Annotated in this window: 55 protein-coding genes and 1 pseudogene (1 of these 56 cut by a window edge); 44 read left to right on the top strand and 12 right to left on the bottom strand. The window is 72.1% G+C overall.

From position 1 onward, the window contains the following. A protein-coding gene (locus tag H505_RS0119330) for an oxygenase MpaB family protein (protein ID WP_026403293.1) crosses the window boundary here: on the top strand, positions 1-294 show its final stretch. It extends 969 nt beyond the left edge of the window; only the last 294 of its 1,263 coding nucleotides appear in the window; its start codon lies beyond the left edge, outside the window; the stop codon is at positions 292-294. Between the two features lie 67 nt (positions 295-361). Here the strand turns inward: H505_RS0119330 and H505_RS47830 are convergent, their stop codons facing one another. Next, positions 362-2,053 (bottom strand): serine/threonine-protein kinase, encoded by a 1,692-nt coding sequence (locus H505_RS47830; RefSeq protein WP_084550516.1) that lies wholly within the window; start codon positions 2,051-2,053, stop codon positions 362-364. A 135-nt stretch (positions 2,054-2,188) separates the two neighbouring features. Between H505_RS47830 and hemL the strand changes: the two genes are divergently transcribed. Next, a complete protein-coding gene (gene hemL / locus H505_RS0119340) occupies positions 2,189-3,487 on the top strand; it encodes a glutamate-1-semialdehyde 2,1-aminomutase (protein ID WP_026403294.1) in 1,299 nt (432 codons plus the stop codon). Here the strand turns inward: hemL and H505_RS0119345 are convergent. Then, on the bottom strand, positions 3,484-4,326 hold the full coding sequence (locus tag H505_RS0119345) for a dihydrodipicolinate synthase family protein (protein ID WP_034518769.1): 843 nt from the start codon (positions 4,324-4,326) through the stop codon (positions 3,484-3,486). The two genes, hemL and H505_RS0119345, sit on opposite strands and share 4 nt — an antisense overlap. Positions 4,327-4,478: 152 nt before the next feature. Between H505_RS0119345 and H505_RS0119350 the strand changes: the two genes are divergently transcribed. The 12 genes from H505_RS0119350 (at position 4,479) to H505_RS0119405 (ending at position 17,213) form a co-directional block, all read left to right on the top strand. Next, the gene (locus H505_RS0119350) at positions 4,479-5,375 is read left to right on the top strand and encodes a LysR family transcriptional regulator (protein ID WP_026403296.1); all 897 of its coding nucleotides are present in this window, start codon (positions 4,479-4,481) and stop codon (positions 5,373-5,375) included. 385 nt (positions 5,376-5,760) lie between these two features. Beyond that, positions 5,761-6,771, top strand: a complete 1,011-nt coding sequence (locus H505_RS0119355; RefSeq protein WP_026403297.1) for a DUF418 domain-containing protein — start codon at positions 5,761-5,763, stop codon at positions 6,769-6,771. Then, positions 6,768-7,997, top strand: coding sequence for a sensor histidine kinase (locus H505_RS47835; protein WP_084550519.1), 1,230 nt, complete (start codon positions 6,768-6,770; stop codon positions 7,995-7,997). The genes H505_RS0119355 and H505_RS47835 overlap by 4 nt, the downstream gene beginning before the upstream one ends. Then, complete coding sequence (locus tag H505_RS0119365; RefSeq protein WP_026403298.1) at positions 7,994-8,665, top strand: response regulator; 672 nt, start codon at positions 7,994-7,996, stop codon at positions 8,663-8,665. Before H505_RS47835 ends, H505_RS0119365 begins: the two co-directional genes overlap by 4 nt. A gap of 67 nt (positions 8,666-8,732) precedes the next feature. Continuing rightward, positions 8,733-10,685 carry a serine/threonine-protein kinase gene (locus H505_RS52440; protein WP_051300892.1) on the top strand — a complete coding sequence of 651 codons (1,953 nt, stop codon included), beginning with the start codon at positions 8,733-8,735 and terminating at the stop codon, positions 10,683-10,685. A 284-nt stretch (positions 10,686-10,969) separates the two neighbouring features. Then, entirely contained in the window at positions 10,970-11,608 is a 639-nt protein-coding gene (locus H505_RS0119375) for a histidine phosphatase family protein (protein ID WP_034518663.1), read from the top strand. Between the two features lie 49 nt (positions 11,609-11,657). After that, the gene (locus H505_RS0119380) at positions 11,658-12,242 is read left to right on the top strand and encodes a TlpA family protein disulfide reductase (RefSeq protein ID WP_026403300.1); all 585 of its coding nucleotides are present in this window, start codon (positions 11,658-11,660) and stop codon (positions 12,240-12,242) included. A 14-nt stretch (positions 12,243-12,256) separates the two neighbouring features. Beyond that, positions 12,257-12,991 (top strand): cytochrome c biogenesis CcdA family protein, encoded by a 735-nt coding sequence (locus H505_RS0119385; protein ID WP_034518779.1) that lies wholly within the window; start codon positions 12,257-12,259, stop codon positions 12,989-12,991. Between the two features lies 1 nt (position 12,992). Continuing rightward, on the top strand, positions 12,993-14,690 hold the full coding sequence (gene resB / locus H505_RS43020; protein ID WP_064743671.1) for a cytochrome c biogenesis protein ResB: 1,698 nt from the start codon (positions 12,993-12,995) through the stop codon (positions 14,688-14,690). Between the two features lie 5 nt (positions 14,691-14,695). Then, the gene (gene ccsB / locus H505_RS0119395; RefSeq protein WP_026403302.1) at positions 14,696-15,673 is read left to right on the top strand and encodes a c-type cytochrome biogenesis protein CcsB; all 978 of its coding nucleotides are present in this window, start codon (positions 14,696-14,698) and stop codon (positions 15,671-15,673) included. Positions 15,674-15,839: 166 nt separating this feature from the next. Beyond that, positions 15,840-16,886, top strand: coding sequence for a hypothetical protein (locus H505_RS0119400; protein ID WP_026403303.1), 1,047 nt, complete (start codon positions 15,840-15,842; stop codon positions 16,884-16,886). 60 nt (positions 16,887-16,946) lie between these two features. Next, positions 16,947-17,213, top strand: a complete 267-nt coding sequence (locus H505_RS0119405) for a hypothetical protein (protein WP_026403304.1) — start codon at positions 16,947-16,949, stop codon at positions 17,211-17,213. 183 nt (positions 17,214-17,396) lie between these two features. Here the strand turns inward: H505_RS0119405 and H505_RS0119410 are convergent, their stop codons facing one another. Then, entirely contained in the window at positions 17,397-17,600 is a 204-nt protein-coding gene (locus H505_RS0119410) for a BldC family transcriptional regulator (protein ID WP_026403305.1), read from the bottom strand. A 237-nt stretch (positions 17,601-17,837) separates the two neighbouring features. Between H505_RS0119410 and H505_RS0119415 the strand changes: the two genes are divergently transcribed. The 20 genes from H505_RS0119415 to H505_RS43035 all read left to right on the top strand — a co-directional run bounded on the left by H505_RS0119415 (position 17,838) and on the right by H505_RS43035 (position 39,781). Then, on the top strand, positions 17,838-18,803 hold the full coding sequence (locus H505_RS0119415) for a threonine ammonia-lyase (RefSeq protein ID WP_026403306.1): 966 nt from the start codon (positions 17,838-17,840) through the stop codon (positions 18,801-18,803). Between the two features lie 99 nt (positions 18,804-18,902). Beyond that, positions 18,903-19,130, top strand: coding sequence for a DUF4229 domain-containing protein (locus H505_RS43025; protein WP_034518670.1), 228 nt, complete (start codon positions 18,903-18,905; stop codon positions 19,128-19,130). A gap of 79 nt (positions 19,131-19,209) precedes the next feature. Then, on the top strand, positions 19,210-19,911 hold the full coding sequence (locus H505_RS0119425; RefSeq protein WP_026403307.1) for a demethylmenaquinone methyltransferase: 702 nt from the start codon (positions 19,210-19,212) through the stop codon (positions 19,909-19,911). 140 nt (positions 19,912-20,051) lie between these two features. Further along, positions 20,052-21,308: a geranylgeranyl reductase family protein gene (locus tag H505_RS0119430; protein ID WP_026403308.1), complete on the top strand. Its 1,257-nt coding sequence runs from the start codon at positions 20,052-20,054 to the stop codon at positions 21,306-21,308. Between the two features lie 199 nt (positions 21,309-21,507). Further along, positions 21,508-21,867 (top strand): NADH-quinone oxidoreductase subunit A, encoded by a 360-nt coding sequence (locus H505_RS0119435; protein ID WP_026403309.1) that lies wholly within the window; start codon positions 21,508-21,510, stop codon positions 21,865-21,867. A gap of 1 nt (position 21,868) precedes the next feature. Further along, the gene (locus H505_RS0119440) at positions 21,869-22,414 is read left to right on the top strand and encodes a NuoB/complex I 20 kDa subunit family protein (protein ID WP_026403310.1); all 546 of its coding nucleotides are present in this window, start codon (positions 21,869-21,871) and stop codon (positions 22,412-22,414) included. A 98-nt stretch (positions 22,415-22,512) separates the two neighbouring features. Beyond that, positions 22,513-23,259 (top strand): NADH-quinone oxidoreductase subunit C, encoded by a 747-nt coding sequence (locus H505_RS0119445; protein ID WP_026403311.1) that lies wholly within the window; start codon positions 22,513-22,515, stop codon positions 23,257-23,259. Positions 23,260-23,327: 68 nt separating this feature from the next. Continuing rightward, positions 23,328-24,602 carry an NADH-quinone oxidoreductase subunit D gene (locus tag H505_RS0119450; RefSeq protein WP_199747766.1) on the top strand — a complete coding sequence of 425 codons (1,275 nt, stop codon included), beginning with the start codon at positions 23,328-23,330 and terminating at the stop codon, positions 24,600-24,602. After that, complete coding sequence (nuoE, locus tag H505_RS43030) at positions 24,599-25,381, top strand: NADH-quinone oxidoreductase subunit NuoE (protein ID WP_051300893.1); 783 nt, start codon at positions 24,599-24,601, stop codon at positions 25,379-25,381. Before H505_RS0119450 ends, nuoE begins: the two co-directional genes overlap by 4 nt. Beyond that, the gene (gene nuoF, locus H505_RS0119460; RefSeq protein ID WP_026403313.1) at positions 25,378-26,688 is read left to right on the top strand and encodes an NADH-quinone oxidoreductase subunit NuoF; all 1,311 of its coding nucleotides are present in this window, start codon (positions 25,378-25,380) and stop codon (positions 26,686-26,688) included. Before nuoE ends, nuoF begins: the two co-directional genes overlap by 4 nt. Beyond that, positions 26,688-29,141 (top strand): NADH-quinone oxidoreductase subunit G, encoded by a 2,454-nt coding sequence (locus H505_RS0119465; RefSeq protein WP_026403314.1) that lies wholly within the window; start codon positions 26,688-26,690, stop codon positions 29,139-29,141. Before nuoF ends, H505_RS0119465 begins: the two co-directional genes overlap by 1 nt. Beyond that, positions 29,138-30,538 (top strand): NADH-quinone oxidoreductase subunit NuoH, encoded by a 1,401-nt coding sequence (nuoH, locus tag H505_RS0119470; protein ID WP_026403315.1) that lies wholly within the window; start codon positions 29,138-29,140, stop codon positions 30,536-30,538. The genes H505_RS0119465 and nuoH overlap by 4 nt, the downstream gene beginning before the upstream one ends. Further along, on the top strand, positions 30,525-31,151 hold the full coding sequence (gene nuoI / locus H505_RS0119475) for an NADH-quinone oxidoreductase subunit NuoI (RefSeq protein WP_026403316.1): 627 nt from the start codon (positions 30,525-30,527) through the stop codon (positions 31,149-31,151). Before nuoH ends, nuoI begins: the two co-directional genes overlap by 14 nt. Next, positions 31,148-32,089 carry an NADH-quinone oxidoreductase subunit J gene (locus H505_RS0119480; protein ID WP_026403317.1) on the top strand — a complete coding sequence of 314 codons (942 nt, stop codon included), beginning with the start codon at positions 31,148-31,150 and terminating at the stop codon, positions 32,087-32,089. The genes nuoI and H505_RS0119480 overlap by 4 nt, the downstream gene beginning before the upstream one ends. Next, positions 32,086-32,385: an NADH-quinone oxidoreductase subunit NuoK gene (nuoK, locus tag H505_RS0119485; protein ID WP_026403318.1), complete on the top strand. Its 300-nt coding sequence runs from the start codon at positions 32,086-32,088 to the stop codon at positions 32,383-32,385. The genes H505_RS0119480 and nuoK overlap by 4 nt, the downstream gene beginning before the upstream one ends. A 10-nt stretch (positions 32,386-32,395) precedes the next feature. Further along, positions 32,396-34,312 carry an NADH-quinone oxidoreductase subunit L gene (nuoL, locus tag H505_RS0119490; protein ID WP_026403319.1) on the top strand — a complete coding sequence of 639 codons (1,917 nt, stop codon included), beginning with the start codon at positions 32,396-32,398 and terminating at the stop codon, positions 34,310-34,312. Further along, positions 34,309-35,877 (top strand): NADH-quinone oxidoreductase subunit M, encoded by a 1,569-nt coding sequence (locus H505_RS0119495; RefSeq protein WP_026403320.1) that lies wholly within the window; start codon positions 34,309-34,311, stop codon positions 35,875-35,877. The genes nuoL and H505_RS0119495 overlap by 4 nt, the downstream gene beginning before the upstream one ends. Beyond that, positions 35,874-37,439, top strand: a complete 1,566-nt coding sequence (gene nuoN, locus H505_RS0119500; protein ID WP_026403321.1) for an NADH-quinone oxidoreductase subunit NuoN — start codon at positions 35,874-35,876, stop codon at positions 37,437-37,439. The genes H505_RS0119495 and nuoN overlap by 4 nt, the downstream gene beginning before the upstream one ends. A 10-nt stretch (positions 37,440-37,449) precedes the next feature. Continuing rightward, on the top strand, positions 37,450-38,490 hold the full coding sequence (locus H505_RS0119505; RefSeq protein WP_425248260.1) for a polyprenyl synthetase family protein: 1,041 nt from the start codon (positions 37,450-37,452) through the stop codon (positions 38,488-38,490). 94 nt (positions 38,491-38,584) lie between these two features. After that, positions 38,585-39,781 (top strand): PP2C family protein-serine/threonine phosphatase, encoded by a 1,197-nt coding sequence (locus tag H505_RS43035; protein WP_245592572.1) that lies wholly within the window; start codon positions 38,585-38,587, stop codon positions 39,779-39,781. 326 nt (positions 39,782-40,107) lie between these two features. Here H505_RS43035 and H505_RS0119515 read toward each other — a convergent pair whose 3' ends face one another. The 5 genes from H505_RS0119515 to H505_RS0119535 form a co-directional block, all read right to left on the bottom strand. After that, a complete protein-coding gene (locus tag H505_RS0119515; protein WP_034518675.1) occupies positions 40,108-40,707 on the bottom strand; it encodes a GTP-binding protein in 600 nt (199 codons plus the stop codon). Then, entirely contained in the window at positions 40,688-41,110 is a 423-nt protein-coding gene (locus H505_RS0119520) for a DUF742 domain-containing protein (RefSeq protein WP_026403324.1), read from the bottom strand. Before H505_RS0119520 ends, H505_RS0119515 begins: the two co-directional genes overlap by 20 nt. Beyond that, positions 41,110-41,529 (bottom strand): roadblock/LC7 domain-containing protein, encoded by a 420-nt coding sequence (locus H505_RS0119525; RefSeq protein ID WP_026403325.1) that lies wholly within the window; start codon positions 41,527-41,529, stop codon positions 41,110-41,112. The genes H505_RS0119520 and H505_RS0119525 overlap by 1 nt, the downstream gene beginning before the upstream one ends. Continuing rightward, complete coding sequence (locus H505_RS0119530) at positions 41,526-41,801, bottom strand: hypothetical protein (RefSeq protein ID WP_026403326.1); 276 nt, start codon at positions 41,799-41,801, stop codon at positions 41,526-41,528. Before H505_RS0119530 ends, H505_RS0119525 begins: the two co-directional genes overlap by 4 nt. 569 nt (positions 41,802-42,370) lie before the next feature. Next, positions 42,371-44,026, bottom strand: a complete 1,656-nt coding sequence (locus tag H505_RS0119535) for a prenyltransferase/squalene oxidase repeat-containing protein (RefSeq protein ID WP_245592573.1) — start codon at positions 44,024-44,026, stop codon at positions 42,371-42,373. A gap of 1,109 nt (positions 44,027-45,135) precedes the next feature. On the opposite strand from H505_RS0119535, the gene H505_RS0119545 reads away from it, so the two are divergent. From H505_RS0119545 to H505_RS0119555, 3 genes are all read left to right on the top strand, one after another. Then, the gene (locus H505_RS0119545) at positions 45,136-46,440 is read left to right on the top strand and encodes a cytochrome P450 (protein WP_245592575.1); all 1,305 of its coding nucleotides are present in this window, start codon (positions 45,136-45,138) and stop codon (positions 46,438-46,440) included. Between the two features lie 33 nt (positions 46,441-46,473). Next, on the top strand, positions 46,474-47,397 hold the full coding sequence (locus tag H505_RS0119550) for a terpene synthase family protein (RefSeq protein ID WP_157433057.1): 924 nt from the start codon (positions 46,474-46,476) through the stop codon (positions 47,395-47,397). Between the two features lie 363 nt (positions 47,398-47,760). After that, entirely contained in the window at positions 47,761-50,178 is a 2,418-nt protein-coding gene (locus H505_RS0119555) for a sensor histidine kinase (RefSeq protein WP_064743672.1), read from the top strand. A gap of 25 nt (positions 50,179-50,203) precedes the next feature. On the opposite strand, the gene H505_RS47840 is transcribed toward H505_RS0119555, so the two are convergent. After that, on the bottom strand, positions 50,204-50,551 hold the full coding sequence (locus tag H505_RS47840) for a hypothetical protein (protein WP_157433058.1): 348 nt from the start codon (positions 50,549-50,551) through the stop codon (positions 50,204-50,206). 110 nt (positions 50,552-50,661) lie between these two features. Here H505_RS47840 and msrA point away from each other — a divergent pair, with 110 nt between their 5' ends. The 4 genes and pseudogenes from msrA to H505_RS51765 all read left to right on the top strand — a co-directional run. Further along, positions 50,662-51,318: a peptide-methionine (S)-S-oxide reductase MsrA gene (gene msrA, locus H505_RS0119565; protein ID WP_026403333.1), complete on the top strand. Its 657-nt coding sequence runs from the start codon at positions 50,662-50,664 to the stop codon at positions 51,316-51,318. Between the two features lie 45 nt (positions 51,319-51,363). Beyond that, entirely contained in the window at positions 51,364-51,675 is a 312-nt protein-coding gene (locus H505_RS43045) for a hypothetical protein (protein ID WP_051300895.1), read from the top strand. Next, complete coding sequence (locus tag H505_RS0119575) at positions 51,672-52,067, top strand: PIN domain-containing protein (RefSeq protein ID WP_026403334.1); 396 nt, start codon at positions 51,672-51,674, stop codon at positions 52,065-52,067. Before H505_RS43045 ends, H505_RS0119575 begins: the two co-directional genes overlap by 4 nt. A gap of 47 nt (positions 52,068-52,114) precedes the next feature. Continuing rightward, a pseudogene (locus H505_RS51765) lies at positions 52,115-52,216 on the top strand (peptide-methionine (S)-S-oxide reductase MsrA); the annotation flags it as partial. A gap of 1 nt (position 52,217) precedes the next feature. Here H505_RS51765 and H505_RS0119580 read toward each other — a convergent pair. Both H505_RS0119580 and H505_RS0119585 read right to left on the bottom strand, forming a co-directional pair. Further along, positions 52,218-52,661 carry a hypothetical protein gene (locus tag H505_RS0119580; protein ID WP_245592574.1) on the bottom strand — a complete coding sequence of 148 codons (444 nt, stop codon included), beginning with the start codon at positions 52,659-52,661 and terminating at the stop codon, positions 52,218-52,220. Between the two features lie 44 nt (positions 52,662-52,705). Next, a complete protein-coding gene (locus H505_RS0119585) occupies positions 52,706-53,968 on the bottom strand; it encodes a helix-turn-helix domain-containing protein (RefSeq protein WP_026403336.1) in 1,263 nt (420 codons plus the stop codon). 146 nt (positions 53,969-54,114) lie between these two features. On the opposite strand from H505_RS0119585, the gene H505_RS43050 reads away from it, so the two are divergent. Both H505_RS43050 and H505_RS0119595 read left to right on the top strand, forming a co-directional pair. Further along, positions 54,115-54,507, top strand: coding sequence for an ATP-binding protein (locus H505_RS43050; protein ID WP_051300896.1), 393 nt, complete (start codon positions 54,115-54,117; stop codon positions 54,505-54,507). After that, positions 54,483-54,860, top strand: a complete 378-nt coding sequence (locus H505_RS0119595; protein WP_026403337.1) for a glycosyltransferase family protein — start codon at positions 54,483-54,485, stop codon at positions 54,858-54,860. Before H505_RS43050 ends, H505_RS0119595 begins: the two co-directional genes overlap by 25 nt. Before the next feature lie 215 nt (positions 54,861-55,075). Here the strand turns inward: H505_RS0119595 and H505_RS0119600 are convergent, their stop codons facing one another. Continuing rightward, positions 55,076-55,513, bottom strand: a complete 438-nt coding sequence (locus H505_RS0119600) for a DUF1801 domain-containing protein (protein ID WP_026403338.1) — start codon at positions 55,511-55,513, stop codon at positions 55,076-55,078. 250 nt (positions 55,514-55,763) lie between these two features. Between H505_RS0119600 and H505_RS0119605 the strand changes: the two genes are divergently transcribed. Continuing rightward, a partial coding sequence (locus tag H505_RS0119605; protein ID WP_026403339.1) for a transposase occupies positions 55,764-56,041 on the top strand: 278 nt, incomplete at its 3' end.

The raw sequence follows: 56,041 nt of genomic DNA on the forward strand, positions 1-56,041 counted from the left end.
CCCATCCTGGGAGCGCTCACCCGCTACGTGCTCGGCGACGAGATCGCCGGCTGGCTGAAGATCCCGCGGGAGCCGTTCTGGGACGCGGTCTTCGAGACGGCCTGGGAGCCGTTCATCGCCGTCCGCGAGGGCCTGCTGGAGCTCGAGGACGCCCCCGGCGTCCTGCAGCGGGTCTACTGGGCCTTCGACGAGATCCTCCGCCTCGGCGCCCTGCTCGTCCTGTCGGGCGCGGACTTCCCGATCAGCATCCAGATCCCCGACGCCAACAACCCGAACTACCCGGGCGGCTCCTGACCAGGTAGCCGCCCCCCGAACGGCGGGCCCCCGGAATCGCGCCGGATTCCGGGGGCCCGCGGCATGCCTAGCGGGGCGCCTTCACGTCCTTGCCGCCCCAGTCGGCGTACGTCGTCTGCAGCACGGCGTGCTTCGCCTTCGCCTGCCCGGCGCGCAGCCACAGCGCCGCGGGCCGGTTCAGCCGGTCGAGCCGGATCGCGAAGTCGACCGTCGCGGCACCGGTCGTCCGGGTGAGGGACGCGTACAGCGGGCCCACGTTCGGGACCTGCGCGAGCGCCGCCGCGGGCGCCGCACCCTTGTAGACGTCCCCGTCCTTGCGCAGCTCGGTCGCGGTGCGCAGCAGCGACGTCACGGTCGCGACCGAGCTGCCCCGGCGGACCTGCTCGGTCAGCGCGGCGTACGGGTGGTTCCCCGGCAGCGGCCGCCACTTGCGCGACACCTCGCCGTGGAACCGGTCGCCGACCACGATGGTCTTGCCCGCGCTCTTCGTCTCGCCCGTCCCCCGGACCGTCATCGCGTACGACGGCAGGGCGCCCGGCACCACCGCGAACGTCCCCTTGGCCCGGACGGCGCCCTCGCCGTCCCGCGCGAAGTCGAACTTCGCGCCCGGCGCCTGCGCGGTCGCCTGCTCGATCCGCGCGACGAGCGGCGCCGGGTCCACGCCGCCCTCCGGCAGGACCGGCTGCGGGCTCGTGCTCTGCTGCGCCGGGGTGGGCGGCGCGGCGACCGGCGCGGGGTCCTCGCCGCCGGTCAGCATCGGCACCGCCACCGCCGCCCCCGCGATCACCGCGAGGGTCGCGGCGCCCGCCGCGATCCAGCGCGTCCGCGACCCGCGGCCCGGCCGGTCCGCCCCCGCCGCCACGATCGCGTTGCGGCCCGTCCCGCGGGACGACTTCTTCGGCTCGGGGCGCCGCGCCGCCTCCGCCGCCAGCTCGGTGAGCCGGCCGCGGCCCTGCGCCTCCCAGGACGGCCCGTACGCGGAGATCGCCGCCTCTTCGAGGGCGGTGATGAAGTCCGCGACGGACGCCGGCCGCTCCGCCGCGTCCTTCGCGAGCCCCTTCCGCAGCAGGTCGCGGAGCGGCCCCGGGACCTCCTCCACCGGGATCGGCCCTTCCCGGTGCAGCCGCGCCATGTTGCGCCCGGCGAACGGCGGCCGCCCCGTGAGGCACTCGAAGAACACGGCGGTCGCGGCGTACACGTCGGTCGCGACGGTCGCGGGCGCGCCCTCCCACAGCTCGGGCGCCGCGTACGGCGGCGCCGTCTGCGCCTCCGCGCCCGGCGGCGCGAGCGCGAAGTCGCCCACCACCGCGTTGCCCTGCCCGTCCACGAGCACGTCGGACGGACGCACGGCGCCGTGCACGATCTCGCGGTCGTGCGCCGCCGCCAGCCCCAGCAGCATCCCGCCGAGCGTGGACAGCGCCGCGAGCGGCCCCACGGGACCCTGCACCGCCAGGACGCGGCGCAGGCTCACGCCCTCGACGTGCTGCATGACGAGCGCCGCGCCCTCGTCGGCGGTCACGAAGTCATAGACGTCGACGACGTTGGGGTCCTCGACCTGCGTGAGCGTGCGCGCCCGCTCGCCGAACCGCGCCATGAACGACGGGTCGTCGACGAGCCGCCGGTCCAGGTACCTGATCGCGACCCGGGTGCCGGTGGTGTCGTCGACCGCCAGTGCCACCCTGCCGAATGCGCCGCCGCCCAGTTCCCGTTCGTGCGTGAAGCCCGGGACCGTCCAGCCGTCGACCACGTTGAAAGCCACTCCTCGATACGGCTGATCGCCGGTGAAAGGGGAAAGGCGCCGGAACGGGCGCCGATGTCGTCACTTGGTGGAATATAGGCCCGTGCCCGGCGAGGTCAAGGCAAGTCGCCGAACTGCAACTGACAGGATGGAACCGTGACTGGAACCGATCGCTCCCAGCAGTTGTTCGAGCGTGCCGGCGGGGTCGTCCCCGGCGGCGTGAACTCGCCGGTCCGGGCCTTCGGGGCCGTCGGCGGCACGCCCCGCTTCATGGCGTCCGCGCGCGGCCCCTACCTGACCGACGCGGACGGCAACGAGTACGTCGACCTCGTCTGCTCGTGGGGCCCGATGATCCTCGGGCACGCCCACCCCGCGGTCGTCGACGCCGTCCGCGAGGCCGCCGCGCACGGGACGTCCTACGGCGCGCCCACACCCGGCGAGGTGGAGCTCGCCGAGGAGATCACCGCCCGCACCCCGGTGGAGAAGGTGCGGCTGGTGAACTCCGGCACCGAGGCGACCATGTCGGCGATCCGGCTGGCGCGCGGGTTCACGTCCCGCCCGAAGGTCGTGAAGTTCGCGGGCTGCTACCACGGGCACGTCGACTCCCTGCTCGCCGCCGCCGGCTCCGGCGTCGCCACGTTCGGCCTCCCCGACACCCCCGGCGTGACGGGCGCGACGACCGCGGACACGATCGTCCTGCCGTACAACGACGTCGCCGCCGTGGAACTCGCGTTCGACGAGCACGGCCACGACATCGCGTGCGTGATCACCGAGGCCGTGCCCTGCAACATGGGCGTCGTCCCGCCGCTGCCCGACTTCAACGCCCTCCTCAAGCGGCTCTGCGAGCGCCACGGCGCGCTGCTGGTCGTCGACGAGGTGCTCACCGGCTTCCGGGCGTCCCGGTCCGGCTGGTACGGGCTGGAGGGCGTCGCGGGCGACCTCGTGACGTACGGGAAGGTCATGGGCGGCGGGCTGCCCGCCGCCGCGTTCGGCGGCCGCGCCGACATCATGGACCGCCTCGCCCCGGCCGGCCCCGTCTACCAGGCCGGCACCCTCTCCGGGAACCCGCTCGCGACCGCCGCCGGGCTCGCCACCCTCCGCAACGCGACCGACGACGTCTACGCCGCGATCGACGCGAACGCCGCGACCGTCCTGAAGGCCGCGTCCGAGGCCCTCGCGAAGGAAGGCGTCCCGCACCGCCCGCAGAACGCCGGGAACCTCTTCTCGGTCTTCTTCACCGACGAGCCGGTCGGCGACTTCGCCGCCGCCCAGCGCCAGGACTCCGCGGCCTACGCGGCGTTCTTCCACGCGATGCTGGAGCACGGCGTGTACCTGCCGCCGTCCGCGTTCGAGGTCTGGTTCCTGTCCGCCGCGCACGACGACGCGGCGATCTCCCGCGTCCTGGACGCCCTCCCGCACGCCGCCCGCGCCGCCGCCGGCGCCGCCCGCGGCTAGGGGAGCGCCTCCAGGGCCCGTTCGACGTTCTCCGGCCGGGGCGCGCGCAGCGGCGCGCGCACCGCCGGGTCGTCGATGACGCCCAGCTCGGCCAGGCACGCCTTCAGCACGCTCGGCGACGGCTCCGCGAACAGCGCGTCCACCAGCGGCAGCAGCGCCCCGTGCAGCTCCCGCCCCCGCTCGCCGTCCGCCCGCGCCAGCTCCGCGAACGCGCCCGGCGCCAGGCACGCGGACGCCGTCACGCCCCCGGACGCGCCCAGCCGCATCATCGGGTACAGGTAGGCGTCGTCGCCCGCGAGGACGTCCCCGCCCGCGTCCGCCGCGAGCAGCGCGAGCGTGTCGCCGTCGATGCCGCCGGGGCAGTGCTTGACGGCCGCGACGGCGTCCAGCACCCGCAGGAGCGTCTCCGCCGAGAGCCGCTTCCCCGTCCGGTACGGCACGTTGTAGGCGATGACCGGGACGTCCGCGGCCGCCGCGACCGCCGCGAAATGCCCGACGACCCCCTCGTCGGACGGCCGCAGGTAGTACGGGACGACGACGAGCAGCGCGTCCGCGAACACTTCGAGGCTCCGGGCCTCCGCGATCGTCGCCTCGGTGCCCATCGACCCGGCGCCGGCGATGAGCGGCACCCCGTACTCGTCGCACACCGTCCGGCACACCGCCAGCACGGCCGTCCGCTCGTCCGGGGCCAGCAGCGCCGCCTCCCCCGTCGTGCCGAGCGCGACGAGCCCCGCGGCGCCGCCGTCCAGGCACCGCGCGGCGAGCCGCTCCAGCGACCCCTCGTCCACCGCGCCGCCCGCGAACGGCGTCACCAGCGACGGGTACACCCCGCGGAACACGGCGGTCACCCCGTCCCGGTCCGGCGGACGGCGGGGAAGGGCGGGACTATGCTGATCGGCGGGGCGTGGCGCGGACTCATGCGCCGATCATCGGCACCCGACGTCTTAAGCACAAGCTAGAAGTTCTCGACCCTTCGCTTTAGGGTTGCTTCATGCTCGATCTGGAACGGCTGCGCGCCCTGCACTCCGTGGCGACCTACGGCTCGGTCAGCGCCGCCGCCGACGTCCTGCACGTCACCACCTCCGCCGTCTCCCAGCAGCTCGCCAAGCTCGAACGCGAGACCGGCCAGAAACTCCTCGAGCGCAACGGCCGCGGCGTCCGCCTCACCGACGCCGCCGAACTCCTCGTCGCGCACGCCGAACGCATCCTCTCCCTCGTCGAGCAGGCCCAGGCCGACCTCGAAGCCCACCGCGGCTCCGTCGTCGGCCAGCTCACCCTCGCCGCCTTCCCCACCGCCGCCCGCGGCCTCGTCCCCGACGCCCTCCGCCGCCTCCGCGCCGACCACCCCGACCTGCGCGTCCTCCTCCGCGAAGAGGACCCGCTGCAGAGCATGCCGCTCGTCCTGCGCGGCGACCTCGACATGGCCGTCGTACAAGACTGGAACAACGAGCCCCTCCCGCTCCCCGACGGCCTCCAGAAAGCCGCGATCTGCGAGGACGTCGCCGACGTCGCCCTCCCCGCCGGCCACCCCCTCGCCGACCGCGACGCCGTCGACCTCAAGGAACTCGCGGGCGACCCCTGGATCAGCTCCTCGCCCGACAGCATCTGCTGCGACTGGCTCCTGCGCACCCTCCGCGCCGTCGACAGCGAACCCCGCATCGTCCACATGGCCTACGAGTTCGCCACCCAGCTCGCCCTCGTCGGCGCCGGCCTCGGCAACGCGATCCTCCCCCGGATGGGCCGCTGCGACGTCCCGCCCGGCGTCGCGATCGTCCCCCTCTCCGCCCCCCTCTACCGCCGCATCTTCGCCGTCTGGCGCGAGAAAGCCACCCGCCGCCCCGCCATCCGCGCTGTGCTTTCCGCGTTGCCCTTGGCGTCGGGCCGCTAGGCGGCCCTCCTTCGGCGGGCAACGCGGCGATTGCTGCATCGCTCCGACTCGCCCAAGGGGCTCACGTGCTTATTGCAAGACCCTCGGCGTCAGGCCCCAGGGGGCCTTCCTTCAACGGGCCTTGCTGCGATTGCTGCATCGCTCCGACTCGCCCAGGGGCTCGCTGCGCGATCAGGTTCTCGCTTCGCTCGAACCTGCCTTCGGACGCAATCGCAGTGTTTCCCGTCCGCTCTGGCCGGGGCGGGGCTGAGGTGGGCTTGCCCACACCTCTTCGGGGGCGGTCGTCCTGATCTGGGGGATGTCCCCGCATTGGGTCTTGAGGGGGAACGGGGGAGGTCCCTGCGGCCGAAGCGGTGGTCGGACGGGCGGGGCGAGCATGGCTCGCATGACCACGATCAGTGAACCGGAGACCGTCGCCGCGCCGGTCCGGCCGGACCGGCGGATCGCCGCGCTGGACGACCTCCGAGGCTTCGCGCTCTGCGGGATCATCTTCATCAACATCCCGCAGACGCTGGAGATGTTCGACTACGCCGGGCAGCTGCCCGACGTCCTGCGGGTGTTCTTCCTGGGCCGCTTCTACCCGATCTTCTACCTGCTGTTCGGCATCGGGTTCGGGATCTTCCTGCGCTCCGCGCGGCGGCGCTCGCCGCGCCCCCGGACGCTGTTCCTGCGGAGGTTCGCGGCGCTGGGGTTCGCGGGCGCGCTGCTCCACCTGATCCAGCCCGGCGAGGTGCTCCTGCCGTTCGCCGTGACCGGCGTGCTGGTGCTGCTCCCGTTCAGCTACCTGGAGGGGCGGGCCCTGCTCACGGCGGGCGGCGTCCTGACCGTCCTCGGGGTGCTGGTCGGGGTGGGAGGGCTCGGGCTCCTGCCGGGCCTGTTCGTGCTGGGCTTCGCGCTCGCCGACCTGGACGTCCCCGCGAGGCTCACGCGGTCGGCGGGGGCGCTGGTCGCGATCGGGGCCGCCGCGGTCGTGACCGGATCGCTGGCCTGGACGCTGATCGCGATGGAGCTGCACGACATCGTCCAGATCCGGCTCGGGCTGATGTTCTCGCTGTCGATGGCCACCGGCTACGTGGTCCTCTTCCTGCTGGCGCTCCGTACGCCGGCCGTGGCCGCGCTGTCGTGGGTCCTGGGGCCCATGGGGCGCATGGCGCTCACCAACTACATGACCGCGGCGATGCTGTTCGTCCCGATCGGGGCGGCCATGGACCTGCGGGGATCGTCCGACTGGACGACGGCGGCGCTGCTCGGGCTCGGGATCCTGGCCGCACAGGCGCTGTTCAGTAACCTGTGGCTCCGGGGCTTCCGCTACGGACCGCTGGAGTGGGCTTGGCGCTGCGTCACCTACTGGCGGTGGCTGCCGATCCGCGACCGGGAAGAGCACAGCACGGCATGACAGGACGGGAAGGCCGCGAAGTCCCGCTCCGCTCGGCGGTGCGGGGCGACGTCCTCGTCGCGGCCGTGCTGCTGTCCGCCAACCTCGCACGGATCCCCCACGTCCTGTCGCTGCACCCGGCGGAACCGGACTGGACGATCGCGCTCGCCTACCTGCTCGCCTGCGTCGACCTGCTGGCCATCGCGGTGCGCCGGTACCATCCCGCGGCCGCCCTGGCCGCGGCGACGGCGGCGCCCCTGGCGACCGCCGCCCTGCCCGTGCGGCCCGCGCTGATCGGCATCGGGATCCTGTTCTGCGCCTACACCGTCGCCGTCCGGACGTCCTGGCCGCGGGCCGCGACCATCGTCGGCGCCGCCTGCGCGGCCCACCTGGCGGGCGGGCTCGCCGCCGTGGCCGCGGGCGGCTCGGTGGACGGCCTCGTCGCCTTCTGGGGCGGCGCGCCCCGGGACGCCTGGACGATGGCGACGGGGGCCGCCGCGGCGTACCTCGTGCCCGCGATGGCGGGGCTGACCGTCCGGACCCGCCGCGTCCACCGGGCCGAGACCGCGGCCCGCATCGAGCGCGACCGCGAGGAGCAGGCCGCGGCCGCGGTCGCCGAGGAACGCGCCAGGATCGCCCGGGAACTGCACGACATCGCCGCGCACGACCTGTCGGCGATCGTGGTCCAGGCGGGCGCCGCCGACCGGCTGCTGGACCGCGACCCCGAGGCCGTCCGCGCCACCTTGCGGTCCATCCGGGCGCAGGGCCGCGACACGCTGACCGCCCTGCGCACCATGGTGGGCCTGATGCGCGAGCACGATCGGGACGCGGACGTCCGGGCGCCGCAGCCGACGGCGGCCCGGCTGGAGGAGGTCGTCCGGCAGTCCCGGGACACCGGGATGGCGGTCGAGTTCCGCACGACGGGCGCGCCGCGCCGCCTTCCCCTGACCGTCGACCTGGCGGTCTCCCGGCTCGTCCAGGAAGCCCTGGCCAACGCCCGGGAGCACGCCCCGGGCGCGCCCGTCACCGTGGAGACGGCGTTCGGTGACGCTTCGCTGCGCGTCACCGTCCGCAACGCCGAGCCCGACCGGCCGTCCGGCCCGTCCGGTCCCGGGCGCGGCCACGGACTCCTCGGGATGCGCGAGCGCGTGCAGCACGCGGGCGGGGAGCTGCGCACGGGCCCGCGGCCCGACGGCGGCTGGCAGGTCGCCGCGACCTTCCCCCTCGACCAGGCGGGCGAGCGATGACGATCCGCATCCTGATCGCCGACGACCAGGCCGTCGTCCGGGCCGGGTTCCGCACGATCCTGGAGGCCGAGGACGACATCGAGGTCGTCGGGGAGGCGGCGGACGGCGCCGACGCCGTCCGGCTCGCCCGGCGGGACCGGCCCGACCTGGTGCTGATGGACGTGCGGATGCCGGTGCTGGACGGCATCGCCGCGACCGAGCGGCTGGCCGGCCCGGGCGTCGACGACCCGCTCGCCGTCCTCGTCGTCACCACCTTCGACCTGGACGAGTACGTCTTCGAGTCCCTCCGCTTCGGCGCCTGCGGCTTCCTGCTCAAGGACATCGAGCCGGACGAGCTGGTGCAGGCCGTCCGCGTCGTGGTGTCCGGCCAGGGGCTCCTCGCCCCGGCGGTCACCCGGCGGCTGATCGCGGAGTACGCCCGCGCGTCCCGCGCGGCCCGGCCCGCCCCGCCCCCGGTGCCCGACCTCACCGCACGGGAGCGGGACATGCTGCTGCTGATCGCGCGGGGGCTGTCGAACGCGGAGATCGCCGCGACCCTGTTCCTCAGCGTCTCCACGGTGAAGACCCACGTCGCCCGGCTGCTCGCGAAGATCGACTGCCGGGACCGGGTGCAGGCCGTCATCTACGCCTACGAGCACGGAATGGTCGAGCCCGGCGGGGCTCCGTGACCTCACCGCCGCCGCGGCCGAACCGGCGGCGGGTTCCGGTCGTCCCAATCCAGCGAAGATCACGTTGGTGGGAGGCGAGCACGTGTCCGAGTGGACGGTCAGCGGCTACACGGAGGTTCGGGAACTCGGCGCGGGCGCGCAGGGACGGGTCGTCCTGGCGCGGCACGACGCGTCGGGCGCCCCGGCGGCCATCAAGTACCTGCTCGGCGCGGACGAGGCCGACCGTGAACGGCTCCGGCACGAGGCCCGGATGCTCGGCCGGGCGGACAGCCCGCACATCGCCCGCCTCTACAGCCTCGTCGAGGGACCGGACGGCGCCGCGATCATCATGGAGGCGATCGACGGGGTCGCGCTCAAGGAGATCCTCGCCCGCGAGGGCGCGCTCGGCCCCGAGGCGTCCCTCGCCGTCCTCAAGGGCTCCCTCCTCGGCCTCGCCGCCGCGCACTCCCTGGGCGTCGTCCACCGCGACTACAAGCCCGCGAACGTGGTCGTCCCCGCGGACGGCCTGAGCCGCCTCGTCGACTTCGGCATCGCCGCCCCCGCCGGGCAGGAGGCGGGCGGCGCCGGCACGCCGTACTACATGGCGCCCGAGCAGTGGGACCGCCACACGGCCACCCCCGCCACCGACGTGTACGCCGCGACCTGCGTGTTCGTCGAGTGCGTCACCGGCAGCCGTCCGTACACCGGGAACCGCGCCGCGCTCATGCTCGCCCACCGCACGGGCGAGATCCCCCTCGGCGCCGTCCCCGAACCCCTCCGCCCCCTCGTCGCCCGCGGCATGGCGAAGTCCCCCGCGGACCGCCCCGCCGCCGCGTCCGCGTTCGTCGAGGAACTCGAGGCCGTCGCCGTCGCGGCCTACGGCCCCGGCTGGGAGCACACGGGCGTCCGCGCCCTCGCCGCCTCCGCCGCCGCGCTGGCGTCCCTCTTCCCGGTCGCGGCCGCCTTCTTCCCCGGCGCCGCGAGCCAAGCCGTCGCCTACGGCACAGCAGAAGCCACCGCCCAAGCAGGAGGCCAGGCAACAGCCGAAACCCTCGCCCACGCCACCGGCGAAGCCGCAGGCCAGGCAACGGCCGAAACGATCGTCCACGGCACGGGCGAAGCCGCAGGCCAGGCAGCCGGCCAAGGCGCGGGCCAGGCGGCGGCCGGGGGCGCCGGGAAGACCGCCGCAGCCAAGGCGGGGGCGGCCAAGGCGGGGGCCGGCGGGCTGAAGACGATGCTCGGGATCGGCGCGGCGGCGTGCGGGACGGCCGTGGTGATCGGCGGCGGCGCCGTGGTCGCCATGCAGCAGGGGGACGACCCCGGACGGACGGGCCCGGAGGCGGCGGCGAGCCCGTCGCCGTCGCGGACGGTCACGGTCGTGGCGGTGCAGGGCTGCACCCGGATGGCGCCGAACGCCAACGATCCGGACGGGATGGCGCCGATCACCGAGCCTCCGCCCGCGTCGACCGTCGAGCTGCCCGCGGTGGTCGACATGCCGGACGGCGCGGCCGTGTACTACGTCGGCGACGGGCACATCATCGGTCCGGCGGACGTCGAGTGCGACGGCCAGATCGGGGCGTCGAGCGGCCTCCACCGGATCGGTGACCCGCTCGCGGGCGGCGGGGTGTTCGAGTCGTTCAACTGGGCGACCGAAACGGTCGGGGCCATGCACTGCCGGTACTTCCCGGACACCGAACGCGCGGCGGAGCGGCGCGCGGCCGTCCCGCAGTGCGACGCCGACGTGCAGCACCGCCGGGAGCTGACCGGCCTCGGGGCCAGGGCCGCCGTGACGTCCGGGGTCGCGATGGGGACGGACGCGCCGCCGTCGCCCTACGTCGCCGTCTCGCTCGCGGTGCTGCCGGGCGCCGAGGCCCCCTTCAAGGTGATCGACTGCGTCATGCCCTGGGAGCGCCGCGGCATCTGCAACGCGGCCCTCACGTACTGGCTCGTCCGCGAGACGGCCGCCGCCAAGCCCCCCGCCGAAGCCCTGGACCAGGCGTCCACCCAAATCGCCGCCTTCACAGAAACCATCCGCCGCTGACCCCACCCCGTCCCCCGGCTCCCTGGCCAGTGCGGAGCCCCCACCCAGCCCGATCTCCAGACTCTCGAGCATGTCCCCGGCCACAGGTTCCCTGGCCAGAGCGGACGGGAACCACTGCGATTGCGAGCGAAGCCAAGTTCGAGCTCGCGAGAACTCGATCGCGCAGCGAGCCCCCTGGGGCGAGTCGGAGCGATGCAGCAATCGCACGCAAGGCCCGTTGAAGGAAGGCCGCCTCGCGGCCTGACGCCAAGGGCATTGCAATAAATAGGTACCCTGGCGACGCCATGACTGAGAAGACGATCGTTCACCTGCTGCGGCACGGTGAGGTGCACAATCCGGGCGGAATCCTCTACGGGCGGCTGCCCGGCTACCGGCTGAGCGAGGACGGTCTCCTCATGGCCAAGGCGGCCGCGAAGTGGTTCTCCGATCGGGACGTCACCGCGTTGTTCTCGTCGCCGATGCAGCGGGCGCTCGAGACGGCGGCGCCGCTGGCGGACGCGTTCGATCTGCCGGTGACGGTGGACGACCGGCTGACGGAGGCCGACAACCACTTCGAGGGGTTGACGTTCGGGGTGGGGGCGGGGTCGCTGCGGCGGCCGGAGCACTGGCGGTACCTGCTGAACCCGTTCAAGCCGTCGTGGGGCGAGCCGTACCGGGAGCTGGCGGCGCGGATGCGGGCGGCGGTGATCCGGGCGCGGGATTCGGCGCGCGGGCATGAGGCGGTGTGCGTGAGCCATCAGCTTCCGGTGTGGGTGCTGCGGCTGCACGCGGAGCGGCGCCGGCTGTGGCATCACCCGGTGAAGCGGGAGTGCGGGCTGGCGAGCGTGACGAGCCTGACGTTCGAGGGGAACCGGCTCGTCGAGGTGTCGTACTGCGAGCCCGCCGGCGGGCTGGGCGGGGAGCCCGGTGTCGCGGGCGCCTGAGAGCGCCGGTAGATTGTTGTACTACGACCTGTAGTAGTAGGAGGGGCCGTTGAACCCCCGTGTCTTCCGTGTGCGCGCCGTGGCGGCCGCCGTCGCCCTGTGCGGGCTGCTCGCGGGCTGTGCCGGGACGGACGCGTCGCAGGACGGGGCGGGCGAGAACCGGTTCGTGTCCGGCGACGGGAACGTGACGGAGTACGCGCCGGGCGACCGCAAGGCGGTCGGGACGGTCGCGGGGGAGATGCTGGACGGGAAGGCGTTCCGGCTGGCGGACTACCGGGGCAAGGTCGTCGTGGTGAACTTCTGGGCGTCGTGGTGCGCGCCGTGCCGCGGTGAGGCGCCGTCGCTGGAGCAGGTGCACAAGGAGAACGAGGCGAAGGGCGCGGCGTTCGTCGGCGTCAACTTCAAGGACTCGAAGCCGAACGCGCAGGCGTTCGAGCGGAACTTCAAGGTGTCGTATCCGAGCGTGTTCGACGCGGACGGGCGGGTGACGCTCGCGTTCCGCGAGGTGCCGCCGAACGCGATCCCGAGCACGCTCGTCCTGGACCGGCAGGGCCGGGTCGCCGCCCGGATCATCGGCGCGACGACGTACAGCAAGCTGAATCCGCTGGTCGCCGACGTGCTCGCCGAAAAGTGATCGCGGCGGCCGGGGTGGACCAGACGGTCGTCAGCGGGTCGCTGGTGGCCGCGGCGCCGCTGGCGGCGCTGGCCGGTCTGGTCTCGTTCGTCTCGCCGTGCGTGCTGCCGCTGGTGCCGGGCTACCTGTCGTACGTGACGGGCATGTCGGGCGCGGACCTGGCGGACGAGCGCAAGGGCCGGCTGCTCGCGGGCGTGGTGCTGTTCGTCGCGGGGTTCTCGGCGGTGTTCGTCAGCTACGGCGTGGTGTTCGGGGGCCTGGGCCGGTGGCTGCTGGAGTACCAGGAGACGATCACGCGGGTGCTCGGCGTCGTGACGATCGTGTTCGGGCTGGCGTTCATGGGGCTGATCCCGGGGCTCCAGCGGACGGTGAAGTCGGGACGGCTCCCTGCGGCGGGGCTCGCGGGGGCGCCGGTGCTGGGGGTGCTGTTCGGGCTGGGCTGGACGCCGTGCATCGGGCCGACGCTGGGCGCGGTGCAGAGCCTCGCGGTCACGGAGGCGAGCGCGGGGCGCGGCGCACTGCTGTCGCTCGCGTACTGTCTGGGGCTCGGACTGCCGTTCGTGGCGGCGGCGCTGGCGTACCGGCGGGCGCTGGGGGCGTTCGGCGCGGTGAAGCGGCACTACCCGCTGGTGATGCGGGTCGGCGGCGGCATGCTGGTGCTGCTCGGGGTGCTGCTGGTGAGCGGCCTGTGGGGGGACATGACCATCGAGCTGAGGTCGTGGATCAGCGGCTTCGAACCGGTTATCTGACATGAGCGACACTGAGACCGAGAGCGGGACGCGCCCGCCGGCGGCCCGGCAGGCGGCGCAGGACGCGCCGAAGCCGAAGGGGATCGGCCCGCTGGGCTGGCTGCGCTGGGCGTGGCGGCAGCTCACGACGATGCGGACGGCGCTGATCCTGCTGTTCCTGGTGGCGCTGGGCTCCGTGCCGGGGTCGGTGTTCCCGCAGCGGGGGCAGGCGCCGGAGGACGTCGCGGCGTACCTGAAGGAGCACAAGACGCTCGGGCCGTGGCTCGACAAGTTCTCGATGTTCGACGTGTTCGCGGCGCCGTGGTTCGCCGCGATCTACATCCTGCTGTTCGTGTCGCTGGCGGGGTGCGTGATCCCGCGCGCCGCGAAGCACTACCGGTCGATGCGGGCGCGGCCGCCGGCGGCGCCGCGCAACCTGAAGCGGCTGCCGCAGTCGGCGTCGTTCGAGACGGACGCCGCGGCGGAGGACGTCCTGGAGGACGCGCGCAGGGCGCTGCGCCGCAAGCGGTTCCGGGTGGACGCCGGCGGCGGCGCGGTGGCGGCGGAGAAGGGCTACCTGGGGGAGACCGGCAACCTGGTCTTCCACCTGGCGCTGCTGGCGCTGCTGTTCGCGCTCGGCCTCGGGAACCTGTTCGGCTACCGGGGCAACATCCTGCTGACCGAGGACGACACGTTCGCGAACTCGCTCAGCCTCTACGACCAGTTCGAGCCCGGACGGGTGTTCGACTCGGACGACCTTCCGCCGTTCACCGTCCGGCTGGAGGACTTCCAGGCCGAGTACGAGAAGGACGGGAAGAGCCGGGGGCAGGCGACCGACTTCACCGCGAAGGTCCACTACCGGGACGACCCGCAGGGCGCGGAGAAGGCGTACGACCTGAAGGTCAACCACCCGCTGATGGTGGGCGGCGCGAAGGTCTACCTGCTGAACCACGGGTACTCGCCGGTGTTCACGGTCAAGGACGCGGACGGGAACGTGGCGTTCCAGGACGCGGTGCCGTTCCTGCCGATGGAGACGCGGAACTACACGTCCGAGGGCGTCATCAAGGCGCCGGACGCGCAGCCGGAGCAGCTCGCGTTCTACGCGATCCTGTGGCCGACGGCGGTCACGACGGAGGACGGTGAGCAGATCGTGTCGGCGTTCCCGGCACCGCTGCGGCCGGTCGTGACGATCAGCTCGTTCAAGGGCGACATCGGCCTGGACGACGGCACGCCGCAGTCGGTGTACAAGCTGGAGGGGATCGGCGAGACCCTCCAGCCGATCAAGGACGGGCAGAAGCTGCTGGAGCCCGGCGACACGTTCGAGCTGCCGAACGGGGCCGGCTCGATCAAGTTCGAGGGCGTCCGGGAGTGGGCGAGCCTGTCGGTGAACCGCGACCCGGGGCGGATCCCCGCGCTGGTCGCGTCGATCCTCGCGGTCGCGGGCGTGGTGGCGTCCTTCATGGTGCGGCGGCGCAGGGTGTGGGTCCGTGCGGCCGGCGGGAAGGGCGGGCGTACGGTGGTCGAGGTCGGCGGCCTGACGCTGGGCGCCGCGACCTCGGAGTTCGATGACATCGTGGCCGCGCTGCGCGGCCCCGAGCGGGACGGGCCCGGTGCGGGCCCGGACGAGGGCGGACCCGACGCGGAGTCCGCCGACGACGGGCAGGGCGCCGAGCCCGGCGCCGGCCGGGAGACCGGTCCGGCGGACGAAGCGAAGGAGTGACGAGGGTGGGCGACGCCGACCTCGCGAATCTGAGCGACAAGCTCATGCTGACCACGGTGGTGCTGTACATCATCGCGATGGTCGCGTACGCGGCCGATCTCGGCTTCGGGCGCCGCCGGGCGAAGCTCGCCGCGGACGCCGAGGTCGAGGCGAAGGTGCTGGTCGGCGCGGCCGGGGCCGAGTCCGTGGACGCCGGGACGGCCGAGGCGTCCGGGGACGGCGCGGAGCCGGAGCGCACGCAGATCGAGCCGGCGAAGCTGGCGATCCTGCTGAACGTCCTCGGCTGGGGCGCGCACCTAGGCGTGCTGGTGTCGCGGGGGCTGGCCGCGAACCGCTGGCCGTGGGCGAACATGTACGAGTTCCTCACCGCGATCTCGTTCGCCGCCGTCACCGCGTTCCTCGTCGTGATGCTGCGGTACCGGGCCCGCTACCTGGGCGCGTTCGTGATGGTCGCCGCGGTCGTCGCGCTGGGCGTCGCGAACATCTGGCTGTACGACGAGGTCGGCCCGGTCAGCCCCGCGCTCAACTCGTACTGGATCGCGATCCACGTCAGCGCGGCGATCGTCGCGACGGGCGCGTTCACGGTGGCGGGCGCCGCCACGATCCTGTACCTGGTCAAGTCCCGCGCCGAGGGGCGGGGGACGCTGCGCGAGCACGGCATCCTGGCCCGGATGCCGTCGTCGGACGGCCTGGACCGGCTCGCGAACGGCGTCACGATGTTCGCGTTCCCGATCTGGACGGCCGCGATCATCATGGGCGCGATCTGGGCGGACCAGGCGTGGGGCCGCTACTGGGGCTGGGACCCCAAGGAGATCTGGTCGTTCATCACCTGGGTCATCTACGCCGCGTACCTGCACGCGCGCGCCACGGCCGGGTGGAAGGGCCGCAAGGCGGCGGTCCTGGCGCTCATTGCGTTCGCCGCGCTGATGTTCAACTTCTTCGGCGTGAACTACATGTTCTCTGGCCTGCACTCTTACGCATGATGGCCAGGACGCCCGGTTTCGCCGGTAGTTAGTCACCTGCGCCCACGTCATCCCTGAAAGTTTCCGTGACCGCCGGGGATGACGGGGTGTCGGGTTCCGGCTTACGCTTCCTCGGGGACCCCCGCCCGCCCCAGGTATCCGCGGGTCCCGTCGACAGAGGAGCCCGATGCGCTTCAAAGGCGTCCACCGCAAACCCCGGGAGTTCAGGGGGTTCTCCCGCGGCGGGCCGTTCCGCCCCGCCGACCGGGCCGCCGACCGCCCCGCCGACCGGGCCGCCGACCCGGGGTACGCGCCGTCGCCGCCCGACACGGGGCGGCCGCCCCGCGACCAGCCCCGCGACCGGTTCGGCCGGTTCCGCAAGTCCGGACGCGACGACGCCTTCACGCGGACGCCCGGCGGCGCGGCCCCCGTCGAGACCGGCGCGGGCCTCGACGCGGGCTCCGGCGCGGGCCTCGACGCGGGCCCGGACCGGACGGCCGAGGGGTTCGGCGGCCGGTACGCGCGGCGGCGGCCGGGGGCCGGGCGCCGCGGCACCGGGGACCTGTCGTGGCGGGACTTCGAGCTCGACGACGCGCCGCCGCGGGTGGAGCCGCACCCGCCGGGCACGCCGCACGAGGCCGACGGGCGCAGGCACTGCGGCGTCCTGGAGCGGATCCTGCACCGGCAGTGGGAAGTCCGGGACGGGCCGCCCACGCCCGAGGTGGTCCGCGCGGTCGAGAGCCTCGCCGGGCTGCCGGACGCGCTGAAGGAGCGGCTCGCGGCCGGGCTGGACGGCGTGTACGTGGGGCCGGGCGGCGTGCCGCAGCTCGACGACATGGGTCACCTGCGGGACCGTCCGCTGCCGTCGGGGCGGGCGACGTGGGACGTGTGCGCGGGGGCCTACGGCGACCGCAAGATCGTCGTGGGGGACCGGCCGTCCCCGACCCCCGACGTGATGCTGCACGAGGTGGGGCACGCCCTCGACGACATCGAGGGCGGCGCGGGCTGGACGTCCGACTCGGCGGCGTTCCGCGCGCTGTACGCGCAGTGCCGCCCGCACCTGGCGAGCGACTTCCACCGGCAGCCGGACGCGCTGGGCCGCCGCGAGTTCTTCGCGGACGCCTTCGCGGCCATCTCCTCGCGGCAGCGGCCGGCGCTCGTCGACATGCTCGGCGGCGACATCCGCACCGCGCTGGAGGTCATGCTCTTCTTCAACCGCACCTTCGGGATCTAGGGTGTGTGTTCCGCGGCACACACCAGAGGATCCCGTGATGGCAGGCGATGGTGATCGACGATGTACGTGATCCGGCTCCCCGACGGCACGCTCCGGGTCCCGCACAGCGTGCTCGCCGAACCCGGTGAGGACGGGGCGGGCGAGGGGCGCGTCATCGCCGACGCCTACGTGGAGGTCGGCCCGGACGACCCCGACTACGACCGGCTGCGGGCGCAGTCGCTGACCGAGGAGGAGCTGGCGGAGCGGCGGCGCGGCTGGCGGGAGGGCGACGCGGAGCTGCTGCGCAGGTTCGAGCAGTGGAAGGCGGGCGAGGCGGAGGAGGAGTAGGCCGCCCGCTCTGCCGGCCGGGGCCGTGTGGAGCGTGCCGGGCGTGCGCGGGCGCCGGGCCGGCTCCGGAACCGGTTCCCCCGAGAACCGGTGTCGCGTGCCGGGCGGCGGGAGGGGCGACGGGCGCGGACCGCCGTCCCCCGCGCGGACTTCCCGGTCGAACGGACCTGGCCGGAGGCCGGGTCAGTGCGCGGAGTGGCTCCCCACCGGCTCTTCGCCCCGCAGCAGCGCGTGGACCTCGGACTCCCGGAAGCGGCGGTGCCCTCCGGGGGTCCGGATGCTGCTGATCCGGCCCGCCGCGGCCCAGCGGGTGACCGTTTTCGGATCGACCCGGAAGAGGGCGGCGACCTCTCCTGGGGTCAGCAGGCGCTCGCTCGTGCTCTCCACGTTTTCTCTCCCCCTTTGTCCCGCTCTCGGCGCGGGTGGACTGTTTACAGTGTGGCGGGTCAAGACCGATTTCTCCCTTGTTTTCGCAAAACATGACAGGCTGTAGTTCTGCGAGCTGGAGCGATGACGCCCGGTGACCACGTCATGGGTCACAGCCGCCACCCCGACCCCGGCTGACCTGCCGTGTCACGGCCGTGACGGCCGCGCGGACGGCGGCGACGCAATAGTCTCCGGAGCATGTCCGATCTTGTGACCTTGGCGGAGATCGAGCGGGCCGCCGAACGGCTCGCGGGCGTCGCCGTCCGTACCCCGCTCGTCCCGTTCCCGGGCGACCCCGGCGGCCCGGCTCTGCTGGTGAAGGCCGAGTCGCTGCAGCCGATCGGCGCGTTCAAGCTCCGCGGCGCCCACACCGCCATCGCACAGCTCCCCGAGGCCGAACGCGCGCGCGGGGTGGTGACGCACTCTAGTGGCAACCACGCCCAGGCCGTGGCGTTCTCGGCGCGCGCGCTCGGAATCCGGGCCGTCCTGGTCATGCCGCACACCACTCCGGCCGTGAAGGTGGACGCGTGCGTCGCGCTCGGCGCCGAGATCGTGTACGTCGAGCCCAACTCGGCGGCGCGCGAGGAGACCGCCGCCCAGCTCGCCGCCGCGCACGGCTTCTCGCTCATCCCGCCCTACGACGACCCCCGGGTGATCGCGGGCCAGGGCACCTGCGGGCTCGAGATCGTCCGGGACCGCCCGGACGTCGACGTCGTGCTCGTCCCGGTGAGCGGCGGGGGCCTGCTCGCGGGCGTCGCGGCGGCGGTGAAGGCGGTGCGCCCGGAGGCGAAGGTGTTCGGCGTCGAGCCCGAGCTGGCGGCGGACGCGCGCGACTCGTTCCACGCGGGGCACCCCGTCGGCTGGGACGCCGAGGAGACCGGACGGACGATCGCCGACGCGCTGCGCGTCCAGCGGATCGGCGAGCTGCCGTTCGCGCACCTGCGCGAGCACGTGGACGGCGTCCTCACCGTCACCGAGGACGAGATCCGGCACGCGATGCGGCGGCTCGCCCGCGAGGCGCGGCTGATCGCCGAACCGGGCGGCGCGGTCGCGACCGCCGCGTACCTGTTCCACCGCGACGAGCTGCCCGGCGCGCGCACGTACGTCTCGATCCTGTCCGGCGGCAACGTCGACCCGGCGCTGTTCCGGGACATCTACGGCTGAGGCCCCGCCGCCCGTCCCGCCGCCCGTCCCGCAGCCCGCCGCCCGTCCCGCCCCACCTGCTGCGGGGCCACGGAAAGGGGCGGGTAGAGTCGAGGGGCCATGCGTTCCGTAATCCTCTACACCATCGCGCGGTTCGCGATCTTCGCGGCGACCGCCGGGGTGCTCGCGCTGTTCGGCGCCCGCGGTTTCCTGCTCCTGATGCTCGCGCTGCTGATCAGCGGGGTCATCAGCTACGTGCTGCTGTCCGCGCAGCGCGACCGGCTCTCGGCCGCGGTCGACGGCCGGTGGCGGAGGTTCCAGGCGAGCCGCACGAAGGAAGACGCGTAGCGGCCCCCCGCGGGGCCGCCTGAGCCCCTGGCGCCGAGGCGCCGCACGCCCTTCGGCCCCCGCCTCTTAGGCTGGGGCCATGACCCGCGCCTCACTGGATAAGAAGCCCGCCGACGTCGCGGCGATGTTCGACGGCACCGCCGAGCGGTACGACCTGCTCAACACGCTGATGACCGGCGGCCGGGACCGGCGGTGGCGGCGGGAGGCCGTCCGGGCGCTGGACGCGCGGCCGGGCGAGCGGGTCCTCGACCTCGCGGCCGGGACCGGGACGTCCTCGGTGCCGTTCGCCGACGCGGGCGCCTCCACCGTGGCCTGCGACTTCTCCCTCGGCATGCTGCGCGTCGGCGTGCGGCGGCAGGCGGGGACGGCGCGGCTGAGCTTCGTCGCCGGGGACGCGCTGCGCCTCCCTTTCGCGGACGGCGCGTTCGACGCCGTCACGATCTCGTTCGGCCTCCGCAACGTCGCCGACACCGTCCGCGCGCTGCGCGAGCTGCGCCGGGTGACGCGCCCCGGCGGGCGCCTCCTGGTGTGCGAGGTCAGCCACCCCCCGAACCCGCTGCTCGCGTTCGGGCACCGCGCCCACCTGAAGTTCGGGCTGCCGCTGCTCGCGCGGGTCAGCTCCAACCCCGACTCCTACCGGTACCTGGCCGAGTCGACGCTCGCCTGGCCGGACCAGGCGGCGCTGGCGCGGCTGCTCCAGGAGGCCGGCTGGGACGGGGTGCGCTGGCGGAACCTCACGTTCGGGGTGGCCGCGATGCACCACGCCACGAACCCGGGCTGACCGCCCCCGCGGCCCGGCGGTCCTGGGACCGGTCCAAAACGGGAACGGCCCAGAGGTACCCACTGACCGTGATAAAGGAATAGACTCCCCACCGGAACCTTGTGAAGTACTTCACAAGCGAACGAACGAAGAGGACCATCGTGACCGACTCCACCCGACACGCCGATGTCATCGTCGTCGGGGCGGGCCCCGCCGGATCGTCCACCGCGTACTGGCTCGCCCAAGCCGGCCTCGACGTGCTGCTGCTGGAGAAGGCCACGTTCCCCCGCGACAAGATCTGCGGCGACGGGCTCACGCCGCGGGCCGTCCGCGCCCTGATCGGCATGGGCGTCGACATCAACGACCCCGGCTGGGGGCGCAACAAGGGGCTGCGGATCTACGGCGGCGGCGTGAAGGTGGAGCTGCCGTGGCCGGAGCTCGCGAGCTTCCCCGACTACGGGCTCGTCCGGAAGCGCACCGACCTCGACCAGCTCCTCGCCGAGCACGCCGCGAAGGCCGGTGCCAAGCTGCTGACCGGCTGCAACGTCACCGGCCCGATCCTGGACGAGCGCACCGACCGGATCGCCGGCGTCACCGCGAAGTACGAGGGCGAGGAGACCGAGTTCCGCGCCCCGCTCGTCGTCGCCGCCGACGGCAACTCGACCCGGCTGTCGCTCGCGATGGGGCTGCGCCGCCGCGAGGACCGGCCGATGGGCGTCGCCGTCCGCCGCTACTTCGAGACCCCGCGCCACGACGACGAGTACATGGAGGCGTGGCTCGAACTGTGGGACGGCGAGCGCCTCCTGCCCGGCTACGGCTGGGTGTTCGGCGTGGGAGACGGGACGTCCAACGTCGGACTCGGCCTCCTCAACACGAGCAAGGCGTTCCAGAACGTCGACTACCGCGGCATGATGAAGCGCTGGTGCGCGCAGATGCCGGAGGAGTGGCGGTTCTCCGAGGAGCACGCCACCGGCCCGATCCGCGGCGCCGCGCTCCCGATGGGCTTCAACCGGCAGCCGCACTACACCCGCGGGATGCTGCTCGTCGGCGACGCCGGCGGCATGATCAACCCGTTCAACGGCGAGGGCATCGACTACGCGCTCGAGTCCGGGCGGCTGGCCGCCGACATCATGGTGCAGGCGCTGGCGCGCCGCACCCCCGCGCAGCGCGAGCGGACGCTGCACGAGTACCCGCGCATCCTGAAGGACGAGCACGGCGGGTACTTCACGCTGGCCCGCGTGTTCGTCCAGGCCATCGGGGACCCGCGCGTGATGAAGTTCCTCACCGCGCACGGCCTGCCCCACCCCACCCTGATGCGGTTCACCCTGAAGCTCCTCGCGAACCTCACCGACCCCAAGGGCGGCGACGCGATGGACCGGGTCATCAATGCGATGCAGAAGGTGGCGCCGGCGGCTTGAGGTATCCGAGGAGCGCTCCATGAGCGCAAAGTTTCGGCAGGTGAGCGGGTTGATTCGACGTACCCGACCCCCTGAGGGGAGTGCTATTGGTCACCTTGGCTAGGGTGGCGGACCGTGCTCGTGACAGATGTCACGAGCGTGTAAAGGGTCACGTCGCCCCGTACAGCGTCGTACGTTCCGAGGAGAGGCAGTAGAGACCATGGATCTCTATGTACCGATCATTGTGCTGGGGGTGCTCGCCGCCCTCTTCGCGGTCGGCTCAGTGGCGATGGCCTCGCTCACCGGCCCGAAGCGCTGGAACCGCGCCCGGCTGGACGCCTACGAGTGCGGCATCGAGCCGACCCCGCAGCCGGTGGGCGGGGGACGTTTCCCGATCAAGTACTACCTGACGGCAATGCTGTTCATCATCTTCGACATCGAGATCGTCTTCCTCTACCCCTGGGCCGTCGCTTTCGACCAGATGGGGATCTTCGCTCTCATCGAGATGGTGCTTTTCATCGTCACCTTGCTTGTGGCGTACGCCTACGTGTGGCGGCGCGGCGGTCTGGAGTGGGACTGACATGGGTCTTGAAGAGAAACTGCCCAGCGGGTTCCTGCTGACCACGGTCGAGCAGGTCGCGGGATGGGCACGGGCCAGTTCGATGTGGCCGGCGACGTTCGGCCTGGCGTGCTGCGCGATCGAGATGATGGCGGCCGGCGACCCCAAGCACGACTTCTCCCGCTGGGGCATGGAGCGCGCGTCGGCGACGCCGCGGCAGGCCGACCTGATGATCGTCGCGGGCCGGGTGAGCCAGAAGATGGCGCCGGTGCTGCGGCAGATCTACGACCAGATGACCGAGCCCAAGTGGGTCATCGCGATGGGCGTCTGCGCCTCGTCCGGCGGCATGTTCAACAACTACGCGATCGTGCAGGGCGTCGACCACATCGTCCCCGTGGACATCTACCTCCCCGGCTGCCCGCCGCGTCCGGAGATGCTCATCGACGCGATCCTCAAGCTGCACGACCAGGTGAACAACACCAAGCTGGGCCCGCAGCGCGCGAAGCAGATCGAGGAGCTGGAAGAGGCCAAGCGGCGACGGCTTCCGCTTTTGGGACAGGGGGCCTGAGCGATGACCGGAACGGAGCGCAGCGGAGTGCAGGTCAGCGCTCAGGCCGGCTTTTGCCGGGGGGTCTGGGGGGTCGTCCCCCCAGAATGGAGGCAGCGATGAGTTCGCAGAATCCCGAGCAGCAGGCCGAGCAGGCGGCGGACCGGCTGCCCGCGCAGGCCGAGGACGAGCGCCGCGAGCAGCCGGTCGTCCGGAAGGGGATGTTCGGCGCGAACACCACCGGCGACACCTCCGGGTACGGCGGCCTGGTCGTCCGGCAGTCGCCGAAGGTGTCGGCGCCGCGCCCGTACGGCGGGCCGGGCGGCACCGCCGAGGCCGGTGAGTTCGACGACGTCGCGGACGCTCTGGAACGCGCCTACCCGCGGTTCGGCGACGCGGTCGAGCGCGTCGTCGTCGACCGCGGCGAGCTGACGTTCCACGTGCGGCGCGACCACCTCCTGGAGCTCGCGCGGACGATGCGGGACGACCCCGCGCTCCGGTTCGAGCTCTGCTCGAGCGTCTCGGGCGTGCACTACCCCGACGACACGGGCGCCGAGCTGCACTCGGTCGTCCACCTGCTGTCGATCACGCACAACCGGCGCGTCCGGCTGGAGACGACCTGCCCCGACGCGGACCCGCACCTGCCGTCGCTCGTGCCGGTCTACCCGACGGCCGACTGGCACGAGCGGGAGACGTACGACTTCTTCGGCATCGTCTACGACGGGCATCCGGCGCTCACCCGCATCGAGATGCCCGACGACTGGGTCGGCCACCCGCAGCGCAAGGACTACCCCCTCGGCGGCATCCCCGTCGAGTACCGCGGAGCGGAGATCCCGCCTCCGGACGAGCGGAGGTCGTACACGTGAGCAGCACGAAGTACACCGAATACGACGCCTACGCCGCCGAGGAGGCGGCCGAGGGCCGCGTCTTCGACGTGGGCGGGCAGGACTGGGACAAGGTCGTGTCCGGTGCCGAGGACGGCGGGGACGAGCGCCTCGTCGTCAACATGGGGCCGCAGCACCCGTCCACGCACGGGGTGCTCCGGCTGATCCTGACCCTCGACGGTGAGACGGTCACCGAGTGCCGGGTGGGCATCGGGTACCTGCACACCGGCATCGAGAAGAACATGGAGTACCGCACCTGGACGCAGGGCACGACGTTCTGCACGCGCATGGACTACCTCGCGCCGATCTTCAACGAGACGGCGTACTGCATGAGCGTGGAGAAGCTGCTCGGCGTCACCGACCGGGTGCCGGAGCGGGCGCAGATCATCCGCGTGATGATGATGGAGCTCAACCGCATCTCCTCGCATCTCGTGGCGATCGCCACGTTCGGCCTGGAGCTGGGCGCGACGACGGTCATGCTCAACGGCTTCCTGGAGCGCGAGTACACCCTCGATCTCTTCGAGGAGATCACGGGCCTGCGCATGAACATGGCGTACGTCCGTCCGGGCGGCGTCGCCCAGGACCTTCCCAGCGGTGCGCTCAGCAAGATCCGCGACTATCTGGACCGGATGCCGAAGCGGATCCAGGCGCTGCGGAAGCTGATGGACGCCAACCCCGTCTACCTGGCGCGCACGAAGGACGTCGCGTACCTGGACCTTACCGGCTGCATGGCGCTCGGCATCACCGGGCCCGTGCTCCGCGCGACCGGCCTCCCGTGGGATCTTCGCAAGTCGCAGCCCTACTGCGGCTACGAGACGTACGACTTCGAGGTCGCCACGCAGGAGAGCGCGGACGTCTACGGGCGCTACCTCGTGCGCATGCAGGAGATGGAGGAGTCCCTCAAGATCGTCGAGCAGTGCTACGAGCGGCTGCAGTCGGTCAAGGGGCCCGTGATGATCGAGGACAAGAAGATCGGCTGGCCCGCGCAGCTGGCGATCGGCGCGGACGGCATGGGCAACTCGCCCCGCCACATCGCGCACATCATGGGCACCTCGATGGAGGCGCTGATCCACCACTTCAAGCTGGTGACGGAGGGCTTCCGGGTCCCGGCCGGGCAGGCGTACGCGCCGATCGAGTCGCCGCGCGGCGAGCTCGGGGCGCACGTGGTCAGCGACGGCGGCACCCGCCCGTACCGGGTGCACTTCCGCGAGCCGTCCTTCGTCAACCTGCAGGCGACGCCCGCGATGGCGGAGGGCGGCATGATCGCGGACGTCATCGCGGCCGTGGCGAGCATCGACCCGGTCATGGGGGGAGTGGACCGATGACGTACGAAACGGACGTGCGCGTCCGGCTCGAACGGGACGCCAAAGAGATCATCGCGCGGTACCCGAAGCCGCGGTCGGCGCTGCTGCCGCTGCTGCACCTGGTGCAGTCGGTGGACGGGCACGTCACGCAGGACGGCATCGAGTTCTGCGCCGAGCAGCTCGGGATCACGGCCGCGCAGGTGACCGGCGTCGCGACGTTCTACACGCAGTACAAGCACGCGCCGGTCGGCGAGTACCACGTCGGCGTGTGCATCAACACGCTGTGCGCGGTGATGGGCGGCGACCAGATCTGGGACGAGCTGTCCGAGCACGTCGGGGTGGGCCACGACGAGGCCACCCCGGACGGCAAGGTCAGCCTGGAGCGGATCGAGTGCAACGCGGCCTGCGACTTCGCGCCCGTGATGATGGTCAACTGGGAGTTCTTCGACAACATGACTCCCGCGAAGGCCAAGGAGCTGGTCGACGACCTGCGCTCCGGTAAGGAAGTCCTTCCTTCGCGCGGGCCGGGCAAGCTGTGCGGCTGGAAGGACGCGTCGCGCGTCCTCGCCGGGTTCCCCGACGGCCGCGCGGGCGAGGGCGTCCAGGCCGGGCCGGAGTCGCTGCGCGGGCTGGAGCTGGCGAAGCGGCGCGGCTGGGCGGCCCCGCCGGCGGACGTCGACGCGGCGCGGCCGGACGAGCCGGTGCGGCCGTCCGAGGTCACCGACCCGCCGCCGAACGAGCCCGGCAAGCCCATCGGCGGCGACGTGAAGCCGGGAACGCAGGAGGGGCGCAACAAGTGACCGCGCGACCAGGAACGACGCTCACCCCGATCCTCACGAAGAACTGGGATCAGGCCGACTCCTTCACCCGCGCCGGCTACGAGCGCGAGGGCGGCTACACGGCGCTGCGCAAGGCGCTGGGGATGGCCCCGGACGACATCGTCCAGCAGGTGAAGGACTCCGGCCTGCGCGGCCGCGGCGGCGCCGGATTCCCCACCGGCATGAAGTGGGGCTTCCTGCCGCCGAGCAGCCCGAACCCGCGCTACCTGGTGGTGAACGCGGACGAGTCCGAGCCGGGCACGTGCAAGGACATCCCGCTCATGATGGCCAACCCGCACGTCCTCGTCGAGGGCGTCATCATCAGCTCGTACGCGATCAGGTCGAACCAGGCGTTCATCTACGTCCGCGGCGAGGTGCTGCACGTCATCCGGCGGCTGCACCAGGCCGTCGCGGAGGCGTACGAGGCGGGATACCTCGGCAAGGACATCCTCGGCTCCGGCTTCGATCTGGACGTCGTCGTCCACAGCGGCGCCGGCGCCTACATCTGCGGCGAGGAGACGGCGCTGCTGGACTCGCTGGAGGGGTTCCGCGGCCAGCCCAGGCTGAAGCCTCCCTTCCCGGCCGTGGCGGGCCTGTACGGCGGGCCCACCGTCATCAACAACGTCGAGTCGATCGCGTCGGTTCCCTCGATCGTCGGGAACGGGCCGGAATGGTTCGCCTCGATGGGCACCGAGAAGTCCCAGGGCTTCGGGATCTTCTCGCTGTCGGGGCACGTCACCCGGCCCGGCCAGTACGAGGCGCCGCTCGGCATCACGCTGCGCGAGCTCCTCGACATGGCGGGCGGGATCCGCGAGGGCCACCGGCTCAAGTTCTGGACGCCCGGCGGTTCGTCCACGCCGATCTTCACCGACGAGCACCTGGACGTCCCGCTGGACTTCGAGTCCGTCGGGGCCGCGGGGTCGATGCTCGGCACCCGCGCCCTGCAGATCTTCGACGAGACGACCTGCGTCGTCCGGGCCGTGCTGCGCTGGTCGGAGTTCTACGCGCACGAGTCGTGCGGCAAGTGCACGCCGTGCCGCGAGGGCACGTACTGGTACAAGCAGATGCTCAAGCGGCTGGAGGCCGGCAAGGGCGAGGAGGAGGACCTCGAGACCCTCCTCGACCTGTCCGACAACATCCTCGGCCGCTCGTTCTGCGCGCTCGGCGACGGCGCGACGAGCCCGGTCGTCTCGTCCATCAAGCTGTTCCGGGACGAGTACCTGCAGCACTTCGAGCAGGGCGGCTGCCCCTTCGACCCGGCCAAGTCCACCGTTTGGGCAGGTGCCTGATGACTGTTACCTCCGGCGACAAGCAGAACGTCGCCCCCGCCGAAGAGATGGTGCAGGTCACCATCGACGGCTTCGAGATCGAGGTGCCGAAGGGCACGCTCGTCATCCGGGCCGCCGAACTGCTCGGCATCCAGATCCCGCGGTTCTGCGACCACCCGCTGCTCGACCCGGTCGGCGCCTGCCGCCAGTGCCTGGTCGAGGTGCCGGACATGGGCAACGGGCGCGGCATGCCGAAGCCCGCGGCGTCCTGCACGACCACGGTCATGCCCGGCATGGTCGTCAAGACGCAGCTCACCTCGAAGGTCGCCGACAAGGCGCAGCACGGGGTCATGGAGCTGCTGCTGATCAACCACCCGCTGGACTGCCCGATCTGCGACAAGGGCGGCGAGTGCCCCCTGCAGAACCAGGCGATGTCCAACGGGCGCGGCGAGTCCCGGTTCACCGAGACCAAGCGGACGTTCCCCAAGCCGATCCCGCTGTCCAGCCAGGTGCTGCTCGACCGGGAGCGCTGCATCCAGTGCGCCCGCTGCACCCGGTTCTCCGACCAGATCGCCGGGGACGCGTTCATCGACCTGTTCGAGCGCGGCGCCAAGGAGCAGGTCGGCGCCGCGGACGGCAAGCCGTTCCAGTCGTACTTCTCCGGCAACACCGTGCAGATCTGCCCGGTCGGGGCGCTGACCGGCGCCGCCTACCGGTTCCGGTCGCGGCCGTTCGACCTCGTCTCGCAGCCGAGCACCTGCGAGCACTGCGCGTCCGGCTGCGCGCTGCGCACCGACCACCGGCGCGGGAAGATCACCCGCCGGCTGGCCGGGGACGACCCGCAGGTCAACGAGGAGTGGAACTGCGACAAGGGCCGCTGGGCGTTCACCTACGGCACCCAGCCGGACCGGCTCACGCACCCGCTCGTCCGGAACGAGGACGGGGAGCTGGAGGCCGCGTCCTGGCCGGAGGCGCTGACGATCGCGGCGCGCGGCCTCGCGGCGGCGCGCGGCTCGGCCGGGGTCCTGCCCGGCGGGCGCGGCACCCTTGAGGACGCCTACGCCTACGCCAAGTTCGCGCGGATCGCGCTCGGCACGAACGACGTCGACTTCCGGGCGCGCCCGATGTCGGCGGAAGAGGCCGACTTCCTCGCCTCGTCCGTCGCGGGCCGCTCGATCGAGGTCTCCTACGCCGACCTGGAGAAGGCGCCGGTCGTCCTGCTCGCCGGGTTCGAGCCCGAGGAGGAGTCGCCGATCGTCTTCCTGCGGCTCCGCAAGGCGTTCCGCAAGAAGAACCTGAAGGTGTACGCGGCGGCGCCGTTCGCGACCCGCGGCCTGGAGAAGGTCGGCGGGACGCTGCTGCCGACCCGCCCCGGGGCCGAGGCCGAGACGATCGGCGCGCTCATCTCCGACGACGCGTTCGCGGACGTCCGGGGGCTGCTGGAGACGCCCGGCGCGGTCGTCCTCGCCGGCGAGCGGCTCGCGGGCAGCCCCGGCGCCCTGTCGGCGGCGGTCCGGCTGGCCAAGGCCACCGGCGCCCGGCTCGCCTGGGTGCCGCGCCGGGCCGGGGAGCGCGGCGCGGTGGAGGCCGGGGCGCTGCCCGGGCTGCTGCCGATCGGCCGCCCGGTCGCCGACGGCGCCGCCCGCGCGGAGGTCGCGCGGGCGTGGGGCGTCGCCGAGCTGCCCGCGGCCCCGGGCCTGGACGCCGAGGCCGTCCTCGCGGCGGCGGCGCGCGGCGAGCGCCGCGCGCTGCTGGTCGGCGGCGTCGACCCCGGCGACCTCGCGGACCCGGAGGCCGCGCTCCGCGCGATCGAGGCCGTCCCGTTCGTGGTGAGCCTGGAGCAGCGGCCGAGCGCCGTCACCGACCGCGCCGACGTGGTGCTGCCCGTCGCGACCGTCGCGGAGAAGTCCGGGACGTTCGTCGACTGGGAGGGCCGCGGCCGCCCGTTCGACGTCGTGCTGAAGTCGGCGGGGACGCTGTCGGACCTGCGGGTGCTGAACGCGCTCGCCGACGAGATGGACGTCCACCTCGGGCTGCCCGGCCCGGAGGCGGCCCGCCGCGAGCTGACCGACCTCGGCGCGCACCGCGGCGAGCGGCCCGACGCCCCGAACGTCCCGCAGGCGGTCCCGGCCGAGCCGGGCCGCGGCGAGGCGGTCGTGGCGACGTGGCGGCTGCTGCTCGACCGGGGCCGGCTGCAGGACGGCGAGCCGTTCCTCGCCGGCACCGCGAAGGGCGCGGTGGCGCGGCTGTCGCCCGCGACGGCCGAGGAGATCGGCGCCCGTCCGGTCGACGGCGTCGGCTCCGTGACGGTCTCGACCGGCCGCGGGTCGGTCACGCTCCCGCTGGAGATCACCGCCGACCTGCCCGACCGGGTGGTGTGGCTGCCGACGAACTCGGCCGGCTGCGCCCTCCACCGGGACCTCGGCGCGGTCGCGGGGAGCGTCGTGCAGATCAACGCTGGAGGCACCGAATGAGCCCGCTCGCGGCCGCGCCGCTCGCCGCGCCGGCCGATCCCACGCTCGCCGACTTCGGCAAGGACCCGTGGTGGCTGATCGGCGGCAAGGTCCTGGTCATCTTCGTCTTCCTGGTGCTGACCGTCCTGCTGTCGATGTGGGTCGAGCGGCGCGTCATCGGCCGGATGCAGCTGCGCGTCGGCCCGAACCGCGCCGGGCCCCAGGGCCTGCTGCAGGGCCTCGCCGACGGCATCAAGCTGGCGCTGAAGGAGGACATCGTCCCGCGCCAGGTCGACAAGGTCGTGTTCGTCCTGGCGCCGATCATGGCGGCGGTCCCGGCCTTCATCTCCTTCGCCATCATCCCGTTCGGGCCGACGGTGTCGGTGTTCGGCCACCAGACGCCGCTGCAGGGCACCGACCTCCCGGTCGCGGTCCTGCTGGTGCTGGCGATGGCGTCCATGGGCGTCTACGGCATCGTGCTGGCGGGCTGGTCGTCGATGTCGCCGTACTCGCTGCTCGGCGGGCTCCGCTCGTCCGCGCAGGTGATCTCCTACGAGATCGCGATGGCGCTGTCGTTCGTGGCCGTGTTCCTGTTCGCCGGGTCGATGTCCACGTCGGAGATCGTCGCGGCGCAGCACGACAAGTGGTTCGCGGTGCTGCTGCTGCCGTCGTTCATCGTCTACGTCATCACGATGATGGGCGAGTCGAACCGCATCCCGTTCGACCTCCCCGAGGGCGAGGGCGAGCTGGTCGGCGGCTTCCACACCGAGTACTCGTCGCTGAAGTTCGCGATGTTCTTCCTCGCCGAGTACATCAACCTCGCGACGCTGTCGGCGCTCGCCACCACGCTGTTCCTCGGCGGCTGGCGGGCCCCGGCGCCGATCTCCACGTTCTGGGCGGGCGCCAACTCCGGCTGGTGGCCGGTGCTGTGGTTCCTGGTCAAGGTCTGGCTGTTCATCTGGTTCTTCGTGTGGCTGCGGGCCTCGCTCCCGCGCGTCCGCTACGACCAGCTGATGAAGCTCGGGTGGAAGGTGCTGATGCCCTTCTCCATCGCCTGGATCGTGCTGGTCGCCACCATCCGCGGGCTCCGCAACGAGGGCTACGACATGCGGCAGATCGTGATCGCCGCCGCGGTGGCCGCCGCGATCGTCCTCGTCCTCACCGTGCTGTGGGAGATGATCCGCGGCGGTGACGACGACAAGGAGGCCGCGAAGCGCGGCGCCGGCGGCGCGGGCGGTCCCGCGGCGGGCGGCGCCTCCGCCGCGGGCGCGGGCGGCGCGGCGGAGGGCGGGTTCCCGGTGCCTCCGATGGACGCGCCGCACTACCACGGCCGGGGCGCCGCCGCGCGAGTCCAGACGCCGCCCGGGCCGTCCACGATCGACACCCCTCCTGAGGAGGTCACCAGTGGGACTCACTGATTTCCTGAATCCGGTCAAGGGGTTCGGGGTCTCGTTCCACCAGATGTTCAGCAAGAGCGAGACCGTTCAGTACCCCGAGGTGAAGCGGCCCACCGCGCCGCGCTTCCACGGCCGCCACCAGCTCAACCGGTGGCCGGACGGCCTGGAGAAGTGCGTCGGCTGCGAGCTGTGCGCCTGGGCGTGCCCGGCCGACGCGATCTTCGTGGAGGGGGCCGACAACACCGCCGACGAGCGCTACTCGCCCGGCGAGCGGTACGGCCGCGTCTACCAGATCAACTACCTGCGCTGCATCCTGTGCGGGCTCTGCATCGAGGCGTGCCCCACCCGGGCGCTGACGATGACGAACGAGTACGAGCTCGCCGACGACAGCCGCGAGAGCCTCATCTACACCAAGGACATGCTGCTGGCGCCGCTGCGCGAGGGCATGGAGCCGCCGCCGCACGAGATGCGGCTCGGCGACACCGAGGAGGACTACTACCGGCTCGGCCTGGAGGACTCCGAGGCCGCGTCCGCACCGACCGTCCCGTCCGAGGGGGGCGGACGGGCGAGCGCCGACCAGGCCGCGGCCGCCGAGAAGGGCAAGAAGGCGCGCAAGGGCGGTGACCGGAAGTGAACGGGCACGTCCTCGCGGCCGAGGCGCTCGCGGCGGAGGTCGCCGACAAGCAGGCGGGGGAGCCGTTCTTCTTCTGGCTCCTCGCCATCGTGTCGGTCGGCGCCGCACTCGGCATGATCTTCATGCGGCGGGCGGTGCACTCGGCGCTGCTGCTGGCGACCGTGATGCTCTCGCTCGCCGCGATCTACGCGCTGCAGCACGCGCCGTTCCTGGCGTTCGTCCAGGTGATCGTCTACACCGGCGCCGTGCTGATGCTGTTCCTGTTCGTGATGATGGTCGTCGGCGTCAGCTCGACCGACTCGCTCGTCGAGACGATCCGGGGGCAGCGCTTCTGGGCGGTGGTCGCCGCGCTCGGCTTCATCGGCCTGGTCGGCGCCGGGATCGGCAACGCCGCGCTGGGCGACTCCGCGGGGCTCGCCGCCGCGAACGCCGAGGGCAACATCGTCGGGCTGGCCCGGCTGCTGTTCTCCAAGTACGTGTTCGCGTTCGAGGCGACCAGCGCCCTGCTGATCACGGCGGCGCTCGGCGCGATGGTGCTGGCGCACCGCGAGCGCACCGAGCCGAAGCCGACGCAGCGGGACCTGTCCGAGCGCCGGTTCCGGACGGGCGAGCACCCGGGCCCGCTGCCCGGTCCGGGCACCTACGCCCGGCACAACGCCGTCGACATGCCGGCGCTGCTGCCCGACGGGACCCCGTCGGAACTGTCGGTCAACCCGGTCATCGCCGCCCGCACCGACACGGCGCAGCGGCACGCCGACCTGCACGGCGGGACCGAGACCGAGGCGGCCGAGGCGGACGTCGCCGCCGTGCGGGCCGCCACCCACGAGGCGGAGGACGCCGACGCCGAGTCGCGCGTCGTCAAGACGGGCTCCCCGGCCGCGGGCGGTCCCGCGGCCGGCGGGTCCGCGCAGGGCAACGAAGGCGAGGCCGGTAAATGAGCCCGGAGCACTACCTGGCGCTCTCGGCGGCCCTGTTCACCATCGGAGCGGTCGGCGTCCTCGTGCGGCGCAACGCGATCGTGGTGTTCATGTGCGTCGAGCTCATGCTGAACGCGACGAACCTCGCGTTCGTGTCGTTCTCCCGCATGCACGGCAACCTGGACGGCCAGATCATCGCCTTCTTCGTGATGGTGGTGGCCGCCGCGGAGGTCGTGGTGGGTCTGGCGATCATCATGACCATCTTCCGGACCCGCAGGTCCTCGTCGGTCGACGACGTGAACCTGCTGAAGTACTGAGAGGGCGGGGATGCAAGCCGAAGGCATCCAGGCCGCGGCCTGGCTCCTGATCGCGCTGCCGCTCGCGGGCGCCGCGATCCTCCTCCTCGGGGGGAGGCGCACCGACCGCTGGGGGCACCTGCTCGGCGTCGCCATGTCGGTCGGATCGTTCGTCGTCGGCGCGGCGATGTTCGCCCAGATGCTCGGATACGACGCCGAAGAGCGGCGCCGCACCCTGCACCTGTGGGACTTCATCGACGTCGGGGCGTTCAACGTCGGCATGGACCTGCTGGTGGACCCGCTGTCCATCAGCTTCGTCCTGCTGATCACCGGTGTGGGATCGCTGATCCACATCTACTCCATCGGCTACATGGAGCACGACCCCGACCGGCGCAGGTTCTTCGCGTACCTGAACCTGTTCGTGGCCGCGATGCTGCTGCTCGTCCTGGGCGGCAACTTCGTCGTGCTCTTCATCGGCTGGGAGGGCGTCGGCCTCGCCTCGTACCTGCTCATCGGGTTCTGGCAGCACAAGCCGACCGCCGCGACCGCCGCGAAGAAGGCGTTCGTCGTCAACCGCGTCGGCGACATGGGGCTGATCCTGGCGATCGCGCTGCTGTTCAGCGCGCTCGGCTCGGTCGACTTCACCGAGGTGCTCGGTGAGGGCGCCGAGCACGCCGGCCTCGCCGCCGAGCTGAGCACCGGGACGGCCACCGCCGTCGCGCTGCTGCTCCTGCTCGGCGCGTGCGGCAAGTCGGCGCAGCTCCCGCTGCAGTCCTGGCTGCTGGACGCCATGGAGGGCCCGACGCCCGTGTCGGCGCTCATCCACGCGGCGACGATGGTCACCGCGGGCGTCTACCTGATCGTCCGGTCCGGGCCGATCTTCGAGCTGTCGACCACCGCGCAGCTCGTCGTCACGATCGTCGGCGCCGCCACGCTGCTCGCCGGTGCGATCATCGGGTGCGGCAAGGACGACATCAAGAAGGCCCTCGCCGGGTCGACGATGTCGCAGATCGGCTACATGACGCTCGCCGCCGGGCTCGGCAAGGCCGGGTACGTCATCGCCATCGCGCACCTCATCGCGCACGGCTTCTTCAAGGCGGGCCTGTTCCTCGGCGCCGGCTCGGTCATGCACGGCACCAAGGACGACGTCAACATGCGCCACTACGGCGCGCTCCGCGGCGTCATGGCGATCACCTACGCGACCTTCGGGCTCGGCTACCTCGCGATCATCGGGTTCCCGGGCCTGTCCGGCTGGTTCACCAAGGACGTCATCATCGAGACGGCCCTGCACAAGGGCGGCACGTCCGGGTACATCCTCGGCGGCTGCGCGATGCTCGGCGCCGCGATCACCGCCTACTACATGTCCCGCGTCATGTTCATGACGTTCTTCGGCGAGAAGCGCTGGGCGGACGACGTCCACCCGCACGAGTCGCCGAAGGTCATGACCGTCCCGCTGATCCTGCTGTCCGTCGGCTCCCTGTTCGCGGGCGGGTTCCTGGTCCTCGGCGGGTTCGGGTCCTTCCTCGAGCCGGTCGTCGGCCACCCCGAGGAGGAGCACCACTTCCAGGCGCTCACCGGCCCCGGCATCGCCACGTTCGTGCTGGTGCTGCTCGGCGCGGCGATCGCCTGGCGGCAGTACGGTGCCCGCAAGGTGCCGCGCGAGCAGCCCGCCGGGTCGTTCCTCACCGTCGCGGCCCGCAAGGACCTGTACGGCGACGCCATCAACGAGTCGCTGCTGATGCGGCCCGGCCAGTGGCTGACCCGGCTCGCGGTCTGGTTCGACGGGCGCGGCGTCGACGGCGCCGTCAACGGCATCGCCGCCGGCATCGGCGGCGGCTCCGGCCGGCTCCGCCGGATCCAGACGGGCTTCGCCCGGTCCTACGCACTCTCGATGTTCGCGGGCGCCGCCGTCGTGGTGGCCGCCCTCCTGGTGGTGAACGTGTCATGAGCGACCTTCCCTGGCTGACCGTCCTCATCGCGCTGCCGCTGGTGGGCGCCGCCGTCCTCACGGCGCTGCCGTCGAGGGACGCGCTGGTCAAGCGGTTCGCGCTCGGGGTCTCGACCGTGGTCGGGGTGCTCACCCTGGTCATGGCGGCCTCGTTCGACCCGGGCGGCGCCCGGTTCCAGTTCGAGGAGAAGTACGACTGGATCCCGTCCTTCGGGGTCCACTGGGCGGTCGGCGTCGACGGCGTGGCCCTCACGCTGATCGTGCTGTCGGTGATCCTCGTCCCGCTCGTCATGCTGGCGTCCTGGAACGAGGACGACCGCTCCGGGGGCGTCGACGTCCCCGCCAAGCGGTCCGTCAAGACGTACTTCGCGCTGCTGCTGACGCTGGAAGCGGCCATGATCGGCGTCTTCGCGGCGACCGACGTGTTCCTCTTCTACGTCTTCTTCGAGGCGATGCTCATCCCGGTGTACTTCATCATCGGGTACTTCGGCGGCGCCCAGCGCTCCTACGCGGCGGTCAAGTTCCTGCTGTACTCGCTGTTCGGCGGGCTGATCATGCTCGTCGCGGTGATCTGGCTGTACCCGCTGTCGGCGAAGCCGGAAGCCGAGGGCGGGCTCGGGCAGGGGACGTTCCTGTTCTCCGAGCTGACGCAGCTGAACATCGACCCGACCACCGCGAAGTGGCTGTTCCTCGGCTTCTTCATCGCCTTCGCGATCAAGGCGCCGATGGTGCCGGTGCACACCTGGCTGCCGGACGCCGCGCAGCAGGCCCCGGCGGGCGCGCTCGTCCTCATCGTCGGCGTCCTCGACAAGGTCGGCACGTACGGGATGCTGCGGTTCTGCCTGGAGCTGTTCCCGGGCGCCGCCACGTGGGCCACCCCGGTGGTCCTCGGCTTCGCGGTCCTCAGCATCATCTACGGCGCGGTCCTCGCGATCGGGCAGGTCGACCTGAAGCGCCTCGTCGCCTACACCTCGGTCTCCCACTTCGGGTTCATCGTGCTCGGCATCTTCGCGATGACCTCGCAGGGGCAGTCCGGCGCCGCGCTCTACATGATCAACCACGGGTTCTCGACCGGTGCGCTGTTCCTGATCGTCGGCTTCATGATCGTCCGGCGGCGGTCGGCGCGGATCGGCGACTACGGCGGCGTGCAGAAGGCCGCGCCCGTCCTCGCCGGGGCGTTCCTCATCGCGGGCCTGTCCGGCCTGTCGCTGCCCGGCCTGTCCACGTTCGTGTCCGAGTTCCTCGTGATCGTCGGCACGTTCAGCCGGTACGAGTGGGCCGGGGCCCTCGCCGTCAGCGGCGTCGTCCTCGCCGCGATCTACATCCTGTGGACGTACCAGCGCACCATGGGCGGCCCCAAGGCCCCGGCGGTCGAGGGGATGAAGGACCTCACCGCCCGGGAGAAGTGGGCCATCGCGCCCATCCTCGCGATCATCGTCGCGATGGGCTTCTTCCCGCAGCCGGTGCTGAACGTCATCAACCCGTCCGTCGAACAGACGCTGGTGCGGGTCGACCAGCATGACCCCGCACCGACCAACGTCGCCGAGAACGGAGCCCGTCCATGAGCACCCTCGCGCAGGGCGCCGACATCCCGGCGCCGCACATCGAGTACGCGGAGATCGGCCCGCTGCTGATCGTCCTCGGCGTCGCCGTCCTCGGGGTGCTGGTCGAGGCGTTCGCCGGCCGCGCCTGGCGGCCCCGGCTCCAGGTCCCGCTCGCGTTCCTCGGCCTGCTCGGCGGGTTCGTCTGGACGGTCGCGCTGGCGTGGGACGGCGCCCCGCACCACGTCGTCGCCGAGGGGGCCCTCGGCGTCGACGGCACCACCCTGTTCCTGCAGGGCACCATCCTGGTGCTGGCGCTCGTCAGTCTCCTGCTGATCGCCGAGCGCGGCGGCGACCGCGCCGGCGGGGCGTTCGCCGCGCAGGCGTCCGCGCTGCCCGGCAGCGAGGCCGAGCAGCGCACGCAGTCGGCGGGCATCGTGCAGACCGAGGTCTACCCGCTGATGATGTTCGCCGTCGGCGGCATGCTGATCTTCCCGGCGTCCAACGACCTCCTGACCATGTTCATCGGCCTGGAGGTCATGTCCCTGCCGCTGTACCTCCTGTGCGGCCTCGCCCGGCGCCGCCGCCTCCTCTCCCAGGAAGCGGCGGTCAAGTACTTCCTGCTGGGCGCGTTCTCGTCGGCGTTCTTCCTGTACGGCATCGCCCTCCTCTACGGCTACGCCGGATCGGTCACGCTCGCCGCGATCTCGCAGGAGATCAGCCGGGACGCGGGCAGCGAGACGCTCCTCCTCGCGGGCGTCGCGCTCCTCACCGTCGGGCTGCTGTTCAAGCTCGGCGGCGTCCCGTTCCACATGTGGAAGCCGGACGTCTACCAGGGCGCGCCGACCCCGATCACCGCGCTCATGGCGTCCTGCACCCTCGTCTCGGCGTTCGGCGCGATCCTCCGCGTCTACTACGTCGCGTTCGGGACCCTCGAGTGGGACTGGGAGCCCGCCATGTGGGGTGTGGCGATTCTCACCATGGTCGTCGGCGCGATCATCGCGATCACGCAGACCGACATCAAGCGGATGCTCGCCTACTCGTCCATCGCGCACGCGGGCTTCCTGCTCATGGGCGTGATCGCCACCTCGCGGGAGGGCCTGTCGGGGTCGCTGTTCTACCTGGCGGCCTACGGGTTCACCACGATCGGCGCGTTCGCCGTCGTCACGATGGTGCGGGACGCGGGCGGCGAGGCGGCCCACCTGTCCCGCTGGGCCGGGCTCGGCAAGCGCTCCCCGGTCGTCGCGGGCGTCTTCTCGCTGTTCCTCCTGGCGTTCGCCGGCATCCCGCTGACCAGCGGCTTCACCGGCAAGTTCGCGGTGTTCAAGGCGGCCGTCGAGGGCGGGGCGACGCCCCTCGTCGTCGTCGGCGTCATCGCCTCCGCGGTCGCCGCGTTCTTCTACGTCCGCGTGATCGTCGTCATGTTCTTCAGCGAGCCGGACGCCGACGGCCCCGTCGTGGTGGCCCCACCGGCCACCGCGATCGTCGTCGCGGTCGGAGTGACGGCTACTGTGGTACTCGGCGTGCTCCCGCAGCCGATTCTGGACCTCGCGGGAGATGCCACCACGCAGATGTTCGTCCGGTAGGGAGTCTTGGGTGAGCAACGCCTTCGCTGAGGAGTCCGGCGGGCCGGCCGTGCAGGAGACCGGCCCGTTCGGGCTTCCCGTGGACTCGGCGCTCGCGGCCGAAAGCCGACGGTTCCTGGCCGCCGTCGAGGAACTGCTCCTCGACTCGGTCCGCAGCGACAACCCGTTGCTCAACGAGGCGTCCAAGCACCTCGTCGAGGCGGGCGGCAAGCGCTTCCGGCCCATGCTGGTGACGCTCGCCTCGCACTTCGGCGACCCGACCGCGGCCGGGCTCGTCCCGGCCGCGGTCGTCGTCGAGCTCACCCACCTCGGCACCCTGTACCACGACGACGTCATGGACGAGGCGACCGTCCGCCGCGGCCGCCAGTCCGCGAACGTCCGCTGGGACAACACCCGAGCGATCCTCACCGGCGACTACCTGTTCGCCCGCGCGTCCGACCTCCTCGCCGACCTCGGCACCGAGCCGGTCCGCATCCAGGCCCGCGCGTTCGCGCGCCTCGTCCGCGGCCAGATCGAGGAGACGACCGGCCCCGCCGAGGGCGCCGACCCCCTCAAGCACTACCTCCAGGTCCTCGCCGACAAGACGGCGTCCCTCATCGCGGTCTCGGGCCAGTTCGGCGCCCTGCTGTCCGGCGCCCCCGCCTCGACCGTCGACACGGTCACCTCCGCCTGCGAGAAGATCGGCATCGCCTTCCAGCTCTCGGACGACATCCTCGACATCGACTCCGAGACCGAGGAGTCCGGCAAAACCCCCGGCACCGACCTCCGCGAGGGCATCCGCACCCTCCCGATGCACCACGTCCTCGCCGGCGTCGGCTCCGGCCCCGACGACGCGCGCCTCCGCGACCTGCTCGTCCAGGACCTCACCGACGACGCCCTCCACGCCGAGGCCCTCGCCCTCCTGCGCGCCCACCCCGCGATGGACCGTGCCCGCGCCGACCTCCTCCGCGTCGCCGAGGACGCCCGCGCCGAACTGCTCACCCTCCCCGACAACCCCGCCCGCGACGCCCTCACCGCCCTCTGCGACTACGTCGTCAGCCGCACCGGCTGACGGCGTCCGGCCCGCGCCGGTTCGCGGGCCGCGGCGGCGATGGTCCGCGGTACCGGTATCGGGGAAGGGAAGGCGGGAAACGAGGGAGGCTGCGGTGGCGGACAGCGGGCTGCTCCTGGGGGATGTTCTGGCGGCGGCGGAGAACGCCGCACCGGTGGAGTCCATCGACGTGGTCGCGCGGAACCTGCGGCACCGGTTCGGCGGGACGGCGGTGTCGTTCCTGTTCGTCGACCTCGTCGGCCGGCGGCTGGTGCGCTTCATCGAGGACGCCGACCCGCACCGGGGCCAGGAGGCCGAGCAGATCTCCCTCACCGGCAGCGTCTACGACGAGGTGCTGCGCACCCAGCGGATCGTCAAGGCGCCCGGCTGCCAGGGGCAGCGGGTGATCGCGCCGGTCACCAACCGGGGCGACACCATCGGTGTCCTGGAGCTCACCCTGCCCGAAGCGACCGACGACGTGCTGGAGCAGATCGGCGAGGCCGCGCACGCGCTCGCCTACATCGTCGTCGCCGACCGCCGCTTCACCGACCTGTACCTGTGGGGTCAGCGCACCACCCCGGTGAGCCTGTCCGCCGAGATCCAGTACCAGCTGCTGCCCTCGTCCACCTGCTGCGAAGCCGCCGAGTTCACCCTCGCGTGCGCGCTGGTCCCGGCCGACGACATCGGCGGCGACACCTACGACTACACCCTCGGCCACGACACCCTGCACCTGTCGGTCACCGACGCCATGGGCCACGACGTCGACGCGGCCATGCTCGCCACCCTGCTGGTCAACGCCTCCCGCCGTGCGCGGCGCGCCGGCATCCCCCTGTCCGAGCAGGCCGACCACGTGCACCGGGCCGTGCTCGACCACGGCGGCGAAACAATCGCCACCGGCCAGCTGCTGCGCATCACCCTGGCGGGAACCAAAGCCCAGCTGGTCAACGCCGGGCATCCCCGGCCGCTGCTCCTGCGCGGCGGCCACGTCGGCGAGGTGCCCCTCGACGTCGACCTGCCGTTCGGTACTCCCGTGCCCGGCGGCTACCGGGCGCAGGACCTCGACCTGCGGCCGGGCGATCGTCTCGTGCTCTACACCGACGGCATGCAGGAGCGCCGGGCCGCGATCGTCGATCTGCCCGCCGTCATCCGCGAGACCGCCGATCAGCACCCGCGCGAGGTCGTGCGGTCGCTGACCGCCGCGGTGCACGACGCGTGCCACGGCGCCCCGGAGGACGACGCCACCGTCATGTGCCTGGACTGGCACGGCCCCCGCCCCGAAGACCTCGAGACCCTGGCCACCGCCGACACCTGACCCCCGCACCGGTAACAACGGCGGCCCGCTTCGGGGACGTCCCTCTCAGATTTGACCCGCGGGGCGCCCGGACTAAACAGCGGCCCGTTTCGGGGGCGTTCGTTCTTGAGGCGTTGGCGGCCTACGGCGTTGTGGGGTGGGGAAATGTCAGCGCTGGTGTGGCCCGGCGGGGTGCCCGGTGACGGCGGCGGCCCGTTTCGGGGGCGTCCGTTCCTGAGGCGTTGGCGGCCCACAGATGTGTGAGGTGGGGAAAAGTCAGCGCCGGTTGTGCCCGCCGACTCGAGTCGGCGGGCACAACCGGCGCTTCGTTTTCGGTTCCGGGAGCCTCAGACCGGTTGTTCTTCGGTGAGGCCGCGGGCCTTCATGGCGTGCAGGACGAGGTCGATGAGGACCTCCTTGCACGAGGTGAGCTTGCGGGCGTCGCAGAGCATGACGGGAACCTTCGGGCCCAGGTTGAGGGCCATCTGGATCTCTTCGAGGTCGTACTGCTGGGCGCCCTCGAAGCAGTTGACGGCGACGATGAAGGGGGTGTTGCGGCGCTCGAAGTAGTCGACCGAGGGGAAGCAGTCGGACAGGCGGCGGGTGTCGGCGAGGACGACCGCGCCGAGCGCGCCGAGCGTGACCTCGTCCCACATGAACCAGAACCGCTGCTGCCCCGGCGTGCCGAACAGGTACAGGACGTACTCGTCCTGCATGGTGATGCGGCCGAAGTCCATCGCGACGGTCGTCGTCTGCTTGCGTTCGACGCCGGAGACGTCGTCGACGCCGATGCTCTCGTCGGTGAGGACCTCCTCCGTCCGCAGGGGGCGGGTCTCGGAGACGGTCCCGACCATCGTGGTCTTGCCGACCCCGAAGCCGCCCGCGATGACGATCTTTACCGCGGTGGGCAGCCGACGCGCGCGCACACTAGAGGGCCCGGAGACCATCGATCACCGCCTTGTAGAGCCTGATGTCGTGCATGTCCGCCTCCGGCTCGGGCTCCTGCATCATGACGTACCCCTTGTCGAGGAGGTCGCCGAGCATGACCCGGACGGTCGCGACGGGAAGGTCGAGGTGGCCGGTGAGCTCCGCCACCGACATCACCGACTGGCACAGCCGGATGATCGCGAGGTGCTCGGGGCCGAGGCCGACGGCGCCCTCGGGTTCGGGGTTGGACGCCACCACCAGCGTGATGAGGTCGAACTTGCCGCGGGCGGGTTCCATCCGCCCGCTGGTCATCACGTACGGGCGCACCATGGGGCCCGCGCGGTCGTCGAGCGGCTCGTCTCCGGCGGGCGGCCGCGGCCCCGGCTCGTCCGGCCAGGGGTGAGGGCCTTCGGGCGGCATCATCAGGACTTGTCCTCCGCGATCTCGGACCGCGACGGCGTCGTCAGGTGGTGGCCCATGGACGTGACCAGCATCGCCATCTCGTAGGCGATCAGGCCCACGTCGGCCTCCTCGCCGGCCAGGACCGCCAGGCACGCGCCCTTGCCGGCCACCGTGACCAGCAGGAACGCGGACTGCATCTCGATGATCGTCTGCCGGACCGGGCCGCCGCCGAAGCGCACTCCGGCGCCCTTCGCCAGGCTCTGCATGCCCGCCGCGACGGCGGCGAGGTGCTCGCCGTCGTCCTGCGTCACTCCCTCGGAGGAGGCCATGAGCAGCCCGTCGGCCGACAGGACGACCGCGCCACGGGCGTGCGGGAGCCTGCGGACGAGGTCGTCCAGCAGCCAGCCCAGGTCGGTTGCGGACCCCGTCTTCTGCGTCACTGCTCTTCCTCGCCTTTCGCTGCTGTAGTGCCGAGGTTCGCGGCCGCGTCGTCGCGACCGCGTCGACCGCCGCGCTGGTACGCCCCCATGATCCGCTTGATCTCTTCGGGGCTGCGGCCGGGGTCTGCGTCCTCGTCCGGCTGGGGAGCGGGGGCGGCTTCGTCGGTGCGCAGGGGCTCTGCAAGGTTCGCCTGCGGCACCCGGACGGGCAGTCCGGACGGTGTGGTGGGGATGTCGGGCACGGGTGGCAGGTCCTCCGGCTCGATGGTCACGGGACGCTTCCCGTCGCCCGGTGGAACGGCGCGCGGAGAAACCTCCGCTCGGGAGCGTGTCTCGGCCCTGAAGGCGGTCGTCGCGCGCGTCCGGGCGGGGCGGCGGTGCGCCCGTGACCGGCCGGACGCCGCGGGGCGCGGGCGCGCACCGGGGGTGCGTCCGGCGGGGGGCGCCTGCGGGGCCGCGCCGGTCGGTGCGTCGTGCCGGGGGGCGGTGCCGACGGCGGCTCGGACGGTGTCACCGCCCGGGGACGCGCGGGACGCGCGGCGCCGGAGTGCCGTGCCCGAAGGCAACGGTGTTCCGGGCGCCTTTTTCAAGCGCGAGTCGCGGAAGCGCATTACTATCGCCCCAACAATATGTGAATTGACCCGCAACCGCTTCCGCCAGGTTCAACGGCACGGTTCGCGTGTGGTCGGTGAGTGGTGCACAGGCGACCGCCAGCCGCCGTTCCATACGGCGTAGAAGACTAGCAACATGACCATACCCCCTCAAGGTGAACCGTCAACAACGACGGCAATGTCGCATTTGAGGGGTCCGTCTTGCGTGTCGTGTTGTGTCGTAATTCACGTTATCTAAAGTCGGTCGCCGCTCCCGCCAAGGCCAGCGCGGAGATGACCGCCGCGCGCACGATCGCGGCGGGGCGGTACAGATCCTTGTCGTGCCACATCGCCGGTTCCGCGTCGTCGTCCGGCGCGGCGAGAGAGCGCAGCAGGAGCGGGCAGGCCCGGCCGACCGCGCGCAGCGTCCCGGTGTCGGGAATGCCGCCCGTCAGCAGGAGCAGCTGCACCGCATAGGCCGTCTCCTCGGCGGTGCCCTCCCAATGCCCCCAGGACCCGTCCTCCCGCTGGGCGTCGAGCACCCACCGGCGCGCCGCCGCGACCGCGCCGCCCGACTCCGGGCCGCCGAACCCGGCGAGCGCGACGGCCGCGCACGCCGTCGCGTAGAACGGGGACGCGTGCCAGCGGTCCAGCCAGCTCCCGTCCGGGGCCTGCTGCCCGCGCAGCCAGCGCGCCGCCTTGCGCGCGGACGCCGCGTACCGCGCCGCGTCCGCGCCGTCCAGGGCGTCCCCGCGCGCGGCCAGGTACTGCCCGAACGCCTCCAGGACGTGCGCGTTCGTCGTGATCGACGCACCGTCCTCGCCCTGCCACGTGCAGAAATGGGCGTCCAGCTCGTAGGCGTGCAGCGCATCGGGCGGGTGGGGTGCGCCGAGCAGCGCCAGCGCGTACAGGGCGCCCGAGGTCGTGTCGGCGTCCGCCGGCAGGCCGTCCGCCGCGGAGGTGCCGAGGGGGCCGAGCGGCGTCGTCAGGCTGAGCACCAGCTCCGGAGGGACGGCGAACGGGACGTCCGCGCGCGCCAGCCACGCGAGCACCCACCCGCGCTCGAACACCGTCAGCGGGAAGCCGCACGGGACGGGCCCGCCGTGCTCGGCCACGACGGTCTCCAGGTACCAGCGGGCCGGGCTGCTCGGCTCGACCGGCCCGTGCCCGAGCCAGGCGGCGGTGGCGGCCGGGGACGCGCCGATCGTGCCGGTGGGCTCCGGGCTCAGGCTGGGCAGCCCGGCGGCCGCGGGCCCGGCGATCTCCAGCGCGTGCACGAGCTTCTGCGGGACGTCCGCCCCCGAGGCGAGGAGCGACCGGACGAGGTCGAGCTTGGCGGAGTCCATGCCCGCCGGGAGGGGCAGCGCGTACCCCGCCCATACCTCCAGGCCCGGCACCGGACGCTCGCGCAGGCCCTCCAGCGACGCGTTGATCCGCTCGACCAGCGCGGGGACGATCAGCTCGACGGCGGGCAGGTCGGGCAGGTCCAGGGCCGGGGCGGACGGGCCGCACATCCGGGCGGACACCGCCGCGAGGGCCCGCGCCGCGGCGTGCGCGACCGCGGCGCCGTCCGCGCGGGCGCCGTCCGGCGCGTCCAGCACCGACAGCAGGGCTTCGGTCGCGCTCAGCGTCGGGACGATCGCGTACCCGTCGTCGGGCGCGCCCCACGCGCCGTCCGGTCGCTGGGTCTCCAGCAGGAAGCGGACGCGTTCCGCGTGACCGCTCAGCCAGGGCACGAACGTCACCAGGCGCCCGGTCTCGTACACCGACGGGGACGCCTGCCCCCACGGGCGGGCGACGAGGCCGTCGATCAGCTCCTCGGTGGCCGCGGCGAGACGCGGCCGGACGGCCGGGTCGCCGACGGCGGACAGGGCGGGGTCGGTCAGCGGATGGTCATCGATGCTCACGGCACATCCCGGAGGTCGGCGACGGGGAAGAGACCGGCGCAGGAGCGCCCTCGTACTGCATCGAACCGGGCGGGTCGCCGGTGGCGGCTGCCGCCGCCGGCGCGGCCGGTGAGGTCCACGGACAGGTCGTCCACGAGTCGGGCGTCCACGGAAGACGTCTGCGGGCACGGTGTCGGGAGGTTCGCGGGGTACCGGGGCTCGCGGGCCAGGATGTCCACGTCAACGGCCTTTCCGGCTGCCCTCGCTCTGGTGGAGCGGACCTGCGGCGACCCCTCCGGGCGCGCGGCCGCCCACCCGGACGGCGCCAACCCTATTGGAGCGGTTTGTGCCATTCAGTCCAGCTCTGCAGGAGCTTGTGGCGATTTGCAACTTTCGTTGGGATTATCACAGAGCTAATTAACGTAAGCAAGGGTGGTATGCGAAGGAAGATGACCGGCTTTCGAGTGACGCTAATCACTCAATCCTGGCATCTCAATATGTGAGACGAGATGGGCGGACGCCCACGGCGGTCGGCGATACGGGTTTTCGGAGTCGATGCGCGCCCGCCCTGATGGTGGGTCAAGGAACGTGACAAAACGGACAAATAACTCGCACTGGAATGGTGACGGCCGGGTCAGATCAAGGGAAAAGTCGAGCTTTCAGACTCTGGACGCGATGTGTTCGACGTCACTCCGGGGCGGCTCGGCGTCCGCCGCCGGCGCCGTTCGCGCCTCCTCCGAGCATTGGGTGCGCCGGTCCTTACAAAGGCGTGCACTGGAGTGGAACTTACCTGTGAGGCGTGAAACAGTGGCGACTGGCGATCTTGTACGGGTAGCGAGGGGTATGTGATACTTCGGGGCAAGATCACGTTGTTTGTCCCGATTGTGTTGCGTGCTCGCTGGGGAGGCCGCTGAGGCGAACTATGTGCCGATTGCCCGGTATATAGGGGTCTCGGGTGTCGGTCTCGGTGGTCCGAGCCGCCGGGCGGGCGACCCGCGTGCCCCGGCGTCCTCCGGTCCGAGCCGTCCGACCTTCACCGCCCGGGAGGGCATCGCGTCATGTCGATCACCACGGACTCCGCCCACGGTTCCCGTGCCTTCCAACCGGATCGTCCCGTCGTCAAGATGCCCATGCGCCGGGTGGCCGCGCGACTGCGCCGCGGCGGCCCGCTGCACCTGCTCGACTCGATCGGACGGGACGCGGACGGGTCGATCACCCGCCTGAACCTGGGGCCGTTCCGGCCCTTCCTGGTCACCCACCCCGACGACCTGCAGCACATCCTGCGCGACCGCCGGGACAACTACCCGCGCGGCGCGGCGATGTGGCGGGCGCTCGGCCGCCTCACCGGCGACGGCATCGGCGGCGAGGGCGAGCAGTGGGCGGCGTCCCGGGAGATCCTGCGCAACGCCTTCTCAGGCCGCTACCTCGCCGCGATGAGCGAGCAGATGATCTCCTCGATCGACGGCGCCGTCGAGGACCTCGGCCGCCGGAGCGGCCCCGGCCGTCCGGTCGACGCGGGCGTGGAGATGACCCGGGTCGTGCAGCGGGTCATCAACCCGGTCTTCTTCGGGTCGCTGGTGCCCGACGAGGAGGGCGACCGGCTCGGCGAGGCGATCGCCACCGCGATGGGCAGCCTGCTGTGGCGCATGGCGATGCCGTTCATGCCGCACGCGGTCCCGGTGCCGGGCGACCGCCGGTTCAACCGGGCGACGCGCACGGTCAACGAGATCCTCGGGCCCGTCGTGAGCTCCGCGCGGAACGGGCGGCTGGACGGCCGCGACGTGGTGACGCTGCTGCTGAACGGCACCGGCGCCGACGGGCGCCCGCTCACCGACGAGCAGGTGTGCCAGGACATCATCGCCCTGTTCGTCGCCGGATCCGAGTCCAGCGCCATCGCGCTCACCTGGATCTGGGCCGCGCTGGCCCGGCACCCGCACGTCGCCGCGGCCGTCACCGACGAGGTCGACCGGGTGGTGGGCGGCGAGCCCCTGCGCCGCGAGCACATCCGGGCGCTGACCTACACGCAGCAGGTCCTGGACGAGGTGCTGCGCATCTACTCCGTCGGCTGGGCGGTGCCGCGGACGGCCCTGCGGGACGACGTCATCGGCGAGGTCGAGATCCCCGCGGGCTCCACGCTGGCGATCAGCCCCTACCTGACCCACCGGCTGGAGGAGTTCTGGGAACGGCCCCTCGAGTTCGACCCGGACCGGTTCGCCAAGGAGCGGGTCCGGGCGCGGCACCCGCTCGCCTACCTGCCGTTCGGCGACGGCGTCCACCAGTGCCTCGGGCAGGCGTTCTTCGCCCAGGAGGCGACGCTCATCGTGGCGAGCGTCCTGCGCCGCTACCGGGTGGCCGTCCAGGGGGACGTCGACCCGAAACTGAGCCTCACGCTCCAGCCGAGCGAGCCCGTCCAGCTCGTCCTCACCCCCCGCTGAAGCCCACGCCCCCAGTCGACGGAAAGGTGATCGGTGGAGATCACAGTGCGCGGCCGCCCGCTCGGCGCGGACCTGGCGCGGGACGCCGCCCGCCTCGCCCCCGAGGTCGAGCGGGACCTGAGCGCGCGCATGGCCGCCCACCCGGAGCTGTTCCCGGCGTCCCCGATGGGGCCGGTGGCCGGACGGCTCAGCAAGGCCATCGCGTACGGCGCGCCCTGGCACACGGCGGACGAACTGCGGACGTCCGCGCGGACCTCGCTGTGGATCTTCGCCGTGGACTGGCTGGTGGACCACCGGGCGACCGAGCCCGCCGAGGTCGCCGGCATCGTCGAGCGGTGCGCCGCGGTGGCCGACGGGCGCCCCCCGGTCGACCCCCTCACCCGGTTCCTCGCCGAGCTGCGCGACGACCTGGCGGCCTCGTCCCCCGCGTTCGCCGAGTACGAGCCGGTGTGGCGCGAGGAACTGCTGCGGATGCTCCAGGCGATGCGGCGCGAATGGCAGTGGAAGGCGCGCCTCGGGGCCGGGGGCGCGCGGCCGTCCGCGGCCGACGACGGCGACCCCGTCCCGACGACCCTCGACGGGTACCTCACCATCGCGGACAACTTCGGGTCGGCCTGGGTGAACGCGGCGCACTGGATCGCCACCGGAGACGCCGCGGTCTTCGCGCATCTGGACGTCCTGCGGCGCGCCAGCCGGGTCGTCCAGTGCGCGCTGCGGCTCCTCAACGACCTGGCGACGGGCGACCGCGAGACCGTCTGGAACGACATCAACGCCGTGGCGCTCGGCGTCCCGGCGGAGGCCGTCAAGGCGCGCATCGACGACCTCGCCGACGAGACGGAGCGGCTCCTGGCGCCGCTGCGCCGGGACTGCCCGCAAGGTGCGAACTATCTGTCGCAGCAGTTCCAGTGGAGTCGCGACTTCTATGGGCGGGGGCACGACTACTGGGGCTCCCTGTGACACCGGAAGTCGTCACCGCGCATGCCGAGGCGGCGTGCCGGGGTCCCCTCGGCGATGCGCCGGCGAATTTCCGCGAACACGCAGATGTACGGCGCTGACCTGCCGATACTCGCCTTTTTCGCTATTGTTCCCGCGAAGCGGCGGGTGTGCCGAGCCCGCGGCCGTACGGAGCCGTCCGCACGCCGACAGACGGACGGACGGCGTTGCTGCGGACGTATCACCACAGAAGTGTGGTGATACGCGATTCCTCAGAAACCGTCCGTTGCTAAGGTGCTCTGCGTGCCAATCGTGGCCTGAGAGCCGCCCAGTCGCCGTGGACGGCGATATGGGGCGCCCCCCGAATCATCGTCTGAGGACTTCTTGATGCGTTTGAGCCTGCCGTTCGCCGCCCGCCGGGACCGGCCCCGCAACATCCGGCTGCGGGCCCGGATCGTGTTCATGATGAGTTCTCTGGTGGCGCTCTGGGTGTTCGCCGCGTGGGTGACCACCCAGGAGGGATACGACCTCCTGCAGACGGGGAAGCGCGACTCGACCGCGGGCCGTCCGACCAAGACGCTGATCAACGTCCTCCAGGACGAGCGGCGCGCCTCCATGGTCTTCCTCGGCAGCGGCAGGCAGGCCGCCGCGGCCGCCGAACTCCAGGAGCGCCGCGCCCACACCGACCGGACGGTCGAGCAGTGGCGCGAGACCGCGCCCGACGCGCCCGGCGACAAGATCAAGCAGTACGTCGCCGCCACCGGCCGCGAGCTGAACGCCCTCTCGGAGACGCGCGCCGCCATCGACGCGGGCACCGTCGACCGCGGCCCCGCCATGCGGTCCTTCAACGAGACGATCGACGCGGCGCTGCTCATCAACTCCGCCGCGGCCGAACTGTCCGACCCGGAGATCTCCGCGGACGGCCGCGCGCTGATCGAGCTGACCCGCGCCCGCGAGATGCTCGCCCGCGAGGACGCGATGCTGGGGGGCGTCCTCGCGGAGGGCCGGTTCCGCTCGTCCGGCGAGTTCATCGAGTTCGCCCAGGCCGTGTCGCTGCGGACGAACGCCGAGCAGCAGGCGTACCGGCAGCTTCCCGCGGGCGACCGCCGCAACCTCGACGGCCTGCGCGGCGGCGCCGCGTACGGCACGCTGCAGGAGCTCGAGAGCCAGGTGCTCCAGCGGCAGGGCGCCCGTGGCCGGGTGGGCGTCACCGCCCCGCAGTGGCGGGCCGCGACCAAGCCGGTGCTCACCCAGATCGACCAGGCCATCGACGCCGGCGGTGACGCGGTCGTCGAGCGCGCCGCCCCGATCGGCTACATGGTGGCGGGGCAGTGGGCGGGCGCCGCCGTCCTCGGCGCCCTGGCGGTCGCCGCCTGCCTCGCGCTGGCGTTCACCGCCGCCCGGCAGCTCCTGCAGCAGCTCAACCGGCTGCGGGACGCCGCCCAGGACCTCGCCGGGCAGCGGCTCCCCGACGTCATGGCGCGGCTGTCGGCCGGCGAGCAGGTGGACATCGCGGCCGAGGCGCCGCCGCTGCAGTTCGGCACCGACGAGATCGGCCAGGTCGGCCAGGCGTTCAACGCCGTCCAGGAAGCCGCGATCAGCGCCGCCGCGGGCCAGGCGGCGCAGCGGGAGGCGTCCCGGAAGATCCTGCTGAACCTGGCGCAGCGCACCCGCGTCATGATGGCGCAGCAGCTCAACCTGGTCGACGCCATGGAGAAGCGGCAGGACATCGACCTGCGGCAGCTGAAGGAGCTGTTCCAGCTCGACCAGCTCACCGTGCGGGGCCAGCGGTACGTCGACAACCTGATCGTCCTGGCCGGCGGCCGCACCGTGCAGCGCGCCCGCGCGTCGGCGCCGCTCATCGACGTCATCCGCGCCGCCGTCGGGCAGGTCGAGGGCTACGAGCGCGTCAACCTCCGGCGGATCAGCGCCCACCGCATCAGCGGCTACGCCATCGGCGACACCGTCAGCCTCTTCGCCGAGCTGATCGACAACGCGGTGAGCTACTCGCCGCACACCGTCGACATCGAGAGCGACGTCACCGCGCGGGGCATCGCGGTGACCATCGACGACCGCGGCCTCGGCCTCAGCGACGACCAGATCGAGCGCATCAACACCTTCCTCGCGCAGTCGCCCGAATTCCTCACCGCCCAGTTCAGCGCGGGCGAGCAGGCGCAGCTCGGCCACTTCGTCGTCGCGATCCGGGCCCGCCACCACGACATCACGGTCACGCTCAAGAAGAGCCCCTACGGGGGCGTGACGGCGGTCGTCCTCATCCCGAACAAGCTCCTGCACGAGCAGGACCCCGAGCAGCCCGACGAGGACACCCGCGACGCCACCCGCCCGGACCCCGTCCCCGTGGGGGCGCCCGCCGGACCCGCCCCGGTGCGGGAGCCGCGCGGCAACGTGGCCCCGCTCCGCAAGGAGCGTCCCGGCCCGGCGCTCACCGCCGTCGTCGAGGAACCGCGCCCCGACGACGAGGCCGAGCGGCCGGCGGCCCCCGCGAACGGCACCGCCCCCGACGGGGACGACGCGCCGGACGGGCAGGCGGCCGAACCGTCGCAGACGCTCGAGATCGAGGCGACCCCCAACGGACTCCCCGTCCGCCGCCCCCAGGAGAACCTCGTCCCGGCCCTCCGCACCCCGGCGGCGCCCGCGGAAGAGCCGGTCCCGGACGCCGAACCGGCGGACATGCGCGACCCCGAGGACGTCCGCCGGATCTTCGGCTCCTACCAGCGCGGCACCCAGCAGGGCCGCGCCGACGCCGGCGGCACGCCGGACGCCGAGCCGGACGCGGAGGACTGACTGCGCGCCGCCGCTCCCGGGCCCGTCAGCGGCTCGGGAGCAGCGGCGGCCACGTGAGCCGGCTCGTCACCCGGAAGTCGCCGCCGTACGTCCGGTCGCCGCACCGCACCCGCACCGCGTGCGTGCCGGACTCGGCCCCCGCCCGCACGACCGCCGTCCCCGCGCCCTCGTCCAGCCGCACCTCAGCGAACGCCGGGGACGACACCGTCCCCCCGCCGCACCCGGGCACCGAGACCTTCACCTCGTCCCCGGGCCGCGCCATCCCGGGATCCACCGTCACGCCGCCGCGCTCACCGGTCGTGGCCTCGCCCGCGGCGGGCACCGCCAACCCCGCGGCGATGAGGGCGCCCCCCAGGACAGTGACGCTGAGCACGCGCAACGAAACTCCTCGGATCGAAATGTGACGCCCGGCACTTTAGCCGCTCGCGCGCATCCGCTCCAGAGGAGCCGCTGACCTCCGCTCCGAAGAGCTAACCTGAAAGCATGTTCGGCCTAGCCAAGACCCAGATGGTCACCCCGGAGAAGGCGCTGCCCGGCCGGGACGAGCCCATCCCGGTGCCGCCGCGCCACGACGTCCTGGACGCCCCCCTCGCCCCGCCCTACCCGGACGGCGTCGAGATCGCCGAGTTCGCCCTCGGCTGCTTCTGGGGCGCCGAACGCAAGTTCTGGCAGACCCCCGGCGTCGTCTCCACCGCCGCCGGCTACGAGGGCGGCTACACGCCCAACCCCACCTACGAAGAGGTCTGCAGCGGCCTCACCGGCCACACCGAGACCGTCCGCGTCGTCTACGACCCGTCCCAGATCACCTTCACCGAGCTCCTTCGCGTGTTCTGGGAGGCCCACGACCCCACCCAGGGCATGCGCCAGGGCAACGACGTCGGCACCCAGTACCGCTCCGCGATCTTCTACCGCGACGACGCCCAGCGCGCCGCCGCCGAAGCCTCCCGCGACGCCTACCAGCCCGTCCTCACGTCCGCCGGCTACGGCCCGATCACCACCGAGATCACCGCCGCGACCGACTTCTACTTCGCCGAGGACTATCACCAGCAGTACCTCTCGGACAATAAGAACCCGAACGGCTACTGCGGCATCGGCGGAACCGGCCTGTCCTGCCCGGTGGGCGTAGCCCCCGCCGAGTGACGACGACCGCCCTCGGTTTGCTACTCGAGGTAGTAAACTGAGGGCATGGCTGCGGAGGAGAAGGAGTTCGGGCTGGGCGAAGGTCCGGCGGTGAAGGCGAGCGTCTCGCTGAGAGCCGGGAACATTCGCGCTGTTCGTGAACGGGTGGGAAGCCGCGGTTTCTCCGCCTATGTCGATGCCGCAGTCGAGCGCCAGATAGAGCGGGACCTGCTCGAGGAGGCGCTCCAGGCCAATGAGAACGCTTCAGGACCGATCCCGCAGGCGCTGCGCGACGAAGCCGCAGATCTCTTCCGTGCCGTCAAGGCGGCGCCCGAGTTGCAGGAGGGCGCTGAGTGGGCCGGTCACGAAGCAGGTTGAGCGCGGGCACGCTCGTCCTCGACCGCGAAGGACTGGTCAAGTGGTGCCAGGCCGACCAACGCGTCACGGCTCTGGTCCGCGAAGCTCAGGAGAGCGACTTTCGCGTAGTGGTCAGTGCGCTCACTCCGATCGAAGCCCAGGACGTTCGGACCAGGCCGGACAGGCTTCGCTGGTATCTGTCCAGGCTCCGCATCGAACCGGTCACCGAAGAGATCAGCATGGCCGCCATCGACCTGCTTCGCGCTAACCGGCTTCACGGGCACAAGTACGCGATCGACGCGGTCGTCGCGTCCACAGCGCTCCAGGCTCCGAGGCCCGTGATCCTTCTGACTTCCGATGAGGATGACATGACGACCCTTTGCGGGAAGTCCGTCAAGGTGGTCGCCGTATGACTGGGCCAGTCCTTACCGTTCGGTCTCGGTCTATGTGTACTGACGACTACCACCAGCAGTACCTCTCGGACAGTAAGAACCCGAACGGCTACTGCGGTATCGGCGGAACCGGCCTGTCCTGCCCGGTGGGTGTGGCTCCGGTCGAGTAAGTCAGTCGCGCCGTGCCCCGTCCGGCCAGATGACCCGGACGGGGATGTCGCGTTCGCGGGCGTAGGCGACGACATCGGCCGTGCCGCCGTAGCCTCGTGCGGGCTGCCCGTCCCACACCGCCCACAGCTCGTCGGCGTGGTCGAGCATGTAGGCGCTTGCGGCCATGTGGGCTTCGGAGTCGGACTCGATGAAGTCGAGCCGGTGGACCTCGCGCGCGACCGACAGAACCCGGTCGTACTCCGCGTGGGCCTCTGCGGGGAGTCCTTCCCGGTACTGCTGGGCGGGAACGATGACCTCGATGGCTCCGCCGTGGTCCAGGACGGCGCGGGCGAAGATCTGATCCGCTCCGTCCGCCAGACAGGACAGTCCGGTCGTGCCCTCCCCAAGCGGGACGAGCATCTCCCGGATGGCCTCGTCAACGAGGCGCTCGGTTTCGTTGGGCATGCCTCGGTGGCCGGAGATCGCGATGCGTGGCAAGGCTGGTTTCCTTAGATGAGGGTTGATCGTAGGTACCGGTCGAACTCGCGAACCTTGGCGGTCTGCGAGCCTCGGTAATCGCGCCGGAACCTGCGGGCTCGCTGGATGACTCGTTCTGACGAGTACGTCGCGCCGATCTTCAGCGCGTCGCAGCCGAGCCGGAACGCCTCGTCCACCTGGCTCGCGTCGTGGTCGAGTTCTCCGCCTTGCCGGACGGCGGTGGCCACCTCCAGCATGACGGCGGCTCGCTGCTTGGGCGCTGGCTGCGCGCTGGTGAGGGACTCGGCGAATGCGGCCAGAGCGGGACTCGGCTGGTTGAGTCGTACGGAGACCAGAGCCCGGTATCCGGCGAGCTTCGCGTCATCGAACGGGAACACCCACGGCCAAGGCGGCGCGGACATGCCGTTCTTGCCGACGGCCTGATCCGCTGCCAACAGGGCTTCGGTGCTGCTGTCTTCCCGCTGCATGCTGGCGTGGGCGAGAGCCTCGATGGACGAGAGCCACGCGCGTGGTGTCGAGTGCGCACGCGGGCCGATCTGCTTGCGTGCCTCGGCGACGAGCGCAAGGCCGAGATCGGGGTCGTCGGCGTCGATCTCGAACGCTGCGAGGCTGCCCAGCATGTAGGCGCTGAGCAAGTCGTGTCCTGCTCGGCGGGCACGGTCGACGGCCATGCGGTAGTACGTCCGCGCGGTCCCGATGTCGTGCATGTCCGCATGCAGCCATGCGGCGAACCCGGCGGCCTCGCTGACTGCTGCGGCGATGTCGGTGGCGAACGGGGAACGTCCTGTCCGGCTGTAGCGCTGATCGGCCATCTCGACGTGGGCGACGACCCCACGAGCGAGTTCACGGGCGGGCGTCGTCGCGTCCAGGCGCCGCTGACTACCTGTGATCGCGGTCAACGTCGGCGCCGTGGTCTCGTCGGTCTCGGCGCGTGCGGGGATGGGAAGCATGGCAAGGGCGACTGCCTTGCCGAACTCTCGGCGGTCCGTGGGATCGTCACCTCCTCCGTCGCCGAACCGGAGTAGCTGAAGCGGGATTCCGAGTCGGCGCGCTATCTCCCTGACCTGGTCGAGCGTGAGCGGCTGAGTGCGCCGCAGCACCTTCGAGACCCAGCTTTGGGAGTAACCCACCGCCGTGGCCAAGTCCGCCTGCGTCCAGCCACGCGCACGGCGTACCTCGTCCAAGAGCGTGGGGATGTCGCAGCTCGCGAGAGCTGCCGCGACGGCAGGTGTGGACCAGAACGCCGGTGGGGGGCTCTGTTCTGTCTGATCCATGAATCTAGGCTACGCGCCGCGTTCGCGCCGCTCCGTATTCGTAACAGGACCGGCCTCAAGTCGCGTCGGTGGTACCGAGTCCACCGTCACGCTCCGTGCCCTCAGGATCGCTAATCACCAACCTTCACGTTCGAGAGGTCGTAGCGATGCCCGTGTCAGCGCCCGAGATCCCGACTCTCATCCTCGAACCGACCGACCGCGCGCCGAGCCTGGCGCGGGCCTTCCTCGCCGAGCAGTTCCGCAACTGGGGCGCCGAATCCGACTACGTGGGGCGGCTCGTGGTCTGCGAGCTGGTCACCAACGCCTACCTGCACGGCGCCGGAAAAATCATCGTGCGGGTCTTCCCGGACGCCCGTGAGGGCCTGGCCGTGATCGAAGTATGGGACCAGGGACCGGGCCTCCCGGCCGTCCAGCCGGAGAGCGCCGACCTGACCTCGGGACGTGGGTTGCTGCTGATGTCGGAGATGGTGCGGGCCTGGGGCACGCGCCCGATCACGGAAGGCGGGAAGATCGTATGGGCGGCCTGCGCCCTGTGGTGAACCGTGCGGAGAAGTACGTCTTGCGGTGGCGCACCCGGCGGGGCCATGCAATCGCGGTGCGGTACCTAGACCTCCTCGCCACCGCCTTGGAGCCTCGGGGGTGGCGCTTCGTCCGTCTGTATCGGCCTCAGGAGTTCCCGGTCCCCGTTCCGCTGCTGTGGATCTACGCGAGCGGTGCCGCGGATGACGTCGGCCTCGTGGTCAACGTGCTGGCGACTCCGCACGGGATGTGGGGCTATCACGAAGCTGCGCGGGGGCGGCATGGTTACCTGTTCCCCTGCGGAGATGCCAAGGCGGCGGCCGAACAGGTAGACAAGCTTCTCAAGCACCGGATGTTCCCCGACTGCTGGTAGCGCATCCGGATGAACGCTGCTCCTGCACCGAACTCATTCGAGGGCAACCCTGACCCGTACCGCAGGGCCGTTCACGGCCCGAGGAACGGAAGCGGGGGCGGCAGCAATAATACCCCACCCCGTGCTTTGGGAGCCGTTCGACTGCGATGAACGGGAGCGGGGCGTGGTCGCCGTGTGACGCCGCCGGCGCGCGTGCGCCGGCGGGCTCGCACGTCTCAGCTCACGGCCCGCTTGACCAGGGCGGCGATCGCTTGCTCGGCCTGCTCTGTCAGCAGGGTGACGGCGTAGGAGGTGGGCCACAGGCCGTCGCCGTCGTCGAGGCCGGCTTCGGGGGTGAAGCCGAAGGTCGAGTAGCGCTCCTTGTCCACATGCCCGCTGCGGAAGAAGCAGAGGACCTTCCCCTTCCGGGCGTAGGCCGGCTGCCCGTACCACAGCTTCGGCTTCAGCTCGGGGGCGTTGGCGGTGACGATGGCGTGGATGCGTTCGGCCGCCGCGCGATCGGGCGCCTCCATCTCCGCGATCTTGGAGAGCACGTCGAGTTCCTCGGCGGCCGCCTTGTTGCCGCGTCCGCGCTCGGCCTCCTTCTTCAGTTCCGCCGCGCGCTGCTTCATGGCGGCGCGCTCTTGCTCGGAAAAGCCGTTGGTCACTGTCATTTCCCTGGTCGGATTGGTGCGTTGCGTTTCCGAGCCTGCCGCGCCCGGGGGCCCGGCGCTTCTCGATTCGTGACCGTTCGCGCGTCCGCAGGGGAAGACCCCGCAGGGGGAAGGTCGTTTCGGCGCCTAGAAGAGGGACGTGAGCTGGGACGATAGCGTGACGAGCGGGTCCGGTCGGTCGGCTTGAGGTGCCACGGATCTTCCGGACAGGGCCCCAACTAGAGTTGGGGAGAACCGGAAGGGAAGGTCGTTGGCACGACAGAGGCGGCATTTCACCCAGGAGCACAAGGACGAGATCGTCCGGATGGTCCTGGACGGCCCGCGCCCCATCGCCCATGTGGCCCGTGAGGTCGGCATCCACGACACCACCCTGGGCAACTGGGTCAAGGACTACCGCAGACGCCACGGCGACGACGCGTCCACCACACCGGCCGGCGCCCCGAAGAGCCTCCGGGAACGCGAACTCGAACGCGAGAACCGCAAACTCCGCGAAGAGAACGAGTTCCTGAAAAAAGCCGCGGCCTTCTT

Origin of the sequence: Actinomadura rifamycini DSM 43936 (assembly GCF_000425065.1) — a bacterium.
Lineage (GTDB): Bacteria > Actinomycetota > Actinomycetes > Streptosporangiales > Streptosporangiaceae > Spirillospora > Spirillospora rifamycini.

What these genes read in the sequence shown, in the direction of transcription:
- H505_RS43050 (WP_051300896.1), top strand. Translation starts at nt 54,115, where the DNA reads ATGCCCGTGTCAGCGCCCGAGATCCCGACTCTCATCCTCGAACCGACC.
- H505_RS0119445 (WP_026403311.1), top strand. Translation starts at nt 22,513, where the DNA reads ATGAGTTCGCAGAATCCCGAGCAGCAGGCCGAGCAGGCGGCGGACCGG.
- H505_RS0119595 (WP_026403337.1), top strand. Translation starts at nt 54,483, where the DNA reads ATGGGCGGCCTGCGCCCTGTGGTGAACCGTGCGGAGAAGTACGTCTTG.
- H505_RS0119515 (WP_034518675.1), bottom strand. Translation starts at nt 40,707, where the DNA reads ATGGTCTCCGGGCCCTCTAGTGTGCGCGCGCGTCGGCTGCCCACCGCG.
- H505_RS43025 (WP_034518670.1), top strand. Translation starts at nt 18,903, where the DNA reads ATGCGTTCCGTAATCCTCTACACCATCGCGCGGTTCGCGATCTTCGCG.
- nuoE (WP_051300893.1), top strand. Translation starts at nt 24,599, where the DNA reads ATGACGTACGAAACGGACGTGCGCGTCCGGCTCGAACGGGACGCCAAA.
- msrA (WP_026403333.1), top strand. Translation starts at nt 50,662, where the DNA reads ATGTTCGGCCTAGCCAAGACCCAGATGGTCACCCCGGAGAAGGCGCTG.
- H505_RS0119355 (WP_026403297.1), top strand. Translation starts at nt 5,761, where the DNA reads ATGACCACGATCAGTGAACCGGAGACCGTCGCCGCGCCGGTCCGGCCG.
- H505_RS0119545 (WP_245592575.1), top strand. Translation starts at nt 45,136, where the DNA reads ATGCGCCGGGTGGCCGCGCGACTGCGCCGCGGCGGCCCGCTGCACCTG.
- H505_RS0119425 (WP_026403307.1), top strand. Translation starts at nt 19,210, where the DNA reads ATGACCCGCGCCTCACTGGATAAGAAGCCCGCCGACGTCGCGGCGATG.
- nuoN (WP_026403321.1), top strand. Translation starts at nt 35,874, where the DNA reads ATGAGCACCCTCGCGCAGGGCGCCGACATCCCGGCGCCGCACATCGAG.
- H505_RS47835 (WP_084550519.1), top strand. Translation starts at nt 6,768, where the DNA reads ATGACAGGACGGGAAGGCCGCGAAGTCCCGCTCCGCTCGGCGGTGCGG.
- nuoH (WP_026403315.1), top strand. Translation starts at nt 29,138, where the DNA reads ATGAGCCCGCTCGCGGCCGCGCCGCTCGCCGCGCCGGCCGATCCCACG.
- H505_RS0119580 (WP_245592574.1), bottom strand. Translation starts at nt 52,661, where the DNA reads ATGCCCAACGAAACCGAGCGCCTCGTTGACGAGGCCATCCGGGAGATG.
- H505_RS0119365 (WP_026403298.1), top strand. Translation starts at nt 7,994, where the DNA reads ATGACGATCCGCATCCTGATCGCCGACGACCAGGCCGTCGTCCGGGCC.
- H505_RS0119585 (WP_026403336.1), bottom strand. Translation starts at nt 53,968, where the DNA reads ATGGATCAGACAGAACAGAGCCCCCCACCGGCGTTCTGGTCCACACCT.
- H505_RS0119600 (WP_026403338.1), bottom strand. Translation starts at nt 55,513, where the DNA reads ATGACAGTGACCAACGGCTTTTCCGAGCAAGAGCGCGCCGCCATGAAG.
- H505_RS0119435 (WP_026403309.1), top strand. Translation starts at nt 21,508, where the DNA reads ATGGATCTCTATGTACCGATCATTGTGCTGGGGGTGCTCGCCGCCCTC.
- nuoL (WP_026403319.1), top strand. Translation starts at nt 32,396, where the DNA reads ATGCAAGCCGAAGGCATCCAGGCCGCGGCCTGGCTCCTGATCGCGCTG.
- H505_RS0119440 (WP_026403310.1), top strand. Translation starts at nt 21,869, where the DNA reads ATGGGTCTTGAAGAGAAACTGCCCAGCGGGTTCCTGCTGACCACGGTC.
- H505_RS43045 (WP_051300895.1), top strand. Translation starts at nt 51,364, where the DNA reads ATGGCTGCGGAGGAGAAGGAGTTCGGGCTGGGCGAAGGTCCGGCGGTG.
- nuoK (WP_026403318.1), top strand. Translation starts at nt 32,086, where the DNA reads ATGAGCCCGGAGCACTACCTGGCGCTCTCGGCGGCCCTGTTCACCATC.
- H505_RS0119465 (WP_026403314.1), top strand. Translation starts at nt 26,688, where the DNA reads ATGACTGTTACCTCCGGCGACAAGCAGAACGTCGCCCCCGCCGAAGAG.
- H505_RS0119520 (WP_026403324.1), bottom strand. Translation starts at nt 41,110, where the DNA reads ATGATGCCGCCCGAAGGCCCTCACCCCTGGCCGGACGAGCCGGGGCCG.
- H505_RS0119415 (WP_026403306.1), top strand. Translation starts at nt 17,838, where the DNA reads ATGTCCGATCTTGTGACCTTGGCGGAGATCGAGCGGGCCGCCGAACGG.
- H505_RS0119405 (WP_026403304.1), top strand. Translation starts at nt 16,947, where the DNA reads ATGTACGTGATCCGGCTCCCCGACGGCACGCTCCGGGTCCCGCACAGC.
- H505_RS0119400 (WP_026403303.1), top strand. Translation starts at nt 15,840, where the DNA reads ATGCGCTTCAAAGGCGTCCACCGCAAACCCCGGGAGTTCAGGGGGTTC.
- H505_RS0119375 (WP_034518663.1), top strand. Translation starts at nt 10,970, where the DNA reads ATGACTGAGAAGACGATCGTTCACCTGCTGCGGCACGGTGAGGTGCAC.
- H505_RS0119495 (WP_026403320.1), top strand. Translation starts at nt 34,309, where the DNA reads ATGAGCGACCTTCCCTGGCTGACCGTCCTCATCGCGCTGCCGCTGGTG.
- H505_RS0119350 (WP_026403296.1), top strand. Translation starts at nt 4,479, where the DNA reads ATGCTCGATCTGGAACGGCTGCGCGCCCTGCACTCCGTGGCGACCTAC.
- resB (WP_064743671.1), top strand. Translation starts at nt 12,993, where the DNA reads ATGAGCGACACTGAGACCGAGAGCGGGACGCGCCCGCCGGCGGCCCGG.
- H505_RS0119555 (WP_064743672.1), top strand. Translation starts at nt 47,761, where the DNA reads ATGCGTTTGAGCCTGCCGTTCGCCGCCCGCCGGGACCGGCCCCGCAAC.